Annotated in this window: 45 protein-coding genes and 1 pseudogene (1 of these 46 running past the window's edge); 16 read left to right on the top strand and 30 right to left on the bottom strand. The window is 66.2% G+C overall.

What is annotated here, in order from left to right:
- Positions 1–146 precede the first annotated feature (146 nt).
- Complete coding sequence (locus tag ACZY0Q_RS13500; RefSeq protein WP_463917547.1) at positions 147–413, top strand: hypothetical protein; 267 nt, start codon at positions 147–149, stop codon at positions 411–413.
- Positions 414–430: 17 nt separating this feature from the next.
- Here ACZY0Q_RS13500 and tyrS read toward each other — a convergent pair whose 3' ends face one another.
- Both tyrS and ACZY0Q_RS13490 read right to left on the bottom strand, forming a co-directional pair.
- Positions 431–1,744 carry a tyrosine--tRNA ligase gene (tyrS, locus tag ACZY0Q_RS13495; protein WP_463917546.1) on the bottom strand — a complete coding sequence of 438 codons (1,314 nt, stop codon included), beginning with the start codon at positions 1,742–1,744 and terminating at the stop codon, positions 431–433.
- Between the two features lie 79 nt (positions 1,745–1,823).
- The gene (locus ACZY0Q_RS13490) at positions 1,824–4,052 is read right to left on the bottom strand and encodes a HelD family protein (RefSeq protein WP_463917544.1); all 2,229 of its coding nucleotides are present in this window, start codon (positions 4,050–4,052) and stop codon (positions 1,824–1,826) included.
- 154 nt (positions 4,053–4,206) lie between these two features.
- Here ACZY0Q_RS13490 and ACZY0Q_RS13485 point away from each other — a divergent pair, with 154 nt between their 5' ends.
- Positions 4,207–4,842, top strand: a complete 636-nt coding sequence (locus tag ACZY0Q_RS13485; protein WP_463917542.1) for a GNAT family N-acetyltransferase — start codon at positions 4,207–4,209, stop codon at positions 4,840–4,842.
- Here ACZY0Q_RS13485 and ACZY0Q_RS13480 read toward each other — a convergent pair.
- Positions 4,812–5,462 (bottom strand): DNA-3-methyladenine glycosylase, encoded by a 651-nt coding sequence (locus ACZY0Q_RS13480; RefSeq protein WP_463917541.1) that lies wholly within the window; start codon positions 5,460–5,462, stop codon positions 4,812–4,814. The genes ACZY0Q_RS13485 and ACZY0Q_RS13480 overlap by 31 nt on opposite strands.
- 79 nt (positions 5,463–5,541) lie before the next feature.
- Between ACZY0Q_RS13480 and ACZY0Q_RS13475 the strand changes: the two genes are divergently transcribed.
- Positions 5,542–7,065, top strand: a complete 1,524-nt coding sequence (locus tag ACZY0Q_RS13475) for a DNA-3-methyladenine glycosylase 2 family protein (protein ID WP_463917540.1) — start codon at positions 5,542–5,544, stop codon at positions 7,063–7,065.
- Positions 7,062–7,583 carry a methylated-DNA--[protein]-cysteine S-methyltransferase gene (locus ACZY0Q_RS13470; protein ID WP_463917539.1) on the top strand — a complete coding sequence of 174 codons (522 nt, stop codon included), beginning with the start codon at positions 7,062–7,064 and terminating at the stop codon, positions 7,581–7,583. Before ACZY0Q_RS13475 ends, ACZY0Q_RS13470 begins: the two co-directional genes overlap by 4 nt.
- A gap of 3 nt (positions 7,584–7,586) precedes the next feature.
- On the opposite strand, the gene ACZY0Q_RS13465 is transcribed toward ACZY0Q_RS13470, so the two are convergent.
- The 10 genes from ACZY0Q_RS13465 to argC form a co-directional block, all read right to left on the bottom strand.
- Positions 7,587–8,354 carry a maleylpyruvate isomerase family mycothiol-dependent enzyme gene (locus tag ACZY0Q_RS13465; RefSeq protein WP_463917537.1) on the bottom strand — a complete coding sequence of 256 codons (768 nt, stop codon included), beginning with the start codon at positions 8,352–8,354 and terminating at the stop codon, positions 7,587–7,589.
- Positions 8,351–8,902 (bottom strand): pyridoxine/pyridoxamine 5'-phosphate oxidase, encoded by a 552-nt coding sequence (locus tag ACZY0Q_RS13460; RefSeq protein WP_463917535.1) that lies wholly within the window; start codon positions 8,900–8,902, stop codon positions 8,351–8,353. Before ACZY0Q_RS13460 ends, ACZY0Q_RS13465 begins: the two co-directional genes overlap by 4 nt.
- A gap of 146 nt (positions 8,903–9,048) precedes the next feature.
- Positions 9,049–10,497: an argininosuccinate lyase gene (argH, locus tag ACZY0Q_RS13455; protein ID WP_463917534.1), complete on the bottom strand. Its 1,449-nt coding sequence runs from the start codon at positions 10,495–10,497 to the stop codon at positions 9,049–9,051.
- Positions 10,498–10,501: 4 nt separating this feature from the next.
- Complete coding sequence (locus ACZY0Q_RS13450) at positions 10,502–11,707, bottom strand: argininosuccinate synthase (protein ID WP_463917532.1); 1,206 nt, start codon at positions 11,705–11,707, stop codon at positions 10,502–10,504.
- Between the two features lie 107 nt (positions 11,708–11,814).
- The gene (locus ACZY0Q_RS13445) at positions 11,815–12,351 is read right to left on the bottom strand and encodes an arginine repressor (RefSeq protein ID WP_463917531.1); all 537 of its coding nucleotides are present in this window, start codon (positions 12,349–12,351) and stop codon (positions 11,815–11,817) included.
- Positions 12,351–13,382 carry an ornithine carbamoyltransferase gene (argF, locus tag ACZY0Q_RS13440; protein WP_463917530.1) on the bottom strand — a complete coding sequence of 344 codons (1,032 nt, stop codon included), beginning with the start codon at positions 13,380–13,382 and terminating at the stop codon, positions 12,351–12,353. Before argF ends, ACZY0Q_RS13445 begins: the two co-directional genes overlap by 1 nt.
- Complete coding sequence (locus tag ACZY0Q_RS13435; protein WP_463917528.1) at positions 13,379–14,674, bottom strand: acetylornithine transaminase; 1,296 nt, start codon at positions 14,672–14,674, stop codon at positions 13,379–13,381. The genes argF and ACZY0Q_RS13435 overlap by 4 nt, the downstream gene beginning before the upstream one ends.
- Positions 14,671–15,648: an acetylglutamate kinase gene (gene argB / locus ACZY0Q_RS13430; RefSeq protein ID WP_463917526.1), complete on the bottom strand. Its 978-nt coding sequence runs from the start codon at positions 15,646–15,648 to the stop codon at positions 14,671–14,673. The genes ACZY0Q_RS13435 and argB overlap by 4 nt, the downstream gene beginning before the upstream one ends.
- 44 nt (positions 15,649–15,692) lie before the next feature.
- Positions 15,693–16,859, bottom strand: a complete 1,167-nt coding sequence (argJ, locus tag ACZY0Q_RS13425; protein ID WP_463917524.1) for a bifunctional glutamate N-acetyltransferase/amino-acid acetyltransferase ArgJ — start codon at positions 16,857–16,859, stop codon at positions 15,693–15,695.
- Entirely contained in the window at positions 16,856–17,887 is a 1,032-nt protein-coding gene (gene argC, locus ACZY0Q_RS13420; RefSeq protein WP_463917522.1) for an N-acetyl-gamma-glutamyl-phosphate reductase, read from the bottom strand. The genes argJ and argC overlap by 4 nt, the downstream gene beginning before the upstream one ends.
- Before the next feature lie 175 nt (positions 17,888–18,062).
- Here argC and ACZY0Q_RS13415 point away from each other — a divergent pair, with 175 nt between their 5' ends.
- The 4 genes from ACZY0Q_RS13415 to ACZY0Q_RS13400 all read left to right on the top strand — a co-directional run bounded on the left by ACZY0Q_RS13415 (position 18,063) and on the right by ACZY0Q_RS13400 (position 25,778).
- Complete coding sequence (locus ACZY0Q_RS13415; protein WP_463917521.1) at positions 18,063–19,154, top strand: fatty acid desaturase family protein; 1,092 nt, start codon at positions 18,063–18,065, stop codon at positions 19,152–19,154.
- Between the two features lie 166 nt (positions 19,155–19,320).
- Positions 19,321–20,283: a quinone oxidoreductase family protein gene (locus ACZY0Q_RS13410; protein ID WP_463917520.1), complete on the top strand. Its 963-nt coding sequence runs from the start codon at positions 19,321–19,323 to the stop codon at positions 20,281–20,283.
- A 187-nt stretch (positions 20,284–20,470) separates the two neighbouring features.
- Positions 20,471–24,349, top strand: coding sequence for a Pls/PosA family non-ribosomal peptide synthetase (locus ACZY0Q_RS13405; protein WP_463917584.1), 3,879 nt, complete (start codon positions 20,471–20,473; stop codon positions 24,347–24,349).
- A gap of 49 nt (positions 24,350–24,398) precedes the next feature.
- A complete protein-coding gene (locus ACZY0Q_RS13400; protein WP_463917519.1) occupies positions 24,399–25,778 on the top strand; it encodes a M1 family metallopeptidase in 1,380 nt (459 codons plus the stop codon).
- On the opposite strand, the gene ACZY0Q_RS13395 is transcribed toward ACZY0Q_RS13400, so the two are convergent.
- From ACZY0Q_RS13395 to pheS, 3 genes are read right to left on the bottom strand one after another with little or no spacing between them, the layout of a single operon-like run.
- Positions 25,775–26,461 carry a 4'-phosphopantetheinyl transferase family protein gene (locus ACZY0Q_RS13395; RefSeq protein ID WP_463917517.1) on the bottom strand — a complete coding sequence of 229 codons (687 nt, stop codon included), beginning with the start codon at positions 26,459–26,461 and terminating at the stop codon, positions 25,775–25,777. The genes ACZY0Q_RS13400 and ACZY0Q_RS13395 overlap by 4 nt on opposite strands.
- Positions 26,462–26,510: 49 nt before the next feature.
- The gene (gene pheT, locus ACZY0Q_RS13390; RefSeq protein ID WP_463917515.1) at positions 26,511–29,054 is read right to left on the bottom strand and encodes a phenylalanine--tRNA ligase subunit beta; all 2,544 of its coding nucleotides are present in this window, start codon (positions 29,052–29,054) and stop codon (positions 26,511–26,513) included.
- A 2-nt stretch (positions 29,055–29,056) separates the two neighbouring features.
- A complete protein-coding gene (gene pheS, locus ACZY0Q_RS13385) occupies positions 29,057–30,118 on the bottom strand; it encodes a phenylalanine--tRNA ligase subunit alpha (RefSeq protein ID WP_463917514.1) in 1,062 nt (353 codons plus the stop codon).
- Between the two features lie 201 nt (positions 30,119–30,319).
- Between pheS and ACZY0Q_RS13380 the strand changes: the two genes are divergently transcribed.
- The 3 genes from ACZY0Q_RS13380 (at position 30,320) to ACZY0Q_RS13370 (ending at position 32,779) form a co-directional block, all read left to right on the top strand.
- Positions 30,320–30,907: a hypothetical protein gene (locus ACZY0Q_RS13380; RefSeq protein ID WP_463917512.1), complete on the top strand. Its 588-nt coding sequence runs from the start codon at positions 30,320–30,322 to the stop codon at positions 30,905–30,907.
- A 2-nt stretch (positions 30,908–30,909) separates the two neighbouring features.
- Complete coding sequence (locus ACZY0Q_RS13375; RefSeq protein ID WP_463917511.1) at positions 30,910–31,566, top strand: SIMPL domain-containing protein; 657 nt, start codon at positions 30,910–30,912, stop codon at positions 31,564–31,566.
- A gap of 91 nt (positions 31,567–31,657) precedes the next feature.
- The gene (locus ACZY0Q_RS13370; protein WP_463917509.1) at positions 31,658–32,779 is read left to right on the top strand and encodes an Rv2578c family radical SAM protein; all 1,122 of its coding nucleotides are present in this window, start codon (positions 31,658–31,660) and stop codon (positions 32,777–32,779) included.
- A gap of 102 nt (positions 32,780–32,881) precedes the next feature.
- Here the strand turns inward: ACZY0Q_RS13370 and ACZY0Q_RS13365 are convergent, their stop codons facing one another.
- A complete protein-coding gene (locus ACZY0Q_RS13365) occupies positions 32,882–33,334 on the bottom strand; it encodes a (deoxy)nucleoside triphosphate pyrophosphohydrolase (protein WP_463917507.1) in 453 nt (150 codons plus the stop codon).
- 65 nt (positions 33,335–33,399) lie between these two features.
- On the opposite strand from ACZY0Q_RS13365, the gene ACZY0Q_RS13360 reads away from it, so the two are divergent.
- On the top strand, positions 33,400–34,608 hold the full coding sequence (locus tag ACZY0Q_RS13360) for an MFS transporter (RefSeq protein ID WP_463917505.1): 1,209 nt from the start codon (positions 33,400–33,402) through the stop codon (positions 34,606–34,608).
- A gap of 60 nt (positions 34,609–34,668) precedes the next feature.
- Here the strand turns inward: ACZY0Q_RS13360 and ACZY0Q_RS13355 are convergent, their stop codons facing one another.
- Complete coding sequence (locus tag ACZY0Q_RS13355) at positions 34,669–35,673, bottom strand: cation diffusion facilitator family transporter (protein WP_463917503.1); 1,005 nt, start codon at positions 35,671–35,673, stop codon at positions 34,669–34,671.
- A gap of 203 nt (positions 35,674–35,876) precedes the next feature.
- Between ACZY0Q_RS13355 and ACZY0Q_RS13350 the strand changes: the two genes are divergently transcribed.
- Positions 35,877–36,152 carry a GlsB/YeaQ/YmgE family stress response membrane protein gene (locus ACZY0Q_RS13350; RefSeq protein WP_463917502.1) on the top strand — a complete coding sequence of 92 codons (276 nt, stop codon included), beginning with the start codon at positions 35,877–35,879 and terminating at the stop codon, positions 36,150–36,152.
- Positions 36,153–36,270: 118 nt separating this feature from the next.
- Here ACZY0Q_RS13350 and ACZY0Q_RS13345 read toward each other — a convergent pair whose 3' ends face one another.
- The 3 genes from ACZY0Q_RS13345 to rpmI form a co-directional block, all read right to left on the bottom strand.
- Positions 36,271–37,164 carry a TrmH family RNA methyltransferase gene (locus tag ACZY0Q_RS13345; RefSeq protein WP_463917500.1) on the bottom strand — a complete coding sequence of 298 codons (894 nt, stop codon included), beginning with the start codon at positions 37,162–37,164 and terminating at the stop codon, positions 36,271–36,273.
- 49 nt (positions 37,165–37,213) lie between these two features.
- Positions 37,214–37,669: a 50S ribosomal protein L20 gene (gene rplT, locus ACZY0Q_RS13340; protein WP_056342954.1), complete on the bottom strand. Its 456-nt coding sequence runs from the start codon at positions 37,667–37,669 to the stop codon at positions 37,214–37,216.
- Positions 37,670–37,788: 119 nt separating this feature from the next.
- Positions 37,789–37,983: a 50S ribosomal protein L35 gene (gene rpmI / locus ACZY0Q_RS13335; RefSeq protein ID WP_009358635.1), complete on the bottom strand. Its 195-nt coding sequence runs from the start codon at positions 37,981–37,983 to the stop codon at positions 37,789–37,791.
- A 129-nt stretch (positions 37,984–38,112) separates the two neighbouring features.
- On the opposite strand from rpmI, the gene ACZY0Q_RS13330 reads away from it, so the two are divergent.
- Positions 38,113–38,778 carry a pentapeptide repeat-containing protein gene (locus ACZY0Q_RS13330; RefSeq protein WP_463917582.1) on the top strand — a complete coding sequence of 222 codons (666 nt, stop codon included), beginning with the start codon at positions 38,113–38,115 and terminating at the stop codon, positions 38,776–38,778.
- On the opposite strand, the pseudogene infC reads toward ACZY0Q_RS13330, so the two are convergent.
- A pseudogene (gene infC, locus ACZY0Q_RS13325) lies at positions 38,742–39,143 on the bottom strand (translation initiation factor IF-3); the annotation flags it as partial. The gene ACZY0Q_RS13330 and the pseudogene infC sit on opposite strands and share 37 nt — an antisense overlap.
- Positions 39,144–39,529: 386 nt before the next feature.
- Between infC and ACZY0Q_RS13320 the strand changes: the two are divergent.
- Positions 39,530–39,916 (top strand): DUF1844 domain-containing protein, encoded by a 387-nt coding sequence (locus ACZY0Q_RS13320; RefSeq protein WP_056342948.1) that lies wholly within the window; start codon positions 39,530–39,532, stop codon positions 39,914–39,916.
- 73 nt (positions 39,917–39,989) lie between these two features.
- Here the strand turns inward: ACZY0Q_RS13320 and ACZY0Q_RS13315 are convergent, their stop codons facing one another.
- The 8 genes from ACZY0Q_RS13315 to ACZY0Q_RS13280 all read right to left on the bottom strand — a co-directional run bounded on the left by ACZY0Q_RS13315 (position 39,990) and on the right by ACZY0Q_RS13280 (position 46,296).
- Positions 39,990–41,294, bottom strand: coding sequence for an MFS transporter (locus tag ACZY0Q_RS13315; RefSeq protein ID WP_463917498.1), 1,305 nt, complete (start codon positions 41,292–41,294; stop codon positions 39,990–39,992).
- A gap of 56 nt (positions 41,295–41,350) precedes the next feature.
- Entirely contained in the window at positions 41,351–42,247 is an 897-nt protein-coding gene (locus ACZY0Q_RS13310; RefSeq protein WP_463917496.1) for an SseB family protein, read from the bottom strand.
- Positions 42,248–42,256: 9 nt separating this feature from the next.
- Positions 42,257–43,003 (bottom strand): bifunctional 1-(5-phosphoribosyl)-5-((5-phosphoribosylamino)methylideneamino)imidazole-4-carboxamide isomerase/phosphoribosylanthranilate isomerase PriA, encoded by a 747-nt coding sequence (gene priA, locus ACZY0Q_RS13305; RefSeq protein WP_463917495.1) that lies wholly within the window; start codon positions 43,001–43,003, stop codon positions 42,257–42,259.
- A gap of 58 nt (positions 43,004–43,061) precedes the next feature.
- Positions 43,062–43,223, bottom strand: coding sequence for a hypothetical protein (locus ACZY0Q_RS13300; protein ID WP_463917586.1), 162 nt, complete (start codon positions 43,221–43,223; stop codon positions 43,062–43,064).
- Positions 43,220–43,954, bottom strand: coding sequence for an imidazole glycerol phosphate synthase subunit HisH (hisH, locus tag ACZY0Q_RS13295; RefSeq protein WP_463917493.1), 735 nt, complete (start codon positions 43,952–43,954; stop codon positions 43,220–43,222). The genes ACZY0Q_RS13300 and hisH overlap by 4 nt, the downstream gene beginning before the upstream one ends.
- Entirely contained in the window at positions 43,951–44,577 is a 627-nt protein-coding gene (gene hisB / locus ACZY0Q_RS13290) for an imidazoleglycerol-phosphate dehydratase HisB (RefSeq protein WP_463917492.1), read from the bottom strand. Before hisB ends, hisH begins: the two co-directional genes overlap by 4 nt.
- A gap of 81 nt (positions 44,578–44,658) precedes the next feature.
- Positions 44,659–45,777: a histidinol-phosphate transaminase gene (locus ACZY0Q_RS13285; protein ID WP_463917490.1), complete on the bottom strand. Its 1,119-nt coding sequence runs from the start codon at positions 45,775–45,777 to the stop codon at positions 44,659–44,661.
- A gap of 78 nt (positions 45,778–45,855) precedes the next feature.
- Positions 45,856–46,296, bottom strand: a complete 441-nt coding sequence (locus tag ACZY0Q_RS13280; RefSeq protein WP_463917489.1) for a LysM peptidoglycan-binding domain-containing protein — start codon at positions 46,294–46,296, stop codon at positions 45,856–45,858.
- Positions 46,297–46,644: 348 nt separating this feature from the next.
- Between ACZY0Q_RS13280 and lexA the strand changes: the two genes are divergently transcribed.
- On the top strand, positions 46,645–46,758 hold the start of the coding sequence (gene lexA, locus ACZY0Q_RS13275) for a transcriptional repressor LexA (protein ID WP_463917487.1). It continues 630 nt past the right edge of the window; 114 of the gene's 744 nt are visible here — the first part of the coding sequence; its start codon is at positions 46,645–46,647; its stop codon lies off the right edge, out of view.

Raw genomic sequence — 46,758 nt, 5'->3', positions numbered from 1 at the left:
TGTAAAAACCAGACCCAATCCACGGGGTGGACAGGCCCAGCCAAAACAACCAATCAATAAAACAATTGGTATCAACAAACTTGGCACACTATTGAGTTCTCAAACAACAGACACATTCGAATAATTCTCGAAACAATTCATATTCAATGAATTCTTTTGTTTCGCTTTTCTTCGCTGCGATGTTTATAGCTTATTTCATTCTTATTCACTTTGCAAATCCGGGTTATTTTCCCGATATTCACTCTGCGGAACGAATCCGCCCATCAGAAAGTGAAGCTTTTCATCATTTTCGTGCTTTGCACACGATGAATTGCTTCTCTTGTGAAGGGGGTTTGTCGCCACTCAGCGGCGGCGACTCAGAAAACAATACACGCTCCCCCGCGGCCGTGCAAATCGGCTGCGGAGGAGCGTGAATTGGGGTTTGGGAAGGCTATGGAACCAGCACTTCGACAGTCGCCAGATTCTTCTTGCCGCGGCGCAGGAGCAGGTACTGGCCATGCAACAGCTCCGACTCGGAGATGACAGCTTCCGGGTCGGACACCTTCTCGTTGTTTACATAGGCGCCGCCTTCGCCAACAGTTCGCCGGGCTGCGGACTTGCTCTCCGACAGGCCAGATGCCACCAGCAGGTCGATGATCCCGAGGCCATCCACCTGGATACGGGCGGACGGAAGCTCGGATGTGGCTGCTTCCAGTGTTGGCCTGTCCAGGACGGTCAGGTCACCGTTGCCAAAGAGGGCAGCAGATGCGGCGATGACTTTCTCTGTGGCCTCCACACCATGGACCAGGGAAGTCACTTCGAACGCCAGCTTCCGCTGGCCTTCCCGCGCGAAGGGACGCTCGGCCACGGCGGCGGCAAGCGTTTCGATCTGCGCGCGGCTGAGGAAGGTAAAGACCTTGAGCCGGTCCACCACGTCAGAGTCGGCGGTGTTCAGCCAGAACTGGTAGAAGGCGTACGGGCTGCACATGCCGGCATCGAGCCAGATGGCGTTGCCTTCGCTCTTGCCGAACTTGGTGCCGTCCGAATTCGTGATCAGCGGTGTGCCCAGGGCATGCACACTCTTACCCTCAACCTTGCGGATGAGTTCGGTGCCGCTGGTGAGGTTGCCCCACTGGTCCGAGCCACCGGTCTGCAGCATGCAGCTGTAGTCGCGGAACAGTTGGAGGTAGTCCATGCCTTGCAGGATCTGGTAACTGAATTCGGTGTAGCTGATGCCTTCGTCGGAACTGAGGCGCGAAGCGACAGCATCCTTGCGAAGCATGGTGCCGACCCGGTAGTGCTTGCCGATCTCGCGCAGGAAGTCGATGGCGCTCAAAGGAGCAGTCCAGTCCAGGTTGTTAACCATTCGGGCCGCGCTGGGGCCATCGAAGCTGAGGAATCGGCGGACCTGGGCCTGCAGGTAGCCCACCCATTCGTTGACGGTGTCCTTGGTGTTCAGCGTGCGCTCGGCGGTGGGCCGTGGATCGCCGATCAGCCCCGTGGATCCGCCCACCAGGCCCAGCGGCTTATGCCCGGCGAGCTGCAGCCGGCGCATCACGAGGAGTTGGACCAGGTTTCCCAGGTGCAGGCTCGGCGCAGTGGGGTCGAATCCGCAGTAATAAGTGATCGGATCACCGGCAAGGAGCGTTTCCAGTTCCTCTTCATCGGTGGAGACGTGGACCAGGCCGCGCCACTTCAGCTCCTGCCAAACATTGGCGAAGGTGGGGTCGTTCTGCTGGGATTCGAGATCGTTGAGTTCTGACACGACTTCTAAGTTAGCAGGATCGGCGACGCCCGGCGCCGAAATGAGCAGCGCCGGGCGTCAACGGGTAAAGCGGACCGGGTCAGCCTTCGATGCCGGCCGGAATACCTTCGGCGGCGATCAGCCGGAGCCGCTGGGTGGGCCGGGTCATGGCAACGTACAGATCTCCCACGCGGCCGTGCTCGTGGTTGAGCATAACGGAGGGCTCCAGGACCACAACGCCGTCGAACTCCAGGCCCTTGGCCTCGCGCGGGCTGATGACCACGATGTCCTGTTCGTAGCTGCCTGCCCCGTTGCCGATGCGCCGGCCGTACACGGCGCGCAGCGCAGAGGTTGCTGCCGGCAGAAGGTCGCCGTCGGCAATCACGGCAAGCAGGCCGCCGTCGAGCGCTGCCAGTTCCTCAGGGAGCACGTCCACCAGACGGTTCACCACCTGTCCGGGGTCAACCTTGTCTATGACCGGAGCCCAGCGCCCCTCGCGGACGGCCTTCGGTGCGGAAACGACGAGTCCGGCGGCGTTGGCCATGCGGGCGGCCGCTTCGGCGATCTGGGAGGGGGTCCGGTAGTTGACGGTCAGCTCCTCCAGCTGCCAGCGGTCACCGAACATGGGCGCCAGCGCTCCTTGCCAGGAGTTTGCACCGGCAACAGAACTGGTCTGCGCGATATCGCCCACGATGGTGAAGGATTTCAGCGGGCAGCGGCGGACCAGCAGGCGCCATTGCATCGGCGACAGCTCCTGCGCCTCATCCACCACGATGTGGCCGAAGGCCCACGTGCGATCGCTGGTGGCGCGCTCTGCGGCCGTCTGGCGGTTCTCGCGCTCCTGGTTCTGGTCCGCGAGTTCCTCGGCGGTGATAAGGACGTCGACACCCATGTCCCCCATGTTCACCAGCGTCTGCTTGGCGTTGGCAAGGTCGCGGGCGCGGTCATGCTCCTGCTGTGCAAGCCCGCGGCCGGCAGCCGGGTCCAGGTCGCCAAGGAGCTCAGCGGCTTCGTCCAGCAGCGGGACATCGGCCTCGGTCCAGGGAGCATCAGCGGGGCGCAGCAGCAGCGACTGCTCCTTTAGGGACAACTGTGGCGTGCAGGCGGCCAGGACTGCGGGCTTGCTCAGAAGCTCCGTGATCAGCTTCTCCGGAGTCATCGGCATCCAGCACAGGTTCAGGATGGTCCGGACGTCGCGGGCCGTGCGTACATCTTCGGCCAGGTAGGAGCGGTCGGCATTGTTGCCGATGCTCCCGGCCTCCACGAGGTCGGTCATCTGCTCGGTCAGTTCGCGGAGCAGAATCTTGATGAACGTCAGGCGTGCTTCGTTGTGGGGCTTGCCGGTGGACCGGGCACGTTCGCGCGCACGGCTTACCTGCCGGCGCGTCAGCACCAGCTTGCGGCCGTCGACGTCCAGGACGCGGTCTTCGGCGGGGATCCGCTGCCGGTTCGCCACGGCATTGGCCACAACCTTCACCATGTCCAGCCGCCCCTTGAGGGCCGCAACGTCTGCCTCGGGTTCAGCAACAGCTTTGATCCCCGGCATTAGGCGACCCACGCTGGCCATAACCACGCCGGTCTCACCGAGCGAGGGAAGGACACGTTCGATGTATTTCATAAACGATGACGACGGGCCAACCAGCAGCACCCCGGCAGTCTTCAGCCGCTCCCGGTGCGTGTAAAGGAGGTATGCGGCCCGGTGCAGCGCCACAGCAGTCTTGCCGGTACCGGGACCACCCTGTACCACCAGGGCGCCGGAGATGGATGACCGGATGATGCGGTCCTGCTCGGACTGGATGGTACCGACGATGTCCGACATCCGGCCGGTGCGCTTGGAGTCCAGAGCCGCCAGCAGTGCGCCTTCGCCCTGCAGTGATGCATCGTCCGCGAGCATGTCCGCATCAAGGACGTCATCCTCGATGGCTTTGACTTCCCGGCCTTGCAGAATCAGGTGCCGCCGGCGGCGGACGCCCTGCCGGTCAAACGCCGTTGCCTGGTAAAAGTGGCCCGCTTCGGGCGCGCGCCAGTCCACCATGAGCCGCTGAAGGTCATCGGTGGTCAGGCCGATGCGGCCAATGTACTGGGCCTCACCGGAATCCAGGTCGAGGCGGCCGAAGACCAAACGGTCATCGACGGCGTCGAGCTGGGCAAGGCGGTCCTCGTACAGCGCGGCAAAGGCGTCGCGTTCGGAGACATTCTGCATGGTGCCCACGGCACCGGCCCGGCGGACCTGTGCCAACTGCAGGCGCTTTTCCGTGCGGAGCTCTTCCAGCCGCGCGTACAGGCCGGCAACATAGTTCCGTTCGTGGGCCAAATCGGCGTCGAGCATTAAACGTTCCCCTATCGCAAAAGACAGACCGTCCATTCTACAACCATTTCGGTTAACGCGCCCGCCGGTCCCCGGCCCCGGAAGTCACCCACTGTTCATCTTCCGGCCGCCCACATCCGTAGCTGCGCCGCCCCGTGGGTGATTCAATGCTGCAATGCGCCACGAAAGCGTCCTGACGGGGTACGGGCTTTCCCTCCTCCCGTTGGCTCCACACCATGCCGAAGGGATGTTTGACTTCGTGGACGCCGCGATGTGGGCAGGGATGGCGGCGCCTCTGCCGGCCACAGCGCACGAGCTCGCAGGACTGTTCGCGGCCAGGATTGAGGACCCGGCCAGCCTGGCCTTCGCCGTGACGGACCAGCGGACGGGGGCGCTCCTGGGCACCACCGCCCTGAATGCCTTCGATCCCGCCCAGCAGCGCGTGGAAGTGGGCGGCACCTTCTTTGGGCGGCAATTCTGGGGCACGCACACCAACCCCGCCAGCAAGTACGCCCTGTTGGCCTTTGCGTTCGACGTCCTTCAAGTGCAACGCGTCGCGTTCCGCTGCGATGCACGCAATGCGCGCAGTGCAGCAGCCATCGAACGGCTGGGGGCAACGTTCGAGGGTGTACTGCGCAGCCACCGTATGGCACCTGACGGCACACGCGCGGATTCCGCGGTGTTCTCGATCCTGGCGACGGAATGGCCCGCGGTGCAGCAGCAACTCCAGCGCCGGCTGGCGTCGTTCGCCCTGGCGGGAGACCACCCGGGCGGGACAGACTATGCCCGGCGTACCTTCGCCGCCTTGTAGCGGGACACAGTGGGATCGCCGGGCAGCCAGAAGCGCCACGGATACTCTGCGGAGCCGCCGGCGCCGGAGACGCCTACCCTTGGCCCGGAACTGAACGCGGGAACCGGTGCCGACGGCAGCCGCAGCTCGAAGGGGTCAGCCAGCGCATCCCGGCCGCTGTCGGCAGTGGTGAGGGCAAGCGTGGTGGCCAGCCGGGCCGGGCCGCTCGCCAGGTCGAGAGCCGATTTCGACGTCGGACGCCGCACCAGCGCAAGGTGTTGCCCCTCCACCACCTCGCCCGCCCGCAGCAGGACGGCTGACGCGGCGCCCGCAGGGCCGCAGACGATATTGGCGCAGTAGTGCATGCCATACGTGAAATAGACGTAGAGGTGGCCGGCGGGGCCGAACATGGGCGCGTTGCGTGCCGTGGGGCCGCGGAACGTGTGGGAGCCCGGATCCGGATGCGACGAGTCGCCTGGACCCATGTACGCCTCCACCTCGGTGATCCGCACGGCCACTGTTCCCTCGTGGCTGTGGTGTGTCAGGACGGATCCCAGCAGTTGCGGTGCGACCCTCCGCGCATCGCCCGACAGCAGTCCGCGGAGTTGTTCCGGAGCCGTGGGGCTGTTGCTGACGCTCATGGTCCGACTCTACCCAACGCCCACGGCCGTGTCCGATTTCCGCTAGCAGTCGCGGCGGCCGGCTGGCAGGATGGAGGACATGGACTTCTGGCAGCGCTACCGCGCGATTGACGCGCGGGACACCCGGTTCGACGGGCAGTTCTACACCGCTGTCCGGACCACCGGCATCTACTGCCGTCCGTCCTGCCCCGCCCGGACCCCTAAAGCGGTCAACGTCACCTTCTACGAGACCTCAGCGGCAGCCCACGACGCCGGCTACCGGGCGTGCAAGCGCTGCCTCCCCGAGGCGGTGCCCGGCACACCAGCGTGGAACATCCGGCAGGACCTCGCGGGCCGGGCGATGCGCCTGATCAACGACGGCGTGATCAACCGGGACGGGGTGGAAGGCCTGGCCGCCAAGCTGGGATATTCCTCCCGCCAGCTCAACCGGATCCTTAGCCACGAGCTTGGTGCCGGCCCGCTCTCCCTGGCCCGGGCCAGCCGCGCCCAGACCGCCCGCACGTTGCTGGTGTCCACGGCGATGAAGCTGGCGGACATCGCATTCGCGTCCGGCTTCAGCAGCGTCCGCCAGTTCAACGACACCATGGTGGAGGTATTCGCCATGACTCCCACTGCCCTGCGCGCGACCGCCAGGCACCACCACTCCCCCGCTGCCGCGACATCCCTGACGTTGAGCCTGCCGTACCGCGAACCGTTCGATCCCGGCATCTTTTCCTTCCTGGCTGTCAGGGCGATCCCAGGGATCGAGGCGGGGACACCGACGTCGTACGCCCGGACCTTGCAGCTTCCGCATGGTGGGGCCCGCTTCAGCGTGACGTACGACGGCGGCGCGCCGGGACGGCCGCTGACCCTCACCATCGGTGCGGTGGACCTCCGGGACCTGCCCGCCCTGCTGAGCAGGGTACGCCGGCTCTTCGATCTTGACGCCGATCCGGTGGCCATCGACAGCGCCCTGTCGCAGGAGCCCCGCCTGGCCGCCTCTGTTGCCAGTGCGCCAGGAATCAGGATGCCCGGGGCTGTGGACCCGCAGGAGCTGCTAATCCGGGCGATGATCGGGCAGCAAATCACGGTGGCCGCTGCGCGGACCGCACTGACGCAGCTGGCCGCCGCAGGAAGCCCCAGCCTGGTCCCCGGCGAGGGACTCGACCGGATGTTTCCCACGTCGACCGAAATAGCGGAGGCCGGTTACTCGCTGCTGCGCGGGCCGCAACGCCGGATTGACTCCATCCATTCAGCCGCGTCGGCCCTCGCTGGCGGCCACCTGGATTTTGGCTACGGGGACGATCTGCCGGGACTCGGCGCCAAGCTGCTTCCCCTTGCCGGTGTGGGCCCGTGGACGGTCGGCTACGTGGCAATGCGTGTGCTCGGCGCGCCGGACGTGTTCCTGGCCAACGACGCCGCGGTGCGCAACGGCATCCGGGCGCTCGCCCCAGCCCCCAGCCAAGATGGCCGCGGTGCTGACTCGCCCGGCATGGCGGCCAGCCCGGACTTCCGCGAGGTCAGCCCGTGGCGGTCGTATGCCACCATGCACCTCTGGCGCGCCGCCGCGGCGCCCAAATCCACCCAACGTGCACAAGCCGTTCCAGAGAAAGCGATGCTATGAAAGCCCAGCTGTTAGTGATGTCCACCCCGGACGGCCCGTTCACCATCCTGGCGCAGGACGGTGTGGTCCTGGCCTCTGGCTGGACGGCCGAGTCCGGCGAGCTGACCGGCCAGATCCACCCCGAGCTGCGTCCGGGCGACGTTGAGGCGGTGACGGATCTGGGCAGCATCTCCCGGGCAGTGGAAGCGTTCTATGCCGGAGACCCCGCACCGGCCATGGCCGTTCCGGTCCGGCAGAAATCGGGGCCATTCCGGTCGCACGCCTGGGATGTGCTGAGGACCGTCAGCCCCGGCGCGCCGGTGACGTACACCGAGTACGCCGAACTTTCCGGAAATCCGAAAGCGGTCCGCGCCGCCGCCAGCGCCTGTGCCTTCAACGCGGCAGCCTTGTTTGTGCCGTGCCACCGCGTCATCCGCACCGATGGCTCCCTGGGCGGTTTCCGCTGGGGCCTGGCCATCAAGGAGAGCCTGCTGGCGCGGGAGGCAACGGAAAGCCTGCTCGCCCGCGAAACCGGCTAGGGGCTACCGCGCTGCGGGTGTCCCGGATGGTGTGGCTCCGGCTGCGGGTGTCCCGGATGGCCACGGCAGCAGTTCCGGGAGGTCCACGCCGTCAGCGGCGGCTGTGGCACGCAGGCTGCCGAGCGACGGTTCACGGCCGGCCAGCCAGGCGGCGATGTCGGTGATCATGCCGCTGATGACGGTGGAGCGGCCGCCGCCAAGGGTCACGGGCGGCAGCCCAAGCGGCTGCAGCACCAGTTTCTCCCCCGCCGGAACGCGGGCCGCCAGGAAGTCGAAGAGGTGCTCACAGAATTTCCGGCTCCACGTCTCGGGGCCGAGTCCAGTGTCCAGATCAGCCGTGTGGATCACCAGTTCCCGCCAGAGCGCGAGACCGCCGTCGAAGACCACTCCGCCCCGGTAGGCAATGGGCGCCTGCCAGCCGGAGTCGGCTTCCAGCGAGTCAAAGGCCTGCAGCGCCCGATCCAGGCCTGCCTGTACATCGGCCGTGTGGTCATCCGCGGTGTGGCCTGCCGCCATCTCGATGGCCTTCGTGCGGCCGTCCTGGCCTCCGTCATACAGCTCAACGGTGGCACCGCGGGCAGCAAACTCCAGCTGCCGGGCCATGGCATTGGAGATGCCGGCAAGGTGCGCCAGGACGTGCCCACGGGTCCAGCCCGGGAGTCCCGAGGGTGCCTTAACATCCTCATCGGTGAATTTCGCGGCGGTGGAGGCCACGGTGTGGGCGGCCTTATGCAGTTCGGCGAGCAGGTCAGCAGGTGCGGGAGCTGTCATGGCGCCCATCCTAGCTGAGCCAAGATGCCGTCCGGTCCGTAGCGGTGCCGGATGTGCCGGCGGTCGTGGCGGGCCTGCCAGAACTCCAGTTCCGTCGGCCTGACCGCGTAGAGCTGCCAGTCCGGATTGTCGCTGCCATCGGCTGCCGGGCGCCCGTGCCAGTCTCCCGCCGACGCTTCGGCGGACAGCTCAACCACCGGGCCGGCGACCCGGACCTGCCGGCCCTGCTGCGGCCAGTAGAAGTTCAGGGCCGCGCTCGGGTTGGCGGACAGCTCCCTGCCTTTCCGGGACGTGCGGGACGTAGCGAAGTGCCAACCGTCGTCGTCGATGTTCTTCAGGATCAACATCCTCGCAGAGGGCTGGCCGTTTCCGTCCGCCGTGGCCAGGCTGCAGGCATGCGGCTGCAGCACGCCGGCAGCAAGGGCTTCGTCCAGCCACAGCTTGAACAGGGCCACCGGATCTGCCGGAGCTTTGGCCGGGTCGAAGTCCGGCAGGTCGGCAGGAAAATCGGGCAGGGCCCGGAGTTGGTTCCGGAAGGCATCGCTCATGGCGCAAGCGTAGCCCGGAGTCCTCAGCGGCAAACGCACAACGCTCTCTCACTTAAAGCATCAAAAACGGCAACGCTCTATCACTTTCCTCAAGAAAGTGAGAGAGCGCTGGCCAAAATGACGCATTTAGTGAGAGAGCGTTGGGTTTAGGCGGCGTACCCGCGCACCCCGGCAAGCTCGCCTTCGAGGGCAAGCAGCTGGCGTTCGACGGCGGCGGGCGCGGTACCGCCCTGGGAGTTCCGGCTGTTGAGCGACCCCTCCGTGGAGAGCACTGTGCGGACCTCCGGAGTCAGGTGCTCGGAGATGGCAAAGTACTCCTCATCCGTCAGGTCCCACAGCTCCACGCCGCGGCCTTCGGCCTGCTTCACGGCCGCTCCGGAGAGCTCATGTGCCTCGCGGAACGGAACGCCCTGACGGACCAGCCATTCGGCGATGTCCGTGGCCAGCGCGAAGCCCTGCGGTGCCAGCGACTCCATCCGTTCCGTGTTGAACTTCAGTGTCGCGATCATGCCGGACACTGCCGGGAGCAGGACCTCCAGCGTGTCGGCGGCGTCGAAGACCGGTTCCTTGTCCTCCTGCAGGTCGCGGTTGTACGCGAGCGGCAGGCCCTTGAGCGTGGCCAGCAGCCCGGTCAGGTTGCCGATCAGGCGCCCTGCCTTGCCGCGGGCCAGCTCGGCGACGTCCGGGTTTTTCTTCTGCGGCATGATCGAGGAACCGGTGGAGTAGGAATCGTGCAGGGTCACAAAGGAGAACTCCTTGGTGGCCCACAGGATGACTTCCTCCGAGACGCGGGACAGGTCCACGCCGATCATCGCCGTAACCCACGCAAATTCGGCGAAGACATCGCGGGAGGCGGTGCCGTCAATCGAGTTGTGCGTGGCGGAGAAGAAGCCCAGGTCCGCCGCGACGGCCTCCGGGTCGAGGCCCAGCGACGAGCCCGCGAGGGCACCGGAGCCGTACGGCGAAACCCCTGCGCGCTTGTCCCAGTCCTGGAGCCGCTGCACATCGCGCAGCAGCGCCCAGGCATGGGCCAGCAGGTGGTGGCTGAGCAGGATGGGCTGGGCATGCTGCAGGTGCGTGCGGCCGGGCATGGCCACACCCTGGTGTGCCTTGGCCTGGTCCACCAGCGCCTCGATGGTTGCCAGCACGCCGCGCGCGATGATCCGGGCGTGGTCACGCAGGAACATGCGGCCCAGCGTGGCCACCTGGTCGTTGCGGGACCGGCCGGCGCGGAGCTTGCCGCCCAGCTGGGTGCCGGCGCGCTCGATCAGGCCGCGTTCCAGTGACCCGTGCACGTCCTCATCGGATTCCGCCGGCAGGTACGCGCCTGAGGCGACATCGTCATCCAGCCGGCTCAGGGCATCCAGCATCCCGTCGAGCTCGGCGTCGTCCAGCAGCCCGGCCTTGTGCAGCACGCGAGCGTGCGCTTTCGAGCCGGCGATGTCGTAGCGGGCCAGCCGCCAGTCAAAGTGCGTGGATTTGCTCAGCGCCGCGAGGGCGTCCGCGGGGCCGCCGGCGAATCGGCCGCCCCACAGTGCGCCGGTGTTCGTCGAGCCGGTGGTTGAGCCTGTCGAAACCGGAGTCTGCTCAGCCAACGGTTTACTTTCCTGCGACGCGGATATCGCGGCCGGAGGCAACCTTGGCGGACATGCCCCACAGTTCGATGAAGCCGCGCGCCATGGACTGGTCGAACGTGTCGCCGGTGTCGTAGGTGGCGAGGTCGAAGTCGTAGAGCGAGGTCTCGGAGCGGCGTCCGTTGACGATCGCCTGTCCGCCGTGAAGCACCATGCGGATGTCACCGGTGACGTACTGCTGCGTGTCTTCGATGAAGGCGTCCAGGGAGCGCTTGAGCGGCGAGAACCACTGGCCGTCGTAGACCAGTTCGGCCCAGCGCTGGCCAACAGAGGCCTTGAAGCGGGCCTGTTCGCGTTCGACGGTGATGTCCTCGAGGTGCTTGTGCGCGGTGATCAGCGCCATGGCACCCGGGGCCTCGTAGATTTCGCGGGACTTGATGCCCACGAGGCGGTCTTCGACGACGTCAATGCGGCCCACGCCCTGCGCGCCGGCACGGCGGTTCAGTTCCTTGATGGCCTGCAGCGGCGTGACCTTGACGCCGTCGATCGCTACCGGCACGCCGGCTTGGAAGGAAATGGTGACCTCATCCGGGGCCGGCGGGAATTCCGGCGTGGCGGTGTAGTCGTAGATGTCCTTGGTGGGCGCGTTCCAGATGTCCTCGAGGTAACCGGTTTCGACGGCGCGGCCCCAGACGTTCTGGTCGATCGAGTACGGGTTCTTCTTGGTGGTCTCGATCGGCAGTCCCTTTTCCTCGGCGAAGGCGATGGCCTTGTCGCGGGTGAGGGCGAGGTCGCGGACGGGTGCGATGCACTTCAGGTCCGGGCCGAGGGTCTGGATGCCTACTTCGAAGCGGACCTGGTCGTTGCCCTTGCCGGTGCAGCCGTGGGCCACGGTGGTGGCGCCGAATTCGCGGGCGGCCTTGACCAGGTGCTTAACGATGACCGGCCGGGAGATGGCGGAGACCAGCGGGTAGTGGCCCTGGTAGAGGGCGTTGGCCTTCAGCGTGGGCATGCAGTATTCGTTGGCGAACTCGTCGGATGCGTCGGCCACGTAGGCTTCGACGGCGCCGCAGCCCAGTGCACGCTGGCGGATGGTCTCCAGCGACTCGCCGCCCTGTCCGACGTCGACCGCCACGGCGATGACCTCGGCACCGGTGGCTTCACCGATCCAGCCGATGGCTACGGAAGTATCGAGGCCACCGGAGTAGGCCAGAACAATGCGCTCAGTCACGAGAATGCTCCTAATTGGGGTTGTAGATATTGTCGGGGGAAATTCTTCAGGGAAAAACGTTCTGGGGAAAGCCTGTCACACCGGCAGGGAGTTCTGGCGGCGTGCGCTTACTGGCTTCCGCCAGCTTCCTCGGCGAGCTGCAGGAACCGGACCGCGAGGTCCTGCCCACCCTGCGGATCCCGGGAGACCAGCAGCACGGTGTCGTCACCGGCAATGGTCCCCAGGATGGAAGGCATCACCGAGTGGTCGATGGCCAGTGCCAGGAAGTTAGCCGCGCCGGGCGGTGTCCGGAGCACGGCGATGTTGGCCGAGGCCTCCGCCGTGACCAGCAGCTCGCTGCACAGCCTGGCAAGCCGGGCATCCAGGATCTCCTGGCTGACGCCGGTCTTGGCCGCACGTTCGCCGCCTTCGCCGGGGACGGCGTAGACCAGCACGCCTTCCTTGCCCCGGACCCGGACCGCGCCGAGTTCTACGAGGTCCCGGGACAGCGTGGCCTGGGTGACCTGGACGCCGTCGTCCGCCAGCAAAGCGGCGAGCTCTGCCTGGGAGCGCACCGATTCACCTGTCAGGATCGCGGTGATGCGCGCCTGTCGGGCTGTTTTGGTGGCCGGGCTGGAGCTCGGCGATGCCGGCGGGACGGACACTAGTTGCCAACCTCCGGCGCCAGCCCGTCTACGGGCTGCAGTCCTTCCACGACGGCGAGTCCGGAGCGGTGCATCAGCCAGGCCATCAGGGCCTTCTGCGCGTGCAGACGGTTCTCAGCTTCGTCCCACACGATGGATTGCGGGCCGTCGATGACGCCGGCAGAGATCTCGTAGCCGCGGTAGGCGGGGAGGCAGTGAAGCACGACGGCGTCCTCCGCCGCATGTGCCATGGCCGCCTCATCGACGGAGTACTCCCGGAACAGCTGCAGCCGGGCTTCCTTTTCGGCTTCCTGGCCCATGGAGACCCAGGTGTCCGTGGCCACAACATCTGCGCCCTTGAGGGCCAGGGCGGCGTCGGTGGTGATCAGCACGGAACCGCCGGTCTGGGCAGCGCGTTCCTCGGCCGCGGCAACGATCTCAGCTGCTGGGAGGTAGCCGTCCGGCCCGGCGATGCGGACGTGCATCCCGGCAGTGACGCCGGCCAGCAGGTAAGAGTTGGCCATGTTGTTGGCGGCGTCGCCGAGGTAGCTCATGGTGAGGCCCGCCAGTTCGCCCTTGTGTTCCTTGACCGCGAGCAGGTCCGCGAGGAGCTGGCAGGGGTGGTAGTCATCGCACAAGGCGTTGATGACGGGCACCTTGGAGTTCTCCGCCATGGCCACCAGGCCCGAGTGCGCGCCGGTGCGCCACACAATAGTGGAGACCATGCGCTCCAGGACCTTGGCGGTGTCCTCGACAGATTCCTTGTGGCCGATCTGGGCTTCGCCGGGGTTGATGATCAGGGCGTTGCCGCCCATGTCCGCGATGCCCGTGGCGAAGGAAACCCGGGTACGGGTGGAGGTCTTGTCGAAGATGACGGCCACGGTCTTGCGGCCGTTGCCCTCCGCGGCAAAGGGCTGCACGCTGTAGGGCGCTGCCTTCATGCGGACGGCCAGCTCCAGGACCTCGGCCTGCTCAGCCGGGCTGAGGTCCGTGTCCTTCAGGAAGTGGCGGGTGGTGCTGGCTGTGCCGGCGGAAGAAACTACAGGGGTCACTGCGCGTCCTTAGCTGTCTGGAGGAGTGCCGGGAGGGCGGCGAGGAAGGTGCCGGCTTGGTCCTTGGTGAGGACCAGCGGCGGGGCAAGCCGGATAGTGTGCGGCCCGGGGCTATTGACGATGAAGCCGGCGTCGAGGCCTGCGGTCACCACGGCGGGGGCCACGTCGGCGTCCAGGTCGAAGCCGATGAGCAGGCCTTCGCCGCGGACTTCGGTGACGCCGTCGACGGCCGCAAGCCCGGTGCGGAGGTAGTCCCCCACAGCTGCAACGTTATCCAGGACCCGCTGGCTTTCGATCGCGTGCAACGTGGCCAGCGCGGCCGCCGTTGCCACCGGGTTGCCGCCGAAAGTGGTGCCGTGCTGGCCGGCGCTCAGGAGCGACGACGTCTGCTCACCGAACGTAAGCAGTGCGCCGATGGGGAAGCCGCCGCCGAGGCCCTTTGCCAGGGTGATGGCGTCCGGGACAATCCCGGCGTCCTCGCTGGCGAGCCACTTACCTGTGCGGCCGATGCCGGTCTGGACCTCGTCCAGGATCAGCAGGGCGCCGGCCTTTGTGGTGGCTTCGCGCGCTGCCTTCAAGTAGCCAGGAGGCAGTGGCCGGACCCCGGCTTCGCCCTGGATGGGCTCCAGGAAGACGGCGGCCACGGTTTCGTCGATGGCTGCTTCCAGGGCCGCGACGTCGCCGAACGGGATGTGGACCACGCCGCCGGGCAACGGCTCGAACGGAGCGCGGTAGGCTACCTTGGCGGTCAGGGCCAGGGCACCCATGGTGCGTCCGTGGAAGGCCCCTTCCAGGGCAATGATCTTGGTCCGCTTGCCCGTGGTGCCGTCCGGGCTGGCTCCGTTGCGCCGTGCCAGCTTAAAGGCTGCTTCGTTGGCTTCGGTGCCGGAGTTCGTGAAGAACACCTTGGAGCCTGCCGGGGCGTGCGTCAGTGCCAGCAGCTTTTCGGCCAGTGCGATCTGGGTGGGGCTGGTGAAGAAGTTGGAGACATGGCCAAGGGTGGCCAGCTGGCTCGAAATCACGGACGTGACAAACGGGTGGGCGTGGCCCAGGGCATTGACGGCAATGCCGCCGAGCAGGTCCAGGTATTCCTTGCCGTCGGCGTCCCAGACCAGGCAGCCGGCACCGCGGACCAGGACCCGCTGCGGGGTTCCGAAGACGCCCATCAGGGATGTGGAGTAGCGCGTGAGCCACTCAGCCCCGCTGCTGTGGCCTGTACCGTCAACCAGGTCTCCCACCGGAGTCTTCTCGATGGTGCTGGCCGCGTGGCTTCCTGTTTTTACCGCGTTCATGGGGTGGCTCCCTGTTCTTGGCTGTCTGCGTCTGCGTCGGGGACCACCTGCGTGCCGATGCCGGCGGTCGTGAATGTTTCCAGGAGCATCGAGTGCGGCAGGCGGCCGTCCACGATGTGCGCGCGTTCCACTCCGCCGTCGATGGCCTTGAGGCAGGCCTCCATCTTGGGGATCATGCCTGATTCCAACGACGGCAGGAGCTGGCGCAGCTCCGAGGCCGTGAGGGAGGAGATCAGCGAGGACCGGTCCGGCCAGTTGGCGTACAGTCCTTCGACGTCGGTGAGGATCACCAGTTTGGAGGCCCCCAAGGCTTCGGCCAGGGCCGCGGCAGCAGTATCCGCGTTGACGTTCAGGACCTGGCCGGTGGTCTGTACCTCGCCGGCTGCAGTCTCAACGCCGTCGGACTCGATTTCCGGCGCCACGGTGGAAATGACCGGGATGCGGCCCGCGGCCAGGATATCCAGGATGCCCTCCGGGTTTACGCCCACCACCTCGCCCACCAGGCCCAGGTCCACTTCCTCGCCGTCAATAACTGTGCCGGTCCGGACGGCGCGGAGCAGGCCGCCGTCTTCGCCGGACATTCCCACGGCGTAGGGGCCGTGGGAATTGATCAGGCCCACCAGTTCGCGGCCCACCTGGCCGGTAAGGACCATCCGGACCACGTCCATGGCTTCGGGGGTGGTGACTCGGAGGCCGCCTTTGAACTCGGACTCGATGCCGAGCCGCGCCAGCATGGAGTTGATCTGCGGACCGCCGCCGTGGACCACTACGGGGTGGATGCCCACATGGTGCAGGAACACCACGTCTTCGGCGAAGGCACGCCGCAGGTCGTCGTTCACCATGGCGTTGCCGCCGTATTTGATCACCATGGTGGTGCCGGCGAACCGCTGGATCCAGGGCAGCGCCTCGATCAGGGTGCCGGCCTTGCTTTGGGCATCACTCATGGACGTCGTTTCACGGGTCTGGGTGTTCATGCGTGCAGTATCTCCAGGGTTGCTGGTGGGATCTGGCGTGAGGATCAGCTGGAGTAGGCGCTGTTCTCGTGGACGTAGTCGTGGGTGAGGTCGTTGGTCCAGATGGTGGCTTCGGCGCCACCGGACCGCAGGTCAATTTCCACCAGAACTTCGCGGGGCTCCAGGTCCACGAGGTTGCGGTCGTCACCGATGCTTCCGTTGCGGCAGATCTGGATGCCGTTGATGGCCACATTGAGCTGGTCCGGTTCGAACTCGGCGTCCGTGGTGCCCACGGCGGACAGCACGCGGCCCCAGTTGGGGTCCTTGCCGAAGATGGCCGCCTTGAACAGGTTGGACCGGGCCACGGAGCGGCTGACCGTTTCGGCGTCCCGCTCGCTGGCCGCGTTGAACGTGCGGATGGCGATGTCGTGGCTGGCGCCTTCGGCGTCCCCGATCAGCTTGCGCGCCAGTTCGGCGCACACCTGGGTGAGCCCGGCACCAAAGGTCTCCGCGGACGGGACGGCTCCCGACGCGCCGGACGCCAGCAGCACCACGGTGTCATTGGTGGACATGCAGCCGTCCGAGTCAGCCCGGTCGAAGGTGACACGCGTGGCATCGCGGAGGACGACGTCGAGCATTTCCGCTTCGACGTCGGCGTCAGTGGTGAGGACCACCAGCATGGTGGCCAGGCCGGGTGCCAGCATGCCTGCGCCCTTGGCGATGCCGCCGATGGTGAACTCCTGGCCGTCGGAGTCCGTGCCGATGAACAGCGCGGACTTGGGCACGGAGTCCGTGGTCATGATGGCGGAGGCCGCATCCGGCCCGCCGTCCGTGCTGAGCGCTGCCGAGGCAGCTTCGACACCCGGGAGGATCTTATCCATGGGCAGCTGCTCGCCGATCAGGCCGGTGGAACAGACAAACACGTCCGTCGCCGAGATGCCCAGGACAGCGGCCACTTTTTCGGCCGTGCTGTGGGTGTTCTGGAACCCCTGGGGACCGGTACAGGCGTTGGCACCGCCGGAGTTGAGGACCACTGCGTCCACGCGGCCGTCCGAGACCACCTGGCGGGACCAGTGGACGGGAGCCGCGGCCACCCGGTTGCTGGTGAAGACGGCGGCCGCGGCCTTGGACGGGCCATCGTTGACCACCAGGGCGAAGTCCGGCTTGCCGGAGGTCTTCAGGCCGGCGGTGACGCCTGCGGCGCGGAATCCCAGGGGGGCGGTAACGGTCACGGTGCAACTCCCTGCAGGTTCAGGCCGGCGGTTTCCGGCAGGCCAAGCGCAATATTCATGGACTGCACGGCGCCGCCGGCGGTCCCCTTGGTGAGGTTATCAATGACGCACGTGACAATTACGCGGCCGGTGTGTTCATCCAATGCCAGCTGCATGGCAGCGTGGTTGGAGCCTTGGACCGACTTGGTGGCGGGCCACTGCCCTTCGGGCAGGAGGTGGACAAACGGTTCGTCGTCGTAGGCATCTGCCCATGCCTGGCGGAGGTCCGCCGCAGTGGTGCCGGGTATGACCTTCGCGGTGGCGGTGGTGAGGATGCCGCGGCTCATCGGCGCGAGCGTCGGAGTGAAGGACACGGTGACACTCTCACCGGCAGCATTGGAGAGGCCCTGCTCAATCTCGGGGGTGTGGCGGTGGCCGCCGCCCACACCGTAGGGGCTCATGGAGCCCATCACCTCTGAACCGATCAGGTTCACCTTCGCGGCCTTGCCCGCACCCGAGGTGCCGGAGGCGGCAACGATCACGACGTCGTCGGGCTGGAGCAGTTTGGCGGCGAACCCGGGCGTCAGGGCCAGCAGGGCCGACGTCGGATAGCAGCCCGGGACGGCGATCCGGGTGGCGCCTTTGAGGGCTTCGCGCTGGCCGGGGAGTTCCGGCAGGCCGTAGGGCCACGTTCCGGCGTGGGCCGAGCCGTAGAACTTTTCCCACGCGGCAGGATCTTCGAGGCGGTGGTCCGCGCCGGCGTCGATCACTACGGTGCCCTCCGGAAGCTGTGCCGCGATCTCGGCGGAAGCGCCATGCGGGAGCGCCAGGAACACCACATCATGCCCGGAAAGATTCTCCACCGTGGTGTCTTCCAGGATGCGGCTGGCCAGTCCGTGCAGATGCGGCTGCAGTTCGCCGAGGCGGGAGCCTGCATTGCTGTGCGCAGTGATGGCACCGATGGTCACGTCCGGATGCCCAGCCAGGAGGCGCAAAACTTCTCCCCCTGCATAGCCGCTGGCTCCGGAGACGGCAACAGAAATAGTCATGCCCTGAATCTTACAGCAAAAGTATTCAGTGTGCCCGATATTTATGCATCGGAGTGTTTCATCGATTCCCGGGTCCGCTTTACAAGCAGGCGTAAGCTGGGGTGAGGGTGATCCTGAGCGTGCAGTCCGAATGTCGGCTGCAGCGTTGCCCGAAACAGTTACGAGGCCCCGCTCCATGACCACCACCCTCCCCACGTCAGAGCGCCCCAAATCGCGTGTCCGGCAGCCCAACGCCGTTGTCCTGAGCTATTCGGAGCTGTTGAAGAGCGTCAAGGCTGAAGGCCTGCTGGAACGCCGCGTCGGTTTCTACATCACGCTCTTTGCCAGCCTGGTGCTCCTGATGGCCGCCACATGGTTCGGCTTTGCCCTGATCGGCGACAGCTGGTTCCAGCTCCTTATTGCCGCAGCCGTCGGGGTTCTTTGCACGCAACTGAGTTTCCTGGCCCACGAGGCCGGGCACCGCCAGATCTTCGCGTCGCGCCGGGCCAACGACTGGACCGCCCGGATCCTGGCCACCTCAGTGGCAGGCATGAGCTACTCCTGGTGGGAGCAGAAGCACGGCGCCCACCACAACCACCCCAACGTCATTTCCAAGGATCCGGACATTGCCCCGGGTCCCATCGCTTTCCACACCGAAGCTGTTGCCGACCGGCAGGGCCGGTTTTCGTTCCTGACCCGCAAACAGGGCTGGTTCTTCTTCCCCCTGCTGTTCCTCGTTGGCCTAGGCCTGCAGATCGACTCGGTGAAGTTCGTCTTCCGCCGGGCCAAAGTGACGCACCGCTGGGTGGAGATCCCCATCCTGCTGGTCCGCCTCGGCGCCCTTCCGGTCCTCGCCTTTACGTTCCTGCCGCTGGGAATGGCCTTCGCCTTCATCGGCGTGCAGCTTGCCGTCTTCGGCTTCTACATGGGAGCCTCCTTCGCACCGAACCACAAGGGCATGCCGGTCCTGCCCGCGGACAGCCGCGTGGACTTCTTCAGCCGCCAGGTCCTGACGTCACGAAACATCTCCGGCGGCCGGTTTATGGACATCCTGCTCGGTGGCCTGAACCGCCAGGCTGAGCACCACCTCTTCCCGGACATGGCACGCCCCCAGCTGGACAAGGCTGCCAAGATCGTCCGCGAGTACTGCAAAAAGCACCAGGTGCCCTACACGGAGACCACGCTGCTGCAGTCCTACGGCATCATCGTCCGCTACCTCAACGACGTGGGCCTTGCCGCAGGGCGCCACTTCGAGTGCCCCATGGCAACGGTCACCCGGCGGTTCTAGCGCACCCTGCTAAACCGAGGCGCGTCACGCCCCCCATGGCTCTTTCCCTCGTACGACCCGAAGCGACGGCCGGATACCGGCCGTCGCTTCGTCGTCGGTGGCGGTATCCCTAGGATGGTCAGAGATACCGGCTGCGGGAAATCCCCGCCCGGAGAGGAGACCCTTTATGCATGCCATCGTTGTCCGCCAGCCCGGAGGCCCGGAAGTCCTCGAGCTCGCAGAGGTGGACCGACCGACGCCGGGCCCCGGCCAGTTGCTCATCAAGGTAGCGGCAACGGGTGTCAATTTCATTGAGACGTACCAGCGCGGCGGCATGTACAAGGTTGCGCATCCCTTCATACCGGGCGCCGAAGCAGCGGGCATTGTCAAGGAAATTGGCGAGGGTGTTGAGGGCTTCTCCGTAGGGAGCCGCGTAGCAACGGCCGAGGGCCAGCAATGCTACGCGGGCTACACCGTGCTGGACGCGGCGAAAGCCCTCCCCGTACCGGATGGCGTGGACCTTCTGACGGCGGCGGCGTTGCCCCTCCAGGGCATGACCGCCCATTACCTGATCAATTCCTCCTTCAAGGTGGAGCCCGGCCAGACCGTCCTGGTGCACGCCGGTGCCGGCGGCGTGGGCCTGTTGATTACCCAGCTCCTGAAGGCCCGCGGAGCCCGGGTTATCACCACGGTGTCAACCGACGAGAAGGAAGCGCTGGCCAAGGGAGCCGGCGCGGACGTTGTACTCCGCTATGACGGATTCGCCGAAGCAGTCCGCGACCTCACCGACGGCGCCGGCGTCCAGGTGGTGTACGACGGCGTCGGGAAAGACACGTTCGACGGCTCGCTTGCCAGCCTGCGCACCCGCGGCTTCCTTGTCCTGTTCGGGGCAGCCTCCGGCGCGGTGCCGCCGGTGGATCCGCAGCGGCTCAACGCGGGCGGCTCGCTTTCCCTCACGCGGCCGACGCTGGCGCATTTCCTCGCCAACCCGCAGGAACGGCGGTGGCGCTCCAGCGAGGTCTTCGGGGCGGTGGCCGACGGAAGCCTGAAGGTCCGGATCGGTGCCACGTACCCCCTGGCCGAGGCGCGACGTGCCCACGAGGACCTCGAGGGCCGGCGCACCACGGGCAAAGTCCTTTTGGTTCCCTGAGACCCTCAAGGAGTCCGGATGAACAGAATATGAAGCTTCAACCAATCTTGGACACCTTCCGTTCACCTTGCCGGGGCAGAATCCGACCGTGAGTGAGCATCAGTCGAACGTCGTAGCATCCCCGCCGGATGCCGTATACCGTCCCCAGCTGGCCGGTTTGCCACTGGCCCCGCCTGAGCGGACGCTTATGGCCATCCTGGCGGAATCGGCCACCCGCTTCCCGGAGGCATCGGCGCTCGACGACGGCCGGCGGTCCCTGAGCTACGCCGACCTGATGGCCGCGGTCCGGGCAAAAGGGCGGGAGCTCCAGGCCGCCGGACTGGGCGCCGGCGACAGGATCGGCGTGCGGATTCCGTCCGGGACCAACGGGCTCTACATCTCGATTCTTGCCATCCTGCACATCGGCGCCGCCTACGTGCCGGTGGACGCCGACGACCCCGAGGAGCGTGCACGGCTCGTCTTCGGCGAGGCAGGCGTGGCCGCAGTCCTCACCGGTGGGGACGCGGTCGTTGTGCCGGCCTCCCTGCCCGCCGAGGAACACCGGCCCGCGGAGGACGGCCATGCCGCCGAGCGCCGCTCTGCCGAGCCCGGCGACGATGCGTGGGTGATCTTTACCTCCGGGTCCACCGGAACGCCCAAGGGCGTCGCCGTCCAGCACCGCTCCGCCGCTGCCTTTGTTGACGCCGAAGCCCGGATCTTCCTGCAAGCGGAGCCCCTGGGTCCGCAGGATCGGGTGCTGGCGGGGCTCTCCGTCGCCTTTGATGCCTCGTGCGAGGAAATGTGGCTTGCCTGGCGTCATGGCGCCTGCCTGGTGCCCGCGCCGCGTGCCCTGGTCAGGACGGGAACGGACCTCGGCCCCTGGCTCATCAGCCACGGCATCACCGCAGTGTCCACTGTTCCTACCCTTGCGGCCCTCTGGCCGGCCGAGTCCCTGGAGAGCGTCCGGCTCCTGATTTTCGGCGGCGAAGCCTGCCCGCCCGAGCTCGCAGAGCGGCTTGCCGTGCCGGGCCGGGAAGTATGGAACACCTACGGCCCCACGGAGGCCACGGTGGTGGCCTGCGCGGCCCCTTTGGGTGGTCCCGGTCCTGTCCGGATCGGGCTGCCGCTGGACGGCTGGGACCTGGCCGTGGTGGACGCTGAAGGACTGCCGGTCGGCGAAGGGGACATCGGCGAGCTGATCATCGGCGGGGTGGGACTTGCCCGTTACCTGGATCCGGACAAGGACCGGGAGAAGTACGCGCCCATGCCGTCCTTCGGCTGGCAGCGCGCCTACCGTTCCGGTGACCTGGTCCGCTATGAAGCCGCCGGACTGATCTTTATGGGCCGCGCCGACGAACAGGTCAAGCTCGGTGGACGCCGGATCGAACTGGGCGAAATCGACTCCGCCCTGCAGGCCCTCCCCCACGTTGCCGGAGCTGCGGCGGCCGTCCGGACCACCGCGGCGGGCAACCAGATCCTGGTGGGATACCTGGCCGCCGCGGATGCGGACCTGGACCTGGTGGCAGCCCGCGAACTCATGGCGGCGAGCCTTCCCGCTCCCCTCATTCCGCTCCTGACCGTCGTCGACTCCCTCCCGACGAAAACCAGCGGCAAGGTGGACCGTCACGCCCTGCCCTGGCCGTTGACCGGGACCGGCGCGGCGGAGGCCGACGCAGCGCCGTTGAACCTGCCGGAAGATGCCGCCTGGGTGGCCGAACAATGGACGGCCGTCCTTGGCAGCCCCGTATCAAGCCTCGACGCCGACTTCTTCGCCTACGGCGGCGGCTCGCTTTCCGCTGCCCAGCTCGTCTCAGCCCTCAGGGGCCGGTACCCGACCATCACGGTCGCTGACATTTATGCCACTCCCAGGATCGGGGCCCTGATTGACGCGGCCCGCCAGACGCTTCCCGACGGCGTGGCCGCCGGACCGGCGCCGTCCAGGACTGTGCGCCCCACCGCGTTCAAGTCCCAGATCTTCCAGACGCTGATGGGCATTCCCTTGCACATCCTGGTGGGGATGCGCTGGCTGACCTACCTCATGGCGGCGAACAACGTACTGGCCTCCCTGGCAGGGTTCAGCGCCGCCCCCACCGTTTCCTGGTGGTGGGTGGCCGCGTCCTGGCTGGTCTTCGTCTCTCCGGCTGGCCGGATGCTGATTTCCGTGGCCTCGGCCCGGATCCTGCTCCGGAGCGTGGAGCCGGGGACGTACCCGCGCTCCGGACGCGTGCACCTGCGCCTGTGGCTGGCAGAGCAGATCCAGGACCTCGCCGGTGCTATCAGCCTCGCCAGCGCACCGTGGGTGCCGTATTACGCCCGCGCGCTGGGCGCCAGGATCGGCAACAACGTCCAGCTGCACTCGCTGCCTCCCGTCACAGGGCTGCTGTCCCTCGGCAGCGGCTCCAACATTGAGCCTGAAGTGGACCTTTCCGGTTGGTGGATCGACGGGGACATCGTCCACATCGGAGCCATCCACATCGGGGCAGGAGCCAGCATCGGGGCACGCAGCACGCTGATGCCCGGCGCGTCCATCGGCGCCGGAGCCCAGGTGGAGCCGGGCTCGGCCGTCCTCGGCAAGGTGAAGGCCGGCCACCACGTGGCAGGGTCCCCGGCCGAGCGCCGGGGCAAGGCCAAACACTCGCTGCCGGACACCCCCACAGAACATCGGCTGATTGGCCGGCTCTGGTTCGCCGGATTCGCCGTGGCTTCGGCCGTGCTGGCCCTGATCCCCTACGCTTCTGCGGCCGCCGCCGCACTGGTGGTCTTTGGCTTCATCCGGGGCAGTGAGTCGCTCTCCGCCGCCGTCCCGCAGATCCTACTCGCACTCGCACCCGCGGCCCTTGTATGGTTCGTCGTCAACCTGCTGCTCATTTTGGTCACCACCCGGTTGCTCGGCATTGGCCTGGCCGAGGGCTACTACCGCGTCCGGAGCCGGATCGGCTGGCAGGTCTGGGCCACGGAACGAGTACTGGACCTGGCCCGCGACCTGCTCTTCCCGATCTACGCCAGCCTTTTCACCCCCGTCTGGCTGCGCCTCCTCGGCGCTAAGATCGGCAAGAACGTCGAAGCCTCCACTGTCCTCCTCATCCCCAAGATGACCACTGTGGGCGAGGGCGCCTTCCTGGCCGACGACACCATGGTGGCCTCCTACGAGCTCGACGGCGGGTGGCTGCGGATCGCGCCCGCGAAGATCGGCAAGCGCTCCTTCCTCGGCAACTCCGGCATGACCGCCGCCGGCCGGAACGTCCCCAAGAACTCGCTCGTGGCCGTCCTGTCCGCCACACCGGCCAAGGCCAAGTCAGGGACCTCGTGGCTGGGCAGCCCGCCCGTTCGGCTCCGGCGCACCGCCATCGCCTCGGATGACACGCGCACCTTCCAGCCGCCGCTGCGGCTCAGGATTGCGCGCGGCCTCTGGGAACTGGGACGCTTCGTCCCCGTGGTGGCAACGGTGGCGATCGCCGCAGGCGTGATGCTTGCCTTCGACCGGCTGGCCGCCCTGTATAACTACGGAATTGCCGCGGCCCTGGGCGGCGTCGTGATGCTGCTGGCGGGCGCGGTGGCCGCAGGCAGCGCCGTCGTCGCCAAATGGGTCCTCGTGGGCCGGATCCGCGCCGGCGAGCACCCGCTCTGGAGTTCCTTTATCTGGCGCAACGAAGTGGTGGACACGTTTATCGAAATGGTCAGCGCCCCCTGGTTCGCCCGCGCAGCAACCGGCACTCCGGCCCTGGTCTGGTGGCTCCGGTCGCTCGGCGCACGGATCGGCCGCGGAACGTGGTGCGAAAGCTACTGGCTCCCCGAGGCTGACCTTGTGTCGCTCGGACGGAACTCCACCGTCAACAGGGGCTGCGTGGTCCAGACGCACCTGTTCCACGACCGGGTCATGAGCCTGGACACTGTTACCCTCGAAGACGGAGCAACCATGGGGCCCCACGGTGTCATCCTGCCGCAGGCGAGCATCGGCAGCGGCGGCACGGTAGGACCGGCCTCGCTGGTGATGCGGGGCGAATCGGTTCCAGCCGCGACCTATTGGATGGGCAACCCGGTGAGCCCCTGGAGCGGTCCGGCAGCGTCCGCTCCCAAACCACGGTAGCCCCGCACCAGCTGTCCTGCCGCCCTACGCTGATCGGAAAGACCGTCTTATGAGTTCCCCCGCACCGAGCCCCGCGGCCGCGAATAGCGGCCCTGCCCGCACGTCGGAGCAGGATGCTTCGGCCCCTGATCCCTACATGCCGGGCCATGGCACGAACGCGTACAGGGTCAGCCGCTACGAACTGGACCTTGACTACAAGCTCAGCAGCAACCGGCTGAGCGGGCGCGCCCTCCTGCACGCCGTCACCCGGTACGCGACGGCGGCCCTGGTGCTGGACCTGATCGGGCTCCGGGCCACGAAGATCCAGCTCAGCGGGCGCCGGGTCAAAAAGTTCAGCCAGCGCGCGGGACAGCTGGTCATTGTGCCCGAGGCCGCATTGCCGGCGGGCGAGGAATTTACCCTGGACATCCGGTACGAAGGCAACCCTGGTCCCCGGCGCGGGTTCTGGGGCGAGGTGGGCTGGGAGGAACTCACCGACGGCGTCCTTGTGGCTGGCCAGCCGAACGGCGCCGCCTCCTGGTTCCCCTGCAATGACCATCCCGGCGACAAAGCCAGCTACAAGATCAGCGTGACCACCGACGCCAATTACCGGGCTGTGTGTAACGGCATGCTGATCTCCCACACCAGTAGGGCCAGCCGCGAGACCTGGGTCTACGAGCAGGCCGAACCCATGGCCACCTATCTTGCCACGGTCCAGATCGGCCGGTATGAGTTCCTCGCGCTGACTCCCTTCCCCGTGGACGGGCAGGTACCGCAGTTCGCCGCCGTCCCGGCGCTGTTGGTCGACGCGGCCCGCGAGGGTCTGGCGAGGCAGCCGGAGATGATGCGCACCTTTGCCAACTGCTTCGGGCCCTACCCGTTCCCGGAATATTCCGTGGTGGTGACCGAAGACGAGCTGGAAATACCGCTTGAGGCGCAGACGCTTTCCATCCTGGGCCGGAACCACCTGACGCAGGAGTGGGAGTCCCAGCGGCTCATCGCCCACGAGCTCGCACACCAGTGGTTCGGGAACTCCCTCACTGCCGCGTCCTGGGCGGACATCTGGCTCCACGAGGGCTTTGCCTGCTACGCGGAGTGGATCTGGTCCGAGGAAGCGGGCGTCCTGCCCGTCGCGAACCGGGCCGCCGCAGCCTGGCGGAAGCTGGCGGCCGGCAGCCAGGACATCATCGTGGGCGACCCCGGGCCGGAGCTGATGTTTGATGACCGCGTCTACAAGCGCGGAGCCTTGGCCCTGCATGCCCTGCGGATCCGCTGCGGCGACCTGGCATTTTTTGCACTGTTGCATGAGTGGACGGAGGCCCACCGCCACGGTTCGGTGTCCACGGCGGCCTTTATCCTCACCGCGGACCGGGCCACCGGCCTGGACACTGAGGCCCTGCTGCACCCGTGGCTGCTCGAGGCAGCCCTTCCGCCGCTGCCAGTGCGCTAGCAGCCGGCGCGCGAAACCGCGACGGCGGCGCGGAAGTTGAGCGGGAGGCCCGCCTCTCCGGCGGCCAGGTCCCTGATCTCCGGGCGGGACAATACATCAAGCGTGTCCGGGGCGGTGGCGAGGCCGTCGCCCGTCATCTTGAGCCAGGCTTCCTTGCGCGCCCAGAGCCGTGCCCGCTCCTGCAGCAGCTGAGGCCCGGCCAGCCCGGCGAGGGCCGCACGCTCGGCGGTGGTGAGCGCAACGCCGTCGAACCCGTCAAAGGCCATGCCGGAGGGGTCCGTAAGGTCCACGCCCATGGTGACGCCGGCCGCCGGACCCAACACGGCGCCCAACAGTATCCAGCCCGAACTCCGGGACAGGCTCAGCGCAAGCGGCACCGGCTTTCCCCTGAGCGTATAGCCCGGCCTGCCGTGTGACAGCCCGGGGCCGGCGCCACACCGGGGGCAGCTGAAGTGTGTGGTGAGGTCCGACGCCGGGACGTCCAGCAGTTCTGCCGCGAACGTTCGCAGGGCACGCCGGCCCGCCATAAAAACTGCCCGGGGGCCGGGCGCCAGGGCCGCGGCCCGGGCCAGTTCGGCAGGCCCCAGCACTACCGGCTGGCCGCCCGCCGTCGGATCCTGCCCTCCCGGTAATCCGGGAGGGCAGGACCGCAGGACGGGCACCGGCGACACGGGCCCGGTCATCTCTTGTGCTGGCCTTGCCCGCACCGGCCCCGCCACCCCGGTTCCGGGCTTAGCGCTGGACGGCGCCGAAGCGCTCTGCAGCCAGCGCAACTGCGCTTTCGCGCGCAGCCGAGGCCTCATCGGCCGTCAGCGTCCGGTCCGTAGCCCGGAAACGCAGGCCAAAGGCGAGCGATTTTTTGCCTTCTTCAATGCCCTTGCCGGCGTAGACGTCGAACAGCGCCACGTCCTCCAGCAGTTCGCCGGCGCCTTCGCGCAGGGCCTCGAGGACCTGGTCCGCCGGAATGTCCTGCGGCACCACCAGGGCAACGTCCTGGGTGGCTACCGGGAACGTGGAGATGTGGCGGGCCACAATCACGTCCGCGGCTGCCTCGAACAGCGCATCGGCGTTGAATTCCAGGGCCACCGAACGGGCGGGCATGTCGTGCGCGGCCAGGAGCTTCGGGTGCAGCTCGCCGGCGTAACCCACCACTTCACCGGTCCGCAGCGAGAGCTGCGCGGCGCGGCCCGGGTGGAACGCCTGGTGCGCACCCTGGCTGACCACGATCTCCACGCCCAGGACGTCCCCGGCGAGCCGGGCAATGTCCAGCGCGTCGGACCAGTCCCACAAGCGCGGTGTGTGGCTCGCTGCAGCGGGTGAATCGTGGCCCGTGAGGACAGCGGCGACGTACAGCGGCTGGTCCGGAACGCCGTCGTACAGTGCATCCAGCACCTCGTCGGAAGGCCTGACGCCCAGCGGCGGGATGGACGGCGTACCCACTGTCCCGCTTGGCAGGAACACCAGGCCGGATTCGAAGAGTGCCAGGTCGCGGAAGCCGCGTGAATGGTTCCGCTTGGCCACCTCGATGAGCCCTGGGAGGATGGACGTGCGCAGGAAGCCGTGTTCCTCGCTGATCGGATTCGCCAGCTTGACCGCGCTCCGGGCAGCACCCTGCTCGGCGACGCCGAACGTGTCATTGGCGGCCTTGGAGACAAACGGGTAGGCCAGGACTTCGGTCAGCCCGGCGTCAGCCAGTGCCTGGATGAGCCGACGGCGCTGCTGCTGCACGCGGGTCAGGCCACGTCCCGGAGGGGCCACCGGAAGGGTGGCGGGGATGTTCTCATAGCCCACCAGCCGCGCGATTTCCTCGGAGAGGTCTTCCTTCGTTTCCAGATCGTTGCGCCAGCTGGGGGCGGTCACGGTCCAGCCGCCGTCGGATTTTTCCACCAGGGCACCGAGGTCCACCAGCGCGGTGGTGATCTGTTCTTCGGTGAAATCGATGCCGATCCGCTGGGCGGCGAAGGCTGCCGGCAATGCGATGGTTACGGCGTCCGGAGCGGTCCCGACGTCGGTGCCCGCCTGGTCAGCAACCCCGCCGGCGAGTTCCACCAGGAGGTCAACAACACGCTGGGCAGCGATGTCCGCCACATGCCAGTCGACGCCGCGCTCGAAGCGCTTGGACGCCTCGGACGGCAGCTTGTGCCGGCGTCGGGAACGGCCAATGGACACCTCGTCGAAGTGTGCCGCCTCAACCAGGATGTTCGACGTCGAGTCGCTCACCTCTGTGGCTGCCCCGCCCATGACGCCGGCAATGCCGATCGCGCCGGAACCGTCGGTGATAAGGAGGTCCTCGACGTCGAGCGTGCGCTCCTTGGCGTCCAAGGTGGTGATTTTCTCCCCGGCCACTGCGCGCCGGACCACGATGTCGCCGGACAGCTTGTCCAGGTCATAGCAGTGCGTGGGCTGGCCAAGCTCGAGCATCACATAGTTGGAGATGTCCACGGGCAGGGAGATGGAACGGATCCCGGCAAGCCGCAGCCGCGAGGTCATCCACGGGGGCATTGGCTTGGTGGCGTCGACCCCACTGACGGTGCGGGCCACAAACCGGTCGCAGCCGGGCTTGCCGTAGATGGGCGCGTCGTCGTTGAGCTTGACGCGGTAGCCGCCGGAAAGCTGCGCCGGGGCCAGGACCTCTGATGCCGGGTCCGTGAAGGAAGTTCCGGTGGCGTGGGCGTATTCACGGGCCACCCCACGGATGGAGAACGCGTAGCCGCGGTCCGGAGTCACGTTGATCTCGGCTGCCTGGTCATAGAGGCCCAGCAGGTCCATGGCGTCAGTACCGATTTCGGGGTCCAGCCCGATGCGGGAAAGAACCAGGATGCCGTCGTGGTCTTCGCCGATGCCCAGCTCGCGGACCGAGGCGATCATGCCGGCGGACAGGTGACCGTAAGTCTTCCGGGCGGAGATGCGGAAGTCGCCGGGCAGGACCGCGCCGGGCAGGGTGACCACTACTTTGTCGCCTTCAACGAAGTTGTGGGCGCCGCAGATGATCCCCTGCACACCGGACGGGTCGATGCCGTCGCCGGTGAGGGTCTGCTGCCGGCCTTCGGGGACAACCCGGACCTGGCACCAGTTGATGGTTTTGCCGTTGGTCTGGGGCTCCTTGACGATGCTCAGGACCTGGCCCACCACAACGGGACCCTGCAGGGTGTCCGTGGGGCGGTGCACCGCTTCCTCTTCAAAGCCAACCTTGACCAGTTCGGCCATCACGTCTTCGGCCGTTGCTCCGGCCGGTACTGCTGCGAATTCACGCAGCCAGGAAAGTGGGATACGCACTGTTAGATCTCCATCCCGAAGTGCTCGCTGAAACGTACATCGCCTTCGATCATGTCGCGCATGTCGCCCACTTCGTTGCGGAACATCAGCGCGCGCTCGATACCCATGCCGAAGGCAAAACCTGAATAGATGTCCGGGTCGATGCCGGCGGCACGGAGGACATTGGGATTGACCATGCCGCAACCGCCCCATTCGATCCAGCGCGGGCCGCCCTTGGCGCCCGGGTGCCAGATGTCCAGTTCCGCGGACGGCTCGGTGAACGGGAAGTAATTCGGGCGCAGCCGGACGGACGCCTCGTCGCCGAACATCTGCCGGGTGAAGTGCTCAAGCGTGCCCAGGAGGTCGGCCATGCTCAGGTTCTTGTCGATGGCCAGGCCCTCGAACTGATGGAACACCGGGGTGTGCGTGGCATCGAGCTCATCGGTGCGGAACACCTTGCCGGGGCACAGCACGTAGATGGGCACTTCGCGTTCCAGCATGGAACGGACCTGCACCGGGGACGTGTGCGTCCGCATCACCAGGTGGGCCTCGGGCGGCTCCACGAAAAACGTGTCCTGCATTTCGCGCGCGGGGTGGTCCGGCTTGAAGTTCAGGGCGTCGAAGTTGAACCACTCGGATTCCACTTCGGGGCCTTCGGCGATTTCCCAGCCCATGCCAACAAAGATGTCCGCCACACGGTCCTGCAGCGTGGAGAGTGGGTGCCTGGCGCCGGCCCGACGACGGCGGGGCGCAGCTGTGACGTCCACTGTCTCTTCCAGCAGGATCCGGGCGTCGTTCTCGGCGTCCAGCTCGGCGGTGCGGTCCGCGAGCGCCTTGTTGACCCGGCCCCGGGAGGAACCCATGAGCTTGCCGGCTACGGCTTTCTGGTCTTTCGGCAATCCGCCGATCTCCCGGTTGGCCAGGCTGAGCGGCGACTTCTCACCGGTGTGCGCCAACCTCACCGCCTTAAGTTCGTCGAGGGAGCCTGCGCCAGCAATGGCGGCGATGGCCTGGTCTACAGCGGCAGTGATGGCGGCTTCATCCGTAGGGTTCGGGATGGCGGCGCCCGGCAAAGTTTCAGTCATCTACTGTTCTTAGCTACGAGTAGGGGCTGCCGGTGAGGGGTGCAGCCGCGCGCGGTTTCCCGGCAGCGCATCCGTCACTGGCAAGTCATTCCGTGAATCCATGCTTGATGAATGCACTCGATGACCAGGTCAGGGCACACCGGTCAAAACCAGCGGCCACTATCCTCCAGTCTAAGTGAAGGCTCCGGCTACCATGGCCTCATGACACAAGGGCAGGGCCGGGCAGCCGCGCAGCTGTTGACGGCCGGGCTGTTGAGGGCCGGGCTATTTGGCACCAGGCCGCTGAGGGCTGGGCCGCTCGCGGCGGGGCAGGTGACGGCAGGGCCGCTCGGGACGGGTCACATGACGGCCTGGCAGCGGGTACGGCAGCTTGCCAACCTGGCCAACGGCACCACCCTGCTGGGCCTGGCCGTTGCCGCAGCGGCGGGGACAGCCGTCAGCCAGGGCCCCCGTGGGCTGGTCATAGCGTCCGGCTACCGGTGGCGCATTCCGTATGCCGAGGCGTTCACTCTGGGCAACGTAGTTATCTGCAGGATCAGGGCTGAGGACCTGAGCGTCAATCCGGAGCTCCTGGGTCATGAGGAAAAGCACTGCAGCCAGTACGCCTACTGCCTGGGGCTGCCCTTCCTTCCGCTGTATTTCCTGGCTGCAGGCTGGTCGCTGTTCCGGACCGGCAATCCGGCGTCGGCCAATTTCTTCGAACGGCAGGCCGGCCTGGCGGCCGGAGGCTACGTTGACATCAGGACAACAAGGCCGGCGCCACCTGGGGCCAGCGGAATCGAGGTCTGACAATGACGGACGAACCCAACACCAGGACCAACAACAGGACCATCACCGTGACCGGAACGGGGACAGCCGAGGCGCCACCTGACCTGCTGACCATTTCAGTGGGCGTCGAGTGCCGGCGCGACACCGTGATCGCTGCCTATGCGGACGCGGGAACCGCGTCCGCGGCTGTATCCGGCGCGCTCCGCCAGCACGGCGTGGCCGACGCGGACATCCGGACCTCCGGTCTGAACGTCCGGCCGGAGTTCGTCTGGCGCGACGGCGGCGGCCAGCAGGTGACCGGCTATGTTACGTCCAGCGTGCTCACCGTGCGGCTGCGGCAGCTGAGCTCAGTGTCCGGTGTTATTGCCGCCGCGGTTGATGCCGGCGGCGATGACGTACGCCTGAACGGACTGGACCTTGGCTTCGCGGATGAGTCAGCCGTCGCCTCCCTTGCCCGGGAAGCTGCCTGGCAGGATGCGGTTGACCGGGCTGAACAGTTTGCATCCCTGGCGTCCGCGCGGCTCGGCGCGGTGACCTCAATTGCCGAACACTCCGATGTAGCCGGGCCTGTTCCGGTGGCCCGGATCCAGCGCGCCGCCGCCAGCGAAGCCATCAGCGTGGAAGCGGGCCACGCCAGCATAAGCGCCAGTGTCACCGTGGTCTGGCAACTGCAGGCCTGACGCTTTCCACAGCCCGTGCCGATCCCGGCGCGCGGACGTCCCGAGCGACCGGTCCTTGACTTAAGTTCGAACATATCTTCGAATAGAGGGCATGAGATGGGATGCACAAGCACTGATGCCCCGGCCCGCCGATGACCCCGGTAGTGGCCCGTCACCTGCCCTGCTCCCCCTTGCCGGGTTGGTCCGTTCGGTCACCACCCCCGAATTCGCCGGCATCACCTTTCATGAGGTCACCGCCAAATCGGTGCTCAACAAGGTGGTGGCCGGGTCGCGGATGCCGTTTGAGTGGACCGTGAACCCGTACCGCGGCTGCAGCCATGCCTGTGTTTACTGTTTTGCGCGGAAGAGCCACACGTACCTGGATTTTGACGCCGGGCTGGATTTTGACAGCCAGGTGGTGGTGAAGGTCAATGCCGCCGAGGTCCTCCGGAAGGAGTTGGCTAAGCCGTCCTGGGGGCGCCACCAGGTGGCGCTTGGCACCAACACGGACCCCTACCAGCGGGCCGAGGGCCGCTACCAGCTGATGCCGGGCATCATCACGGCGCTGGCTGACTCAGGAACGCCGTTATCCATCCTCACCAAGGGGACGTTGCTGGCCCGGGACATTCCGCTCCTGAAGCGGGCTGCCGCCCAGGTGCCGGTGGGGGTTGGCATTTCCTTGGCCATGACTGACGAGGCACTCTCGGAAGCCGTGGAACCGGGCACGCCAGGGCCTCGTGCGCGGCTGAAGCTGGTCTCCCGCTTACGCGATGCCGGGCTCCCGTGCGGCGTGATGGCGATGCCCATCCTGCCCTGGCTGTCCGACAGTGACGAAGCCCTCGATGCCCTCTTCGGCTCCCTGGCCGCCGCTGGAGCCACCGGGGTGACGGCCGGCGCCCTTTACCTGAAGCCGGGTACCCGGGAATGGTTTATGGAGTGGATTGCCAGGAACCACCCGGAACTGGCAGGCCGCTACCGGAGGCTCTACGGCACAAGCTCCTATGCCTCCAAGGAATACCGCACGTGGCTCGCCGCGAAAGTCCGCTACTTCAAGCAGCGGCACGGCTTCACCAGCGGCCACGGTTTCAGCCACCGTGATCTCGAGGACGATCCCCGCGGCGAGGAAGCCCAGTATCCGGCCGGGAGTATCCCGTCCGTCCCCGACACACAGCAACGGCCCGCTGGGGAATCCCAACCGGCCACCGGGCCGCGTCAGCAGCCCACCCTGTTTTAGCAGGTCCTGCAGCTCGGCGATGTTTTCGAGTACAGGGCCATCGGCGGCCGGTAGAACTTGCCCATGCTGACCAGGTTCTTGCCGGACGGTGGGCCGTCCAATTCAGTGCGGAGCACTCGAAGCTACAGGCGTGACCAAAGATTCAAGAAGCGCCCGGACAATCGGGAAGTCGGCCGGGATCCACGGAAGACTGAGAGCTTCATCACGGTTCGTGGTGCTGATCCATTTCAGCTGGTCGTGGTCTTCGAGCGGCTGGGGCTCACCGCTGGAAAGCTCCGCCAACCACACCCGCATACTGGCCCGCTCGTTCAGCCGCCAGCCGGTGGCCGTGGCTGCCGGGAGTTCACGCCCCAGGCGAACCTCTACACCCAGTTCCTCCCTGAGTTCCCGGTGCAGCGCAGCCTCGCATTGTTCCCCGGCCTCCACCTTGCCGCCGGGGAACTCCCAGAGCCCCGCGAACTGCTCGGGAGCAGTCCGCCTGGCTACCAGAATGCGCGTCGGCTCCATCAACGAGTCCACTATTGCTCCGCCAACTACCTGTATCTGTCCACTCACCGCACCAGTCTATGAGGGAGAATGGTTTGCGGCATTCCCCCAGCATCCCTTTGAAAAGCAGGCACATGAGCAGCGTCATCCATCCATCCACCGCGTCCAAGGCGAAGACTCCGCACGTTGGTGCAGCGATCTTCGCGCTGGCCATGGGCGGCGTCGGAATCGGCGTCACAGAGTTCACTATGATGGGCCTGCTCAAAGAGGTGGAACAAGGACTCAGCATCAGCACCCCGGAGGCGGGGCACCTCATCTCCGCTTATGCCCTCGGAGTGGTGGTGGGCGCGCCCCTGCTCGCAGCAGTCGGGGCCAAACTGCCGCGGAAATACCTCGCGCTGGGTCTCATGCTGTTCTTCACGCTGGCCAACCTGACGTCCTATCTTGCTCCCGACTACGGCAGCATGCTGGTTTCCCGGTTTGCGGCCGGGCTGCCGCACGGCGCATTCTTCGGAGTCGCGGCCGTGATCGCCGCCTCCCTGGTTTCCCCCACCCGCCGCGGCTGGGCCATTTCCATGGTGATGGCGGGTCTGTCCGTTTCGAACGTTATCGGCGTGCCGGCGGCCACCTGGGTTGGCCAGACCTTCGGCTGGCGGCTCCTGTTCCTCCTCGTGGGAGGTATTGGTTTGCTGACCCTGGTCCTGCTGTGGCGCCATGTTCCCTACCAGGCACCTCATCCTGACGCGAGCATCCGCCGCGAACTCGGTGCGCTCAAGCGGCTTCAGGTGTGGCTGGCCATCCTGATCGGCATCGTGGGCTTTGGCGGCTTCTTCGCGACCTACACCTACATTGCCCACACCATGACCCTGGTGGCCGGGATTCCGGCGTCGCTGCTGCCCATCGTGGTCGCACTCTACGGACTGGGCATGGTGGCGGGAACCGTCGTGGGAGGCAGGCTCGCCGACAAGTCGGTGATGGGCACGCTGTACTGGGTCCTGCCCGGTATCGCCGTCGCCCTGGTGGTTTATGCGGTGGCTGTGCACTGGCCCTGGTCAGCCCTCGTGATGGTCTTTGTAGTGGGGGCGTCCGGCTCCATGCTGATCCCGGCCCTGCAGACCCGGTTGCTGGATGCCTCGCCGGACGCCCCCTCCCTCGCTTCTTCGCTCAACCACGCCGCGCTCAACGTTGCCAATGCCTTGGGCGCCTTCCTGGGCGGCGTAGTGATCGCCTGGGGCTGGGGCTTCGTGGCGCCTGCGCTCGTGGGGGCGGTGTTGGCTGTCCTGGGCTTTGGCATCGCCGTGGCCAGCGGCCTCCTGGAACGCAAGAAGCCGCTGGCCGCCTGATCCTGGGGAACGAGCGGTCAGCGGCTTCACCGAAGCGTCCGGTGCGCTGAGAAAGGAATGTCAGGCCTGCGGGTCCTGAACACCGGCTTCAGCGGAAACGTGGCCCGCGCTTGAAACCTCTCCTGCACCTGACATCACGTCCGTGCGACGGTCTCCGCGATGCAGATCGGGTTCGAGGTAGATCACCCGGGCTATCGGAACGGCAGTGCGGATACGGGACTCGGCACCGTCAATCGCCGTGGCGATGTCCCGCCCGGTTTCGGCGGCACCCACGGAGATCTTGGCGGCCACCAGCAACTCCTCCGGTCCGAGGTGAAGGGTCTTGAGGTGGATGATGCGGTTGTGCCCCCCTGCCTCGATAGCCTCGCTGATGCGGGCGACGTCAACCCGGGTGGCGGACTCTCCGAGCAGCAGGGATTTGGTTTCGATAGCCAGGACCACCGCGATGGCCACGAGCAGCAGGCCGATCATGCCGGTGCCTGCGGCGTCCCAGATCCCGTTGCCGGTGACAAGGGTCATGCTCACACCGACGAGCGCGAACACCAGGCCGAGAAGGGCCCCGAGGTCCTCCAGCAGGATGACCGGCAGCTCCGGTTGTTTGGCTGTCCGCACAAAACTCACCCAGCCTTGCTTGCCACGGACGTGGTTGGACTCGGTGATGGCCGTCCGGAACGAGTAGGACTCAGCCAGGATCGCGCCGATCAGCACAGCCAGGGGAACCCACCAGAAGTCTCCTTCGATGGCGTGCGGGTGCTGCAGCTTCTCCCACGCTTCGAACAGCGCAAAGAGCCCGCCCACACTGAAGAGCACGATCGAGACGATAAAGGCGTAAATGTAGCGTTCCCGGCCATAGCCGAACGGGTGCTCCGCGCTGGCAGCCTTCCTGGCGCGCTTGCCGCCGATCAGGAGCAGCAATTGATTGCCGGAGTCCGCAACCGAGTGGATGGCTTCGGCCAACATCGACGAGGAAGCCGTCAGGAAAAAGGCCACGAATTTCAGGACAGCGATGGTCAGGTTTGCGGCCAGGGCCGCCACAATCGCCTTGGTACCGCCATTTGCAGCCACGGAGGCTTCTCCTCTTCACAGCGTTCAGGAACAAGCAGGGATATTCGCGGCGCCGCAGCCGGCGCCGCCCACGAACACCGTACCTTTACGGCCGTAAAACACGCACCTCTGACATGCACTACGCCTGCTGACAATGGGGGAACCGTATGTTAGCTTGAACACTAATCGGGACGTTTAATCCCGACGAATATGAAGGAGGAGACATGGGTTTTCTTGCTTGGATTATTCTCGGCCTCATCGTAGGGGCCATCGTCAAAGCGGTAATGCCCGGCAGGGTCGGCGGCGGCTGGGTGACGAGCCTCGTGCTCGGCGTGGTCGGCGCAATTGTAGGCGGCTGGATTGGCAGCCTCCTGTTCGGCAAGGGTGACCTTGCCTTCTTTGATCTGGGTACCTGGATCCTGGCTATTGTAGGCGGCCTGGTGGTTGCTGGCGTGTACGGTGCCATCACGGGACGCAGCAAGAGCACACGGGCACCCTGATTACCCCTACCTCATCTGATTCATACAGCAAGGGCCCCGGAGAACTTCCGGGGCCCTGCCTTTTAAGTCTTGTGTCCGGGTAGGTCAGACGTTCGGATGAGCCACCTCGGGAGGTCGGTCATCCCTTTTGGGACCTGGCACTCGCGTAGAGGCACACCGTTGCCGCCGTGCCGAGGTTCAGGCTTTCCGCGTCGCCGTATACGGGCACGGCCACCCGGTGGTCGGCCAGGGACAGTTCCTCTTCGGAGAGCCCCTGGGCTTCGTTTCCAAACAGCCAGGCCGTGGGACCCTCCAGGGCGAACAGCGATTCAACGCCGGGGCCTGCGATCCGGCGGGCGGCGTTTTCGTCCTGGAGCGTGTCCAGGTTGACGTCACCGGCGCCGTCGGCGGCCAGCAACCCAATCCCCCGAGCCCGGCAGGCGGCTGCCACTTCCGTAAGATCGGCGCCCAGGACCACGGGCAGATGAAACAGGGAACCGGCGGTGGAACGGACCGCCTTGGGGTTATAGATGTCCACGCTGGATGCGGTCAGGATAACGGCGTCCGCCCCGGCCGCGTCAGCTGCCCGGAGCACGGTGCCGGCGTTACCGGGGTCCCGGACCTGACACAATACTGCGAGCAGCCGCGGCCCGGCGTCGAGCACCTGCTCAAGACTCACGTCCAGGAAACCGCAGACGGCGAGAATGCCTTGCGGGGTAACGGTGTCCGCCATCGCCGCCAGTACTTCATCGGTGGTGAGGTATGCGTCGATGCCTTCCGCGAGTGCCTCCAGGTCCGGGTGCCGGTCGAGGCATGCCTCGCTCGCGTAGACCTCGTAGACCACGCCGGGCTCCCCCGCGGCAACCCTTTTCTGGTGCAGAGTCAGGGCCTCACGGACAGCCTGCGGCCCCTCTGCCAGGAACTCGCTGCGCTTTAAACGGGCCGGGCGCCCGGCAAGTTGTGCCACCTTCCTTACCCGATCAGCTCGGGGATTGGAGAGTGGAAAGTCTTGCGGGCGCCCGGTTTCGTTCATATAAGAACCTTAGTGGCTTTAGCCACCAGTCCTCGAACTGGCGTGGGTGCTACTTGGCAGCCACGTCAGCGGCAGGCTTTGCAGCCTTGGCCTTGGGTGCCTTGGCAGCCTTGGGGGCTGCAGCCTCGACAGCCGGAGCCGACGTGTCGGCAGGCAGGGAATCCTTGGCGATCTTCACGAGCGCGGCGAATGCATTGGCATCCGAAACGGCCAGCTCGGCAAGCATACGGCGGTCAACCTCGACCTCAGCGGCCTTCAGGCCCTGGATCAGACGGTTGTAAGTCAGGCCGTTGGCGCGGGATGCAGCGTTGATGCGCTGGATCCACAGGCGGCGGAAGTCGCCCTTCTTCTTCTTGCGGTCGCCGTAGCTGTACACAAACGAGTGCAGCAGCTGCTCTTTGGCCTTGCGGTACAGGCGTGAACGCTGTCCACGGTAGCCCTTTGCGCGTTCAAGGATAACCCGGCGCTTCTTGTGGGCGTTGACCGCCCTCTTCACACGTGCCACGTGCGTACTCCTTAGAAAATTCTGATCCCAAGCATCTACTGCCGGAACAACCGGCTGGCCTGAGAAGCCTTTTTGGTAGTTGACTGCTGCCAGGTGGCATCAGTCAGAGAACTTGGAACTTAGATGCCGAGCATCTTCCGGATGACCTTAGCGTCACCCTTGAAGACAATCTTGTCGCCGGCGAGGCGACGGGTCAGCCTGGAGGACTTGTGCTCAAGGTAGTGGCGGCGGTTGGCCTGCTGGCGGCGCAGCTTGCCGCTGCCGGTCAGCTTGAAGCGCTTCTTAGCACCACTGTGGGTCTTCATCTTCGGCATGGGAACCGATCTCCTTACGTGTCCACAGACATTGTCTGCAGTTCTTTCGAGCAGCCACCCCTGCAGGCGGCATGCTGGTTGCGTACTGCAGGAGGATAACCTCCCGCAGCTGTGAACTAGGTAGTCTTCTTGGCAGCCGGCTTCGGAGCTGCCTTGGGGGCAGGCCTTGCAGCAGGCTTCGGCGCTGCCGGCCGGGCGATCGGCTTGGGCATCGGCACCGGCGGCCGAGGAGCAGCCGGAGCCGGAGCAGCTGCTTCGGCGGGCTTGACGGCGGCAGGAGCCTTGACCGGCGCCGGAGCCGCTTTGGGAGCCTCACGCTTGGGAGCAGCGGTCTTCGGGGCTGCCTGCTTCGGCGCCTCCTGGACGGTTGCTTCCTTGACGGGCGCTGCCTTCGGGGCGGTTTCCTTTGCAGGAGTTTCCTTCACCGGGGCTTCCTTGACAGGGGCTTCGGCTTCGGGAGCTGCTTCAACAGGCGCTTCTTCAACAGGCGCTTCAACCTCGGCCGGAGCTTCGGTTTCCGGCTCTGTCGTGATGGCGAAACCTTCCGGAAGAAGGTCAGCCAGCGACTGCGTCAGCGGTGCCTGGTCGTCGCCGGAGACGTCGATGCGGCCACCGCCCGTAGCCTTGGCTTCGTTCTGCGCCTTGGCCTCTGCACGCTGCGATGCGCGGCGTGCCTCAGCCTTGGCTTCGGCCTTGTTCTTCAGCGGGCCCACAACCATGACCATGTTGCGGCCATCGATACGGGGACTGGACTCAACAACGCCCACTTCGGCGACATCGTCAGCGAAGCGCTGAAGCAGTCGGATGCCCATTTCCGGACGCTGCTGCTCACGACCGCGGAACTGGATCATGGCCTTGACCTTGTCACCGGCACCGAGGAAGCGCAGTGCATGGCCGCGCTTGGTCTCGTAGTCGTGGGTGTCAATCTTGAGGCGGAAGCGGATTTCCTTCAGAACAGTGTTCGTCTGGTTCTTCCGTGCTTCACGTGCCTTGACGGCGGCCTCGTACTTGTACTTGCCGAAGTCCATCAGCTTGCACACCGGAGGCTTGGCCTGCGGTGCAACTTCAACGAGATCAAGATCGGATTCCGCGGCCAAACGCAAGGCATCGTCAATACGGACGATTCCTACCTGTTCACCTGCAGGACCGACCAACCGCACCTCGGGGACGCGGATACGCTCATTGATTCTTGGCTCGCTAATGTTAAAGCTCCTGTGATTGATGTGATATTCCACCGGCAAATAGAGAAGGCCCCCAATTGCCGGAGCAATCGAAGGCCTCGATGATCGGATGCACCGTCCTCAGGAGAGGCTGTGCGCACTTCCCCAAGCTTGACGCCTGAAGAAATGTCCGACCGGTACCCGGCAACCTTGCTTCCTCAGGAATGACTTCCAACGGGAAAACGGCTGACGCGGGTGGGAGAGATCTCCGCTTGCAAACTGCATGTCATTCTACAGAACAAATCCCGCCGAATGCAGCTAAGCGTTGGTGGGACCTTCCACAGCGAAATAACGACATCCAGTCGGTCTGTGACAAGCTTACCAGTATGAGCACCCCAGACAGTAATTCACACGTTTTCGAGGCCCCTGCCGCCAAGGCTGACGTGACCCAGCAAATCCGCGACATCTCGGAGGTGCCGGCCATCGAGGTCATCACCACGGCCGCAGTGCACCTGATGAGCGCAGCCGCGGTCAAGCTGGGCCTCGCCGCCGAGGACAATGCGGAGGAACTCAAGGATCTGGACGAGGCCCGCAAGCTCATCACCGCCCTTGCCGGACTGGTGACCTCAGCGGCTCCCGAAATCGGATCCCAGCACGCCGGCCCGTTGCGCGATGGCCTGCGTTCCCTGCAGCTTGCATTCCGCGAGGAGTCCATCATCCCGGATGCTCCGGGCAAGGGCCCGGGCGAGAAGTACACGGGCGCCGTCAACTAGACCCAACACCAACTTCACAAAGTACGACGACGGCGGCTGACGGTCCACACGGACCTCCGGCCGCCGTCGTCGTTCAGGCAGCGGCGCGGCGGCGCCGGAAGGCCTGAAGCAGGAGTCCCACGACGCAGAGCAGAACACCTGCCACGCCCACGGAGACAAACCCGCCGGAGGGACCCATCCCGTCGATGAAAATTCCGGCAAGTGGTGCCCCGAGCGCAACGCCGGCAGTCAGCGCAGAGCCGTACCAGCCCATTGCCTCGCCGCGGCGGTCCTCCGCCACCAGGTCTGCCACCTGTTCGGAGGCGGCAGACAGGACAGGGGCGCACAAAAGGCCCGGAAGGATCGAGACAATAGCCAACGTCCAGGTGTCCTGGGCGAAGCCCATCGGGATGGTCAGGGCCGCCATGCCCAACAGCAGGAGGATCGGCGAAACCCGACGGTGCATTGCCCCGTACAACAGCCCGCCGACCACCGATGCGGCGCACCAAAAGAGGAACACTATGCCGATTTCGGCCTGGTGTCCGCCGGTTTCCAGGGCGGCAACAATGCCAACGTCGGTGCCGCTGAGCACCATGCCGGTTCCAGCAGCCACGGCGAAGACCGCCGCGACAGTGGCCGTGAACCAGCCGAAGTTGTGTGCCACCTTCCCGCGCAGCCCCGCCGGCCCGCTTCCGACCCGTTCTGCCGCGGCCGGGACGAGGTCCGCGGCCGCTTCCTGGAGATGGGCCGGTGCGGCCGAAACCACAGCCACTTCCGCGGCATGGCGCTGGTCCGCCTCGCCTTCTTCAGTCTGCGTGGCACTTCGCGTGGGCGGGTTGAACCACATGAGGAACAATCCGGCCAGTGACGTCGAAACACCCACCACCGTGAGTCCCAGAATGGTGAAGCCACTGGTGGCCACAACGGCCCCGGCGGCGGGCCCGATCATGAACACCATCTCCGTGGCAATCGAGTCCAGCGCAAAGGCGGTCCGCCGCTGGTCGCCGTCCGCGAGGACGCCCAGTGACTGTCGCACAACACTGAAGATGGGCAACGTGAGGAGGCCGCCGACGAACACCAGCGGAAGCAGCCACTGGTAGGACACGTGCGGCACCACCGACCAGATGACCGCCTCGGACACCACCGACGGAATAAGCGCGCGGCGCAGGCCTACAGTGTCAACGCGCCGGCCGCGCCATGGTGCGCCAACTGCGATGCCGATGGTCATAACGGCCGCCGCGGCACCGGCAGCTGCATAGCCTTGGTCGAGGGTGAGGACGATGTGCAGGGTCAGCAGCATGCCTGCCGCCGAGTGGGGAATGCGGGCAATCATGCCAACCAGCAGCAACCGCCGGATGGGCTGGACGGCCAGCAGCTCCCGGTACAGAGCGAAGTTCACGGAAAAATCCTTTGGGTCTGCCCACGGCAGCCCGGGATCTCCACGCCAACCGTCAGCTAATGTGCTGCGCGCCGCAACTTGATTTCGATCGAGTCAACACGCTCTCCAAACAATACATTCCGGGACCATGCCTGTTGGAGGCCGGACACCAAGTCCTGGACTGCCGGGGCGTCCAGGCCGTCCTCAAGGTGGAGAAGCACTTGCAGTTCCGGTCCGGCACCGCCCCCGGGGAGCCTCACACCGGTACGCGAGACGGTCCCGACGCCGGAACCCGGGAGGAAGGCAAGCCGGCGTACCGCCGGGAATGCGGCCGTTGCCTCAGCCATCTCGGCTGCCAGTGCCGCATCCGTGTAGGAAGGGATCCAGTCCTGTTGCTGGGCCAGTGCCCAGACGGCGGGCCGCCGGACAACAAACGTGATGTCCGAGCCCGGATCAAGGACCATCAGTTCGGCTCCCTCGGCCACGGCCGAGAGGGCAGCCCGGGCAGCGTACACCGCCACCGGCCGGGCTTCGGGGTGCCAGGCGGACAAGGCATCCGCCGAGGTGAAGGCCGGCATTGCCGTCCGGCCGTCGGCGGCCTTCAGGGTGACCAACGCCATGTCCGCCTGCTTGTCCGCCGTCAGGCCATCGACGCCTGCCGCTTCCTCGCCGAGCTGCGCGATGATGGGGATAAAGACTCGGGCGGTGGCCAGCGAGGCCACCACTGCCGCTTCGTCGCCGCTGCCTTGAACCAGGGCAGCGACGGCGGCGAGGTAGCCGGCGTCGGCGGTGCCGTCGTCGTCCTCGAAGTTGTGGATCCTGCCGTCGTCCCCGGCGAGGCTTCGGCCTTCCCACGGCTGGCCGGCCGAATCGGTACGGCCGCCCGCGCCCGCCAATGCCGCGGCAATGTGTCCGGGCAGATGGCGTGGCGGCGGGGATTCCGCTGCCGTGTCGGCGTTGTGCGTGCTGTCCACGGAACCTGCCTAGCGGCGTCCGGCGACGTCGAGGGCTTCGGGGAGCGTGAAGGCGCCGGCGTACAGCGCCTTGCCCACGATCGCGCCTTCCACGCCCAGCGGGACCAGGGAGCGCAGCACTTTCAGGTCGTCCAGGCTGGAGATGCCGCCGGAGGCAACCACCGGCTTGCCGGTCTTCTCCACCATCTGGCGCAGGAGTTCAACGTTGGGACCCTGCAGTGTGCCGTCCTTCGTAACGTCAGTGACAACGTACCGGGAGCACCCGGCGTCTTCGAGCCGGCCCAGGACCTCCCAGAGGTCGCCGCCTTCTTTGGTCCAGCCGCGGCCTGCCAGCGTGGTTCCGCGGACATCGAGGCCGACGGCAATCCTGTCGCCGAAACGGTCGATGGCACTGCGCGTCCACTCGGGGTTCTCCAACGCCGCCGTGCCGAGATTGACGCGGGCCACGCCGAGGGCCAGGGCTGCCTCGAGGGATTCGTCGTCCCGGAGTCCGCCGGAGAGCTCAACTTTGATGTCCAGCCGGCCCACTACTTCGCGGAGCAGTTCGGCGTTGGAGCCACGGCCGAACGCGGCGTCAAGGTCCACCAGGTGCACCCATTCGGCGCCCTGCTCCTGCCAGTTGAGGGCTGCCTCGAGCGGCGTGCCGTAGCTTGTCTCGCTTCCGGCTTCCCCCTGGACCAGCCGTACGGCCTGTCCGTTTACGACGTCGACGGCGGGCAGCAGTTCAAGAACCGGCAGATCGGTTGCGGTGGTCATCTCAAATCCTCTTGGGTGTTGGTTGCTTGTGGAAGCGGAACTGGTGAATGCGTGGAGGCTAGTTTCCAGGAAGCGTCAGCAGGAAGGCGGCCAGCAGCGCCATACCGGCCAGGACGTAGAAGCCCACCTGGGTCCACAGCGGTTTGTGCTGCTGCCGGAAGGACAGGGCGCCGCCCACCAGGAGGCCGGCCAGGCCCATCAGGACGATCGACCACATCATCTAGCGGCATCCCTAGCAGCTGGCTTACGAAGGCCGTCGACCCAGTTGCGCAGCAGCCGCGCACCGGCGTCGCCGGATTTCTCGGGGTGGAACTGGGTAGCGCAGAGCGGTCCGTTCTCCACGGCGGCGATAAAGCGGGCTCCGTGTTCCGACCAGGTCACCAGCGGAGCAGTCATCCGCGGCTGGATCACGTCGAAGTTCCACTCCTGGACACCATAGGAGTGGACGAAGTAGAAGCGCTGGTCCTCGACGCCGGCGAAGAGCTTGGAGCCTTCGGGAACGTCCACGGTGTTCCAGCCCATGTGCGGCACCACTTCGGCGGGAAGGAGTTCCACCTTGCCCGGCCACTCCCCCATGCCTTCGGCTTCTGTCCCGTGCTCAACCCCGGCCTCGAACAGGACCTGCAGCCCGACGCAGATTGCCAGCACCGGCCTGCCCCCGGCCACGCGCCTGCCGATCAGCCGGATGCCGTCCACGGCCTTGAGCTCGCGCATAACGGTCTCGAACGCGCCGACGCCGGGCACTACCAGGCCTTCGGCGTTAAGAACGTCCTCGGCCCTGGAGCTGAGGATGACTTCGGCTCCGGCCCGTTCCAGGGCGCGCACGGCGGAGCGGACGTTGCCGGAACCATAGTCAAGGACGGTGACCGTGGGCTTGCCGTCGGGCGATACGGGCTTCTTGCCGGAGGCCGGATCGACGACGGCGCCGTCCCGGAGGATTTGGCCGCTCACAGGGCACCCTTGGTGGAGGGGATTCCCTCCACGCGGGGATCGGGTTCGACTGCAGCGCGCAGGGCGCGGGCGAAGGCCTTGAACTGCGCTTCCACGATGTGGTGCGGGTCACGGCCCGCTATGACGTTCATGTGGAGGCAGATGCCTGCGTGAAGCGTGATCGCCTCAAAGACGTGGCGAGTCAGTGACCCCGTGAAGTGGCCGCCGATGAGGTGATACTCCTGCCCGGCAGGCTCACCGCCGTGCACCAGGTAGGGGCGGCCGGAGACGTCGACGACGGCGTGTGCCAGGGCTTCGTCGAGGGGTACTGTGGCCTCGCCGAACCTGCGGATCCCTGCTTTGTTGCCCAAGGCTGTGCGCAGCACCTCGCCGAAGGTGATGGCGACGTCCTCCACCGTGTGGTGGACGTCAATGTGGATGTCACCGGTGGCCTTGACCGTCATGTCAATCAACGAGTGCTTGCACAGCGCCGTCAGCATGTGGTCGTAGAACGGGACGGACGTGTCGATGTCCGATACTCCCGTGCCGTCGAGGTTGATCTCCACGAGCACTGACGATTCACTGGTGGCACGCTCCATGCGTGCGGTCCGGGGCGCGGCAGCGTTCGATCCGGTGGAACTCATGGTCATACGTCCTTTAGGCGAAGTCAGTGATGCGTAAGCGAAGGAGATGTGCCGGCGCGCGGCGGCGCCGATACTTCAAGTTTAGGCGGGCAGCTGGGCCTGGCTGGCCAGGATGCGTTCCAGCGCAGTCAGGAACGCTGTGGTCTCCCTCTCAGTTCCTGCTGTGACACGCAGGTGGCCGGGGATGCCGACGTCACGGATCAGCACGCCGTCGTCCAGCAACTGCTGCCAAACGTCATGCGGGCTGTCGAGGCCCCCGAAGAAGACATAGTTCGAATCGGAGGCGGCAGGCTTGAGGCCCATGCGGGTCAGCTCCGACACAATGCGGTCGCGCTGCTCCTTGATGTCCTCGACGTCGGCCATCAGGGCCGTGCGGTGCTGGAGGGCGGCGAGGCCTGTCGCCTGGGTGATGGCCGAAAGGTGGTACGGCAGCCGGACCAGGCGAAGTGCGTCCGTGACTTCAGGAGCGGCGGCCAGGTAGCCCAGACGGGCGCCCGCGAGGGCGAACGCCTTGCTCATGGTGCGGGACACTATGAGTCGTTCCCGGCCGGGCAGCAACGTCAGTGCGCTGGGCGTTCCGTCGTGGGCGAACTCGTGGTAGGCCTCGTCAACGATCACGATTGTCTGGCTGGCCTCGCCGGCCGCGTACACGGCCTCGACAACGTCCAGGCCCAGGCCAGTGCCGGTGGGGTTGTTCGGTGAGCACAGGAAAACGATGTTGGGCTGAAGCTCTTTGACCTGCAGGGCAGCCGATTCGGCACTGAGCCCGTAGTCATCAGCGCGCTGTCCGGTGATGTACCCGGTGTCCGTGCCGCTGGCAAGGAGCGGGTACATGGAATACGTGGGCGGGAATCCCAGAGCCGTGCGCCCGGGTCCGCCGAAAGCCTGGAGAATCTGCTGGAGGACCTCGTTGGATCCGTTGGCTGCCCAGATGTTGGTGGCGTCAAGGCCGTGGCCGAGGTATTCGGCCAGCGCTTCGCGGAGTTCGGTGAACTCACGGTCCGGATAGCGGTTGAGGCCTGCCGCCGCTTCCGTCACAGCGGCACTGATCGCGGCCCGGACGTCTGCCGGGACCCCATGGGTGTTTTCGTTGACGTTCAGCAGGATGGGCACATCCAGTTGCGGGGCACCGTACGGGGTCAGCCCGCGGAGGTTGGTCCGGAGGGGAAGTCTGTTCAGACGCTCTAGCTGGTCATTCACCTGAACAGTTTAGGTCCGAAGCAGACGGCCGGAAAATGTGACGGGCTGCTGCGGCACGTGCCTGGGCCTGAAGCCTCCCTATTTGGTGGGGACGAAGAGCTGCTGTCCGGGGACCACGCCGCCGGCGGAAAGGTTGTTCAACTGGGCAATATCTGCGATGACATCCCGGGGATCACGCTCGGGCGCAACGGTACTGGCGATGGCCCAAAGCGACTGCCCGGCCTGCACTGTGACCGAGGCTGTTGGCGTCAACGACAGGTCTGCGGCAGAGTCGGCAGCCTTTGCCGGGGCGTTGAGGAAACCTGCCAGGGAAAGCAGGATTGCGGCAAGGATCACCAGCGGGAAGCCGATGAGGACAATCCGGCCCCGACGGGTCAGACGCAGCGGCGGCCGGGATTCCCTGCGCTGCCTGGGCGCCGAACCCGACGTTGGCCCGGGCGCGGACCACTGCCGCGAGGTGAGGTCCTGCACGGAAACGAGCTGCGGACGCGAGTCCTGCGAAGCAGATAAAGCTGACATGAAATGAGCCCTCCTGGACCATACTGTGCTGCCCGGCGCGCCCTCCGCGTCCACTTGCCGGTGCCGGCCTGGGCCGTCCATAAATTCGAATATTCGAATCCGCAAGCAACGAGTAGAACACATGTTCGAACTTTGCTTCTTCATTTTTAGCACTTATCAACGAATATTGTCGAGACTCGCTAGAACAAATGTTTGAAAAAGCCTTATGGCTGGCCTACGTTTGGATCAAGAACAACCACCTCTGTAGTTGATCAGCAGGGTCTGACAATCAACTCCGACACCAGCCCCGGGGCGTTCCAGGCACCAGCGGCCGGAGCGGATCAGGGCAACCGAAAGGCATTGGCGAACATGGCAGCACCAGCCGCCGAGGGCAAGGCGACACCGCGCCGTCAGCCCCAACGGACCCCCAAGGGGCTCACCGCCCGCCAGAAGAAGATCCTTGAAACCATCCAGCGCTCGGTG

Source organism: Pseudarthrobacter lactosi, assembly GCF_055412785.1.
Note: the sequence above shows the minus strand (reverse complement) of the source record. Positions and strands in the feature narration are given on the sequence as shown.

Coding starts and splice junctions, on each gene's coding strand:
- argC (WP_463917522.1), bottom strand. CDS start 17,887: ATGACTATTTCTGTTGCCGTCTCCGGAGCCAGCGGCTATGCAGGGGGA.
- hisB (WP_463917492.1), bottom strand. CDS start 44,577: ATGAGTTCCACCGGATCGAACGCTGCCGCGCCCCGGACCGCACGCATG.
- ACZY0Q_RS13435 (WP_463917528.1), bottom strand. CDS start 14,674: ATGAACGCGGTAAAAACAGGAAGCCACGCGGCCAGCACCATCGAGAAG.
- ACZY0Q_RS13410 (WP_463917520.1), top strand. CDS start 19,321: ATGCATGCCATCGTTGTCCGCCAGCCCGGAGGCCCGGAAGTCCTCGAG.
- ACZY0Q_RS13465 (WP_463917537.1), bottom strand. CDS start 8,354: ATGACAGCTCCCGCACCTGCTGACCTGCTCGCCGAACTGCATAAGGCC.
- ACZY0Q_RS13395 (WP_463917517.1), bottom strand. CDS start 26,461: ATGACCGGGCCCGTGTCGCCGGTGCCCGTCCTGCGGTCCTGCCCTCCC.
- ACZY0Q_RS13345 (WP_463917500.1), bottom strand. CDS start 37,164: ATGAACGAAACCGGGCGCCCGCAAGACTTTCCACTCTCCAATCCCCGA.
- ACZY0Q_RS13375 (WP_463917511.1), top strand. CDS start 30,910: ATGACGGACGAACCCAACACCAGGACCAACAACAGGACCATCACCGTG.
- ACZY0Q_RS13500 (WP_463917547.1), top strand. CDS start 147: ATGAATTCTTTTGTTTCGCTTTTCTTCGCTGCGATGTTTATAGCTTAT.
- ACZY0Q_RS13415 (WP_463917521.1), top strand. CDS start 18,063: ATGACCACCACCCTCCCCACGTCAGAGCGCCCCAAATCGCGTGTCCGG.
- ACZY0Q_RS13280 (WP_463917489.1), bottom strand. CDS start 46,296: ATGTCAGCTTTATCTGCTTCGCAGGACTCGCGTCCGCAGCTCGTTTCC.
- ACZY0Q_RS13380 (WP_463917512.1), top strand. CDS start 30,320: ATGACACAAGGGCAGGGCCGGGCAGCCGCGCAGCTGTTGACGGCCGGG.
- ACZY0Q_RS13300 (WP_463917586.1), bottom strand. CDS start 43,223: ATGATGTGGTCGATCGTCCTGATGGGCCTGGCCGGCCTCCTGGTGGGC.
- ACZY0Q_RS13460 (WP_463917535.1), bottom strand. CDS start 8,902: ATGAGCGATGCCTTCCGGAACCAACTCCGGGCCCTGCCCGATTTTCCT.
- ACZY0Q_RS13405 (WP_463917584.1), top strand. CDS start 20,471: ATGGCCATCCTGGCGGAATCGGCCACCCGCTTCCCGGAGGCATCGGCG.
- ACZY0Q_RS13475 (WP_463917540.1), top strand. CDS start 5,542: ATGGACTTCTGGCAGCGCTACCGCGCGATTGACGCGCGGGACACCCGG.
- ACZY0Q_RS13320 (WP_056342948.1), top strand. CDS start 39,530: ATGAGCACCCCAGACAGTAATTCACACGTTTTCGAGGCCCCTGCCGCC.
- ACZY0Q_RS13490 (WP_463917544.1), bottom strand. CDS start 4,052: ATGCTCGACGCCGATTTGGCCCACGAACGGAACTATGTTGCCGGCCTG.
- ACZY0Q_RS13480 (WP_463917541.1), bottom strand. CDS start 5,462: ATGAGCGTCAGCAACAGCCCCACGGCTCCGGAACAACTCCGCGGACTG.
- ACZY0Q_RS13370 (WP_463917509.1), top strand. CDS start 31,658: ATGAGATGGGATGCACAAGCACTGATGCCCCGGCCCGCCGATGACCCC.
- ACZY0Q_RS13485 (WP_463917542.1), top strand. CDS start 4,207: ATGCGCCACGAAAGCGTCCTGACGGGGTACGGGCTTTCCCTCCTCCCG.
- ACZY0Q_RS13360 (WP_463917505.1), top strand. CDS start 33,400: ATGAGCAGCGTCATCCATCCATCCACCGCGTCCAAGGCGAAGACTCCG.
- rpmI (WP_009358635.1), bottom strand. CDS start 37,983: ATGCCGAAGATGAAGACCCACAGTGGTGCTAAGAAGCGCTTCAAGCTG.
- argB (WP_463917526.1), bottom strand. CDS start 15,648: ATGAACACCCAGACCCGTGAAACGACGTCCATGAGTGATGCCCAAAGC.
- priA (WP_463917495.1), bottom strand. CDS start 43,003: ATGACCACCGCAACCGATCTGCCGGTTCTTGAACTGCTGCCCGCCGTC.
- ACZY0Q_RS13470 (WP_463917539.1), top strand. CDS start 7,062: ATGAAAGCCCAGCTGTTAGTGATGTCCACCCCGGACGGCCCGTTCACC.
- ACZY0Q_RS13400 (WP_463917519.1), top strand. CDS start 24,399: ATGAGTTCCCCCGCACCGAGCCCCGCGGCCGCGAATAGCGGCCCTGCC.
- pheS (WP_463917514.1), bottom strand. CDS start 30,118: ATGACTGAAACTTTGCCGGGCGCCGCCATCCCGAACCCTACGGATGAA.
- ACZY0Q_RS13350 (WP_463917502.1), top strand. CDS start 35,877: ATGGGTTTTCTTGCTTGGATTATTCTCGGCCTCATCGTAGGGGCCATC.